Below are 56,834 nucleotides of genomic sequence, written 5' to 3' on the forward strand. Positions count from 1 at the left end.
TATCCGTGCGCACATGCGCAGACGTCTTTCGCACAATCCGTCCTGGCTGCAGCAGCTGCACAGCTCGCCGCCCGGAATCTTACGGTGGAGCAGCATTTCTGCGCGGGAAATCCACCCGAAGTCATCGTCGAACAAGCCCGGCAGCTGACTGCGGAAGTCATCGTGATGGGACATCACCATCTGTCACGGCTACGCCGCTGGGCCAACCAGTCAACCTGCGGAATAGTCATCGAGAAGGCGCCCTGTGCGGTACTGATCGAAACCCGGGAGAAGGGCTAACCTCAGGATCCCAGGCAGAGGAGCGTCCGTTTTGGGGAAATACGACCGTCTCTGCAGGGTCGACTTGGGACGCCGGCGCTCCGCGTAGGCGCAAGCGCGCGTGTTGATGCGAGCGGAAATCGTGCGCTTGCATCGCACGGCACTTCGTAACCGCTGACCTACAATATAAGCATGGTCGCGACCTAATAAGGAGGCTGCCATGACTCAGTCTACGATCTACTTCATTGTCGGCCTGGCGGTCTTGTTGGTCGCCGGGTTCATGGTGGCACAACGTTACAGGCGCGATCACCCGGCAGAGGGGATGGCCCAGTGGCTTGATTCGCACCATATGGGTTGGCTGCACCGGCACAAACATTGATGCCGCATTGCAAAACGAGAGGCCCCGCATTCCAGCGGGGCTTCGTGCGATATGTCGGAACTTCCAATCATCTGCAGTGGTTCTCCTGCTTGTCGCACTTCTGCGACCCGTGCGCGTTACTTATCAACCAAAGCCATCTCTGCTCGGGCGGCACTTATGTGACGATGAGCAGCACTTCGATTTCCGCCGCGATTCGCGCAGGGCGCGCACCAATCACCGGCCGCCGTGATGAGCAGGGTACGTGACGGTGAGGGACTTCAACGTGCCCGACACTCACCTCAAGCGCTGTGCAAAAGCGGCCTGGGCACGGGCCTCGCGTTCCTTACCGGCGCGCTCGCTCACCTTGCTGATCTTCCCACCGGGACAGCCATCCATCGTTGCTGCCTAGGAGCGCGTCATGACCCTGACGCTAACGTCGCAAGCGTTCCGGCAGAACGGCGAGATTCCCGTGCAGCATACCTGCCAGGGCGCCGATGTATCGCCGCCGCTCGAGTGGTCGGGCGTGCCCGCGAACACAAAAAGCCTGGCGCTGATCGTCGACGACCCTGACGCGCCGGACCCGGCCGCGCCGAAAATAACCTGGGTACATTGGGTGCTCTACAACATCCCGCCGACGGCAACTCGGGGTAGTCGTCCTTTTTTGCGCACAATCTGGCGCTCTGATTCTGAGAGCACATACTGATCAATGACTTGGTTTTCTCGACAGTCGTCGACACGCAGCAGCCTTGCTGCAAGCGGCTCTGCGCGATGCTTGCCGACTGAAAAACGGGTCGCCGGGAGGGACTGTTGTTAGAGAGGCCATGCGTGGTTACGACGCTTTGCGCGAGCGAGCGAGAATGCGAGCGACAAGCGGACGTGGACGAGAGGGTAATTGCGAGGACGAGAAAAGCGGTGGCGGAACGCACCAGCGGAGGAGGCGCCCCATAATCCGGCAGTGCCTGCGCCGACCAGTGATAGCCCCTCGGCACTCGGTCGTCGTGATTTACGCGGCCTGATTGGGCGAGCGGGTCATGAGCAGGACTTGTCCGTCCTGCCCGTATCGGGGCCCATGGAATGCCGTCACGCTTACGGACTCCTGACACACCGAACGTGAGAAATGTGACCCGCGCGGGGCGGGTTACGCGCCAGGATAACGCGCGTGCCGGTTACACAGGCTTGATATTTGCGGCCTGCTTGCCCTTCGGTCCCATCTTCACTTCGAAGCTTACTTTCTGGTTTTCCTGCAATGACTTGAAGCCTTCAGTCTTGATTTCGGAGAAGTGGGCGAACAGGTCTTCGCCGCCTTCGTCCGGCGTGATGAAACCAAAGCCCTTCGCATCGTTAAACCATTTCACTGTACCAGTTGCCATTTTTTGAACCTGTAGATGTTGAAAATCGCATTCGCGAACGCGGTACGGCACGGAGCGTCCGCCCGCGACCGAAGACTTTTTACCACGTCGGGATGATACCTGCCAATCAGGAGGTGCACGGACAGCACACGGCACGCTTTCCGGGGGGGGGGGCTAACCGGTTCAAGCGCCGGTCGTTCTGGCCAACGGCGGCTGCGGCATCGGGTGCTGTTGCGGATTAGTGAGTCACCGCGACAACCGTTTCCTGTCGCCACGGGGACTGATTCAATTCAGTATTATCCTCGGTAGCGTGGCGCTCATGGCCGGTCAGCGACGGGATTCGTGGTGGATCGCCGACCCGAAACGGGGTGATTTTTCGCGCACCGGGCCCGGGCCACCCCGATGCGCTTTATGCGTCATGGCACGAGGCGGCGTGGCACGGTGCCATCGACTCACAACAGGACCGCTTGCTGCAAAAGTTCCAGCGCTTTCAATTCGTCCAATCGACCCGTGCGTGCTTTACCTGCTAGCGTCTTGATCAATGCTTCCGCTATCGGTTCAATACCGTGAAGATTGTCCAGGCTGGTCACGGAAGAGAAGGGCAGCGGCACCGGGTTTCGCTGCGGTATTGCGGAGGCGGGGAGCGACTCACGGGTTGCCGGTGTGGCTGCCGGTGCCTCGCCATTACTTTCTTCAGGTGTGCGGCCGGCAAGGTCGTCGGGGAAATCATTCACATGATCTTGCGGGCTGACGACGATTGTCTCTTGCTCTCCTGCGGCATCCGCCGAAACAGGCGAGGGGCTTTCCGAATCGCGCAGGTCGCCCGCACGTAAGCGCTTCGTGTGCGCCTTCGCTTTGGTGAGCTTCTTCCCTGGCGCGCCATCGTCTGTTGCGGTCGCAAGCGGCTCGTGTTGTTGAACGGATACGCGACCGCGCGAAGCAGGGGTAAGCATATGCGACACCGACTCTGGAATCTCGGCTTCGGAGCGCGGCGTGTCCAGCCAGCCGATTGGCAAACCAAGCCGCTCCGTGAACCGGTGTGCTTCGACACTGTCCATGCGTTTCTTGCCATGTAGCCGATCGGCTATGTTGAATCCGCTCATCTCCATGACCACGCCAAGTCTTACTTTCGATCCATTGCGGCTCGTGAGAACGTGGAGGTTAGCGCGTCGGATGTTTTCTACCTCGGCGCTGTCGCTCAATGCCAGCGGTTGCTGTTGGGGCGTTTTAGGAGACGCCTTGTCTTTCGAAGGCGAAGCTTTGAGCGGTACATGAGGTTTAGGCTGTTCGGCCGTTCCGCTTCGACTGTTCTTGACGGCTCTGGGCGACCCGCCCGCTACTTTCTTTGGCATTTGCGCTTCCTGGGACAAACTATCTTTAGGAAATGGTTGCTGATCGACGTTCAGGGCAGAAGCCGGCTTAAGTGCTTCCGCCTCTACGTCGGGTCCGTCGTCCGTTTGAACGAAGTCGAGCGGTGACTTCAGGCGTGCAATGATCTCGGCCGCGAGCGCAGGATTGGGCTGGTCAAAAAAGCCATGCGGCAAGCCAAGCGTGGTTTCCATGTGAAAGGCGGTCTCGGGCGTGAACCTCTCGCCCTTCATCAGTTCGCCCACGCGCGTCATGTTCGATTCAAGTGCTATCGCGATATTCTCTGCGCCTACCGCATCGACCAGAAACTGAAAAGATCGTGTTTTGAAAATGGAGGCAGTCTGGGCGGAGTCGCGGGGAGGCGCCTTCGCATACGGTTGTCCCTGCCGGTTGGGCGGAGATTTTTTTTCGTGGCGAGGACGGCGTTGGCCGTTGTCCCGGGATCCCGCATATCGCCCGCGGGCTTGACTCATAACGTAGGGCTCCATGCGAAGTTGATATTCTGAAATTATAGAGGAGGCAATGTCGTCATCTGATGCGTCGGTCGCTACCTATGCGTCTCCGCCGGGCGTCCAGCGCCAAAACGGCCGTCCTCATGCTGTCACATTTCGACGTTAAGCTTTCCCACCCTCCGTATTAAATCCACGGTTGTGTGGGTCGTCATCGAACGCCACGTCACTGGAAACCTGACGACCAGCGTTTCTCTCTTTGCATCAGGAGCATCCCGTGCTGAGCGCCCACGAATTCGCAACATTGATGCTGGTCAGGGACTCCGCCGATCACATTGCCGATCGGGAAGAACTTGGTACGCTGCTTGAACGCCAGCTTGTCGCACTGGAGCGACTTGCGGGCGGCGCGGTACGCCCTCGCATCACGGAGGACGGAGAGTCTCTTCTCCGTCACCTTGCCTTTATCCATTGATGAGCGAAATCCGTCGGGTGCCTCTCGGGATCTTCCAGCCGCCCGACCCGCAGGCGGTAGCGCCTCAACGCAGCGCTTCCAGACGGCGTTGGCAACGTTTGTCATCTCCACCGCGTCGATAGCTCTGCATGGCCTTTGTGCGGTCCGGGACAACGCTCCTGTCTTCTGCACCCCACACGCGCTCCCAGAAAAGTCCGAGATTGTGCGCTGAGGCTTTGTGCCCCAGTTCAATGGCCTGCTCGTAGAGCGAGCGCGCACGGCTCACGTCCACCTGCATGCCCCGCCCGAGCCGTGCGCTGTCGGCCAGCGCGGCGGCGGCCAAGCCGCGCAGACGATCCTCTGCGGTTTCATCCTTCATCACGTCTTCAAGAATCGCGTTGCCTCTCTCAAAGTCCGCCTCTCCTCCTGTTGGTGTGACGAGGGATATGGCCATTGCCGTTCGCCAGGCCGGATGGCGGTTCGCGCCAACGCGCTCCAGTAACCATCGACCCAGATAGGGTGCGTGGCTTAACGTGCTGGTGAGAAGTGCGTTTGCGATTGCGGCGAGCGACTCCGGTGACAGGAATCCGGTCTTGTTTGCCGCAATGACGTGGCGGGAGAATTTTTCGACATCCAGTGTAGGGTCGGCGCGGCGCAACTGATGCCATTCGCGCTCGATTGCTCCGACCCAGCTTTCCATTTGCATGGTGAGCGATCCCGTGGTGAAGAATGCACCTGATTCTAGCTCACCTTTTGCGGATTGCAACCACATCGGTAGGGAAGGGGCGACTCAATGCAACCTGAGACATTTCGACGACTACGTGAGGATGGGCCACTATCTCTCCTGTGGCTCCCGAGGAACGATCAGGGTTGTCCACGGACGGGCAGCGGGGCGCCTCTCTCGCCCATGAAATCCCTATCCCACTGCAACCTTGATGCTGGTCAAGGACTCCGCCGACCAGGTTGCCGACCGGACGGAACTCGACACACTATTCGACCGCCAGTTGGTCGCAATGGAGTAACTGGCGGGCGGGGGCGTGCTGCCTCGCGTGACTCAGGACGGGATTCCCTGCTTCGTATTCTTTCGCGCATGCACTGACATGTCGATCCATATGGAGCATCGCCCGAATCGGGCAGTCAGTACGCGGTCATCGGATTGATGTGGGGAGGGGACGGACCGTTCGTTGCCATTCGCCGATCGATACGATGACCGTTGGGGAAGCCCTCAATGTCGATGATGCATCAGATCGACGTAATGGGTATCAAGCCATCGGCTTGATCGTCCCTCGCTTGTGTTCCCGTGATGGCGGGTGGCAAGCCACAGCACCACGCCGACCATCAACATCACCGCCGGACCCATCAGGTACGCCATAAACGTTTCACTCACGACATCCTCCTTCAGGTCGTCGCCGCACTTACATTCTAGGCGACGGCCCACGCCAACGCGCACCCGCCCGTTGCCACTCGCGTTGAATCGCGCCATTGCAATGTCCAGCCTGACGCCAGCCGCGGATGGCAGATTGATGCAAGTGTTCGCCGCTCAAGCACAGATTGGGTAAATTGCTTCGCTGCGATCGCAGCTATTTCGGCGGCTGCTCAAACGGCGGGCGTCATGCGATGGTCGCAGCGGCGAGGTCGTCGGCGGAGTACGACGGCATCATTGCCGGCGACCCGGGCTTTCATTTACCGAAGGCGCCGATCGGCGAAATGTGGGGCGCGCAGCAGTTCGCGAAAGTCGCGACGGCAACGACGACGAACGGTCAGCCCGACATCAAGACGGGTTGTACGGCTGCCGAGCGGCAACTGGTGGCGTCGAGAATCGTCGCGAAGTGCGATGCGCTCGACGGCGTCGCAGACGGCATGGTGCACGACATCAACGCGTGTCAGGCGAACTTCAGCCTTGCCAACGACGTGCCGACCTGCTCCAGCAACGTGCGCGACGGCACTTGTCTGAACGCCGCGCAGAAGGACGCGATCGGCAATGTGTTCTCCGGCGCGCGCAACAGCGCCGGTGCCGCGCTCTACGCGAGCTTTCCATACGACGCCGGTATCAACGGCGCGAATTGGACCTTGTGGAAGCAGAGCAATTCGATCGCGCTCGATCCCGCGGCGGCCGCCTTCACATTCACGATGCCGCCGCAGAGCGCATCGTTGCTCAGCCAGTTGTCCTCGTACGCGCGGAACTTCGGCATGGACACCGATGCGCCGAAAATCTTCGCCACCAGTGGCGTCTACTCGGAATCGTCGTGGTCGTTCATGACGCCGCCTGGAGCATCACCATGAGATCAACGGCGGGGCAAAAACAAAGGGGCAGAGGATTGTGGCTCCCGGCCCCTTCGTTTCTGGACAGGGCGGCGATACACATGCGTGCACCGCCGCCTTTCCCTTAAGTGGTCGGAGCGCCTGGCTTTTCCGCATGACCGCCGAAGTCCTTGCGCATTGCGGAGAGCACGCGATTCGCGAACTCCGCTTCGCCGCGCGACGTGAAGCGTGCGAAAAGCGCGGCGCTTAGCACTGGCACGGGCACGCCTTCGTCAATCGCGGCATCAATAGTCCAGCGGCCTTCGCCCGAATCCGATACACGACCCGCGAAGTCCTTCAAATCGCCGTCGCGCGACAGCGTGCCCGCAATCAGGTCGAGCAGCCACGAGCTAATCACGCTCCCACGCCTCCACAGTTCGGAGATATCGCCCAGATTCAGGTCGTACTGATAGAACTGCGGGTCGCGCAGCGGCGAGGTTTCCGCATCGATTTCGCGCGACTGCTTGCCCGCGTTCGCGTGTCGCAGGATGTTCAATCCTTCCGCATACGCGGCCATCAGCCCGTACTCGATGCCGTTGTGGACCATCTTGACGAAGTGGCCAGCCCCTTGCGGTCCGCAATGCAGGAAGCCCTGTTCGGCCGTGCTGCCGTCCTGCTGACGGTCCGCGTTGCGCGGCGCGGCGGCAGCGCCCGGCGCGAGCGCGGCAAACACCGGTTCGAGATGCTTCACGATGTCCGTCTCGCCGCCGATCATCAGGCAATAGCCGCGTTCGCGGCCCGCGACGCCGCCGCTTGTGCCGACATCGACGTAATGCAGTTTTTTCGCGCCGAGTTCGTTGCCGCGGCGGATGTCATCGTGATAGTGCGAGTTGCCGCCGTCGATCACGATGTCGCCCGGCTCCAGCAACGGCACCAGTTTTTCGAGCGTCGAATCGACCACGGCCGCAGGCACCATGAGCCACACGGCGCGCGGCTTTTCCAGTCTGGCGACCAGATCTTCGAGCGTCGACGCGCCGGCAATGCCCTCCTGCTGGAGGCGCTGCACCGCTGCGGGCTGGACGTCGAACACGACACACTGCTGACCGCCCTGCGAAAGCCGCCGCACCATGTCGGCGCCCATGCGTCCAAGTCCAATCATTCCAAGTTGCATGTGCCGCTCCCAAAATATGTGTTGAGCGAGATCTCACACGCGCGGCCTCTTTGCATGAGCGGCATCGTGTCCGTCGACCGGTGCGCGCGATGTGCGGCGTGTGCTTCTACGCAGAGCGCGCGACAGCGGGAAAAGTTCCGGCCAGCGCGTTCATCAAGAGTAGCAGTTCCGTCGGGAAACCCCTGGACTGGAAATCGAAAATTCGCTTTGATCTTCTTAGCGTCAGGTTTTCGTTGAAGCCGTTCGAGCAAGGCCCAGTCACAGGTCGCGGACAAGGTCGGCTTTGCCGCCGCACCAGTCGCCGTCACGCCCAAGGGCTCCCACTGGCTGTGGTCGTGGTCGTTCGCGATTCCTAAGACTTCGAGGTCGCAGGAGGCGGCGAAGAAGTTTGCCGAGTGGGCAACGTCGAAGCAATACATCGAGCTGGTCGCAAAGGACGAAGGCAGGGCATCGGTGCCGCCGGGGACGCGCAAGTCAACCCACGCACGTCCGGAATACAAACAGGCTGCACCGTTTGGCGACTTCGTCCTGAAGGCCATCGAAACGGCAAATCCGAATGATTCGAAGCTCAAGAAGGCGCCTTACACCGGCGTCCAGTTCGTAGGAATCCCTGAATTCCAGTCGTTCGGCACCGTGGTGGGCCAGGCCATCGCGGGGGTCGTAGCTGGACAGACCGACGTGCCGACAGCGCTGAAGGCGGGCAATGCAGCCGCCGACCGCGCAGTGCGGCAGGGCGGCTATCAGAAGTAGCCGTAACGCATCGAAATTGCGGGGCGCTGGCAACGGCCGGCGCTGCCGCGCACTCCCAACGGAGACAGTCATGCAGCAAGTTGCTTCCTCCGCTCATCCGCCAGCCGCGGAGGCTGGTGGATTCGACCGGAAAGGCGCGTCTTCGGCGCGCTGGCTCGTCATGCCGTCCGTAGGCGTTCTCGTCTTATGGATTGCGATTCCTCTCGCGATGACGATCTGGTTTTCGTTCTCGCGCTACAACCTGCTGAATCCGGACGTAAAGGGCTTCGCGGGTCTCGAAAACTACACGTTTCTTCCCAGTGACCCGTCCTTCGGCCCATCGATCCTGCACACGATGCAGTTGATCATCTCGGTGCTGGTGATCACGGTGGTCGGCGGCGTGCTGTTCTCGGTGCTGTTCGACCGCAAGTTCTACGGGCAGGGCGTCGCGCGGCTGCTCGCCATCGCGCCGTTCTTCGTGATGCCGACGGTCTCCGCGCTGATCTGGAAGAACATGATCCTGCACCCGGTGTATGGGCTCATCGCGCAAGGCATGCGTGCCTTCGGTACGACACCGATCGACGGGTTCGCCGACCGTTCGGCCCCGAAGTTGTTATGAATCCTGGATTCAGTGCGCCGTTACCCGCCGACCTGATGCACGCCGAAGCCGCGCCGCTGTCTGCTAGCGGGCCGCAAACCGCCAGCCTGTTCCAGGGCTGGCGTTACTCGTCCCCATGGATCAGGGTTGGCGTTTGCCGCGGCCACCAGCGGGTTTGCCAGCCGGCTTACGTGAACCCGCAACTGGCTTGCTGGCGGGTTTGCTGCGTGGCTTTCGCACGCTGAATGGGTTACCGCTGGACAAGCTTGTGCCTTTACCCGCGGCCACAGCGCGCTGCGCCGCAGGCTTGCGTTTGTTTTCGCCACTTTGCGGGCGCGGGTTTTTGCTGGGCACCTGCACGGCGCCCGGCGCAGCTTGCGGCACTTTGGGCTTCTTGGGTTTTTTGGGTTTCTTGATGATCTGGCCCGTCGCGCTGGTTTGCGGCACGCGGTGTTCGGCTTCAAAACCCGGCTCTTCTTCACGGGGCAGCGTTTGCCGGATCAGCGCTTCAATCGCGGCCAGTTGTGGCGCTTCATCGGCACACACAAGGGACACCGCCACGCCGCTGGCGCCCGCGCGGCCGGTACGGCCAATACGGTGCACATAGTCTTGCGCCACGATCGGCAGATCAACGTTGATTACCAGCGGCAGGTCGTCGATGTCCAGGCCGCGCGCAGCCACATCGGTGGCTACCAGCATATTGACTTCGCCCGTCTTGAAGCGCTCCAGCGCACGCAGGCGCGCGGGTTGCGGTTTGTCGCCGTGGATGGTGTCGACCGCATAGCCCGCTTCATCCAGCATGGCCGCCAGGTAATCCACGCCATTGCGGGTTTTGACGAACACCAGCGCGTGCTCCCAGTGGTTCTCAGCCACAAGGTGCATGAAGAGGTCAGGCTTGTTCTTTTTATCCACCGTCACCACCCACTGCTTGATCTTGCTGGCCGTGGCATTGGGCGGGCTGACGCTGATATTGACCGGGCCGCGCAAAATGCCCGCCGCCATGGCGCGGATATCATCGGTAAACGTGGCAGAGAACAGCAGGGTCTGGCGCTGAGTGGGCAAGGCAGCAAAGACGGCGTTGAGTTCGCGCGCAAAACCCAGATCCAGCATGCGGTCGGCTTCATCCAGCACCAGCGTTTGTACTTGATCAAACTGCACTGCGTTCTGGCGATTGAGATCTAGCAAACGGCCCGGCGTGGCAACGAGCACATCCACGCCTTTGCGCAACTTCATCATCTGCGGGTTGATACTCACACCGCCGTAGGCGGCCAGAAATCGTAAGTCGAGGCCTTTGCCGTAAGCGATAAAGCTTTGCAGCAGTTGTTCGGCCAGTTCACGCGTGGGCACCAGCACCAGAACACGCGCGCGGTTGCTGGACACCGCCGGGCCGTGTTGCACCAGCCGTTGCAACAGCGGCAGCGCAAAACCCGCCGTTTTGCCAGTGCCCGTCTGTGCCGCAGCCATGACGTCCTTGCCACTGAGCACAGCAGGAATCGCCTTGACCTGCACCGGCGTAGGTGTCTGGTAATTGAGGTCCTGCACATTACGCAGCAAGGGATCGATCAGGCCAAGCGAGGCAAAAGACATGGGCGTATTCCGGCTAAAACCGCAATTCTAGCGGTTGCCGCGCTGATTGCGCCGCGCAGATCAATGGTCAAAAAAATCGACGTTGATCGCCACTGAAAAGCGTAGCGGTGCCGGGCGCCGCGCCGGCAAACTGACAACGATGCTAGAAAGGGGGCGCGACGGCGGGTTCAGGTTACTGTTGCTGCGGCGCGTGCGTCTCAAGGGACGGATTCAGGTACGCATGGATGGCTGCGACAACGACTTCGCGGAGGCAATCAGATCGTCGAGCATCGCGGCACGCTGGCTGGGATCGGTGTTGCGTCCCGTCATGAAGCACAGCGCCGCGATGGGCAGGCCAGTGCGATCGCGAACAGGCGCGGCCATGCACAGCCGGAACGACATCGACAGACCCTCCGTGCAGCAATAGCCCTGGGCTGCCGCATCGCGAACGTCCCGCATGAAGTCGTCGAACCCGATGCGGCGACCGTCAACCAGCACGTAGTCTTCGTCTGGAATCAGCGCATGGACGTCGTCGTCGGTCAGATGTCCGAGCAACAGGCGACCCGTCGCCGTCCACGGAATCGGCACCTTCACGCCGATATCGGACGTGATGTTGAACGGGCGCGCGCTGTTTTCCGACAGCACCACGGTGTACTTGTTGCCTTCGAGCATGCATAGTTGTGCGGTCTCGTCGTACTTGCGCACGAGACCGAGTATGGTCTGATGCGCGCGGCTGATGAGATCATTGTGCATCGCGTAATCGGCGCCGTAGTAGTGCATCTCGCGCCCGAAAAACACGCTGCCGTCGGCGCCCGTTTCGAGCCACCCCGCCTCCGTGAGAATCGTGACCAGCTCGTAGACGCTCGAGCGCGGCGCACCCGTTGCCTCGATCAACTCCCTCATCGTCAGTGGACGCCGCGCAGTATGCAGTTCCCTGAAAATGCCGATCACGCGGTCCACTCCCCGGGCCCGTGACGATTCTGGTGCAGACATTGCGTAGACTCCGTCGGCGATAGGAATCGCAGTTCGTTCTCGTGTTGTCGTTGTTCGTGCTTTCGCGTGCGTTTCCCGCAGCGCGCGTTTAACGGACCCTGGGCCGGACTGCCGCATTTCTCGCGGCAGCACCCATCAGAGACCGACGCGCCGATCGATGCGATGCTTCAATGATCGAGCACGCGGTGCAGGAACTGCTGCGTCCGTTCGTTCTTCGGCGTGACGAAGATCTCCTCCGGCACGCCCTGTTCGGCGATCACGCCTTTGTCCATGAACACGACGCGGTCCGCCGTCTTGCGCGCGAAGCCCATCTCGTGCGTGACGACGACCATCGTCATGCCGTCCCGCGCAAGTCCACGCATGACTTCCGTCACTTCGCCGACCAGTTCCGGGTCCAACGCGGATGTCGCTTCGTCGAAGAACATGATGCCGGGCTCGACAGCCAGCGCCCGCGCAATCGCTACACGCTGCTGCTGCCCGCCCGACAACTGGCTCGGATAGTGCTCGGCACGATCGGCGAGGCCCACGCGGTCGAGCACGTCCATCGCGCGTTTGCGCGCGTCGACGGCACTCATCTTGCGCGCCTTGATCAGCGCGAGCGTCACGTTGCCGAGCGCGGTCTTGTGCGGAAACAGATTGAACTGCTGGAACACCATGCCGACATGACCGCGGATTTCCTTTGCGCGGCGCACATCGTGCAGCGGAACATCGTTGACCCAGACTTCGCCCGAATCGGCCGTTTCGAGGCCGGCCATGATGCGCAGCACCGTGCTCTTGCCCGAACCGGATGCGCCGATCAGCACGAGCACTTCGCCGGGGCGCACCTCGAGATTGATTTCCTTGAGCACCTTCGTGGCGCCGAACGACTTGCTCACGCCGTTCAGGTTGATGACTGGCTTGGACCCGATGGATGTGGTCATGACAACAGGCTCCTACGATCATGGTGGCGCACCCACTGCGACAGCGGGAAACACACGACGAAATACAGTACGGCGACGAGTCCGTAGATTTCGACCGGCTTGCCGACGCGGTCGACGATGGCCTGACCGCCATGCATCAGCTCGGACATGCCGATCATGCTGACGATCGACGTATCCTTGATCAGCGACAGGTACTGGCCGATCAGCGGCGGCAACACGATCTTGCCCGTCTGCGGCAACACGACCGAGAAGAACGTCTGTGTCTTGCCAAGGCCGAGAATCTGCGAGACTTCCCATTGCCCTTTGGGCACGGCTTCGATGCCCGAGCGGAACACTTCGGCGATATATGCGCCCTGATACACGCTCAAGCCGACCACGCCCGCCGCGAACACATCGATCGCATAGCCGAAGTACGACACACCGAAATAGATGAACATCAGCGTGATGAGCACGGGTGTGCCGCGAAACAGTTCGGTGTAGAGCTTCGCGACGCGCGCGCTGCCCCATGGTCCGAACGAGCGCAACACGGCGGCGAGCAGGCCGATCAGCGTGCCGCCGACAATCGATGCCGCAGATAGCAGCAAGGTCGTGACCAGTCCTTGAAGCAGGATCGACAGGCTGGTCGTCAGCAGTTCGGTTGACATGGACGGTTTCCCCTTCGATGGGTCAGGTGCGGGCCGGATGCGGTTCAGCTGCGGTTCTCTTGACGCGGAATCAGCAATAGCCGCCTGCGCGTGTGCTGCTTCAGCATTAAGGGCGGCTGGAACACGCGCGCGCCGATCTGCTCCGCGATCCATGACAGGCAATTGCTCATGATCAGATACGCGATCAGCGTGACCGAGAACGTCTGGATATAGAGCAGGGTGCGCGCATTGATCACGGTCGCCGTGCCCGTCAGTTCAGGCAGCGCAATCGCGGAGAGCAGCGACGTGCCAAGCAGCAACTGGATCAGGTTGTTGATGATCGCGGGATAGACGGCGCGCGCCGCTTGCGGCAATACGACTTCGATAAAGACCTGGGCACGCCCAAGGCCGAGAATGCCGGCCGCTTCGATCTGTCCGCGCGGCACCGACTGAATGCCGGCGCGGAAGACCTCTGCCATATACGCACCCACATTCACGCCGAGCGCAATCACGCCCGCCGTATATGCGCTCAGATTCAAGCCCAGCGATGGCAGACCGAAGAAGACGATGAAAATCTGCAGCAGAACGGGTGTATTGCGGATCGTCTCGATATAGCTGCGCGCTACGACGCGCAACGGCGCGAGATGCGAAGCGCCCGCGAGCGCCGTCAGCAGACCGAGAATCTGCGCGACGCAAAATGCGAGCAGCGTGATCTGCAACGTGAGCCACGCGGCCTGGAAGAACTCGGGCACATAGCCCCACAGGGTCAGCCATTGATAACTCATCGCCATTCCTTCGCAAAGTCGGGCTGTCGTTCGCGCCGCGCGTTCGTGTTCAGAACTGCGGGTTCAATGGATAGCGGGGCGGGGTGCCGAACCATTTCGTGTAAAGCTGCGCATTGAGCTTCGACGCGTTGATGTTGAACAGGAACAGGTTCAGGTAGTTCAGCCAGACCTGATCGCCCGCCTTCGCGCCGAACGCGTTGTATTCGAGTGGCACGAGGGCCTCGTTGGTGACGGTCAGCTCCGGGTCCAGCTTCGCCTGATAGGCGAGGAAGTTGTTGTCTTCGATCATCGCGTCGGCCTGGCCCTGCTTGACGGCGAGGATGGCGGCTTCCGAGCTGTCGTATTCCTGGATCTTCACGGGGATGCCCAGCGCACGCACTTCGTCGCCGTTCGTCGATCCCTTGACGGTCGCAATCGTGTGGCCCGACATGTCCTTGACCGACTGGATGCCGCTGCTCTTCTTGACGAGCAGCGCCTCGCTCGCGACGACATACGGCGTCGTGAACGCGATTTCCTTTGCGCGCTCGAGATTGCGTGTGAAGTTGCAGAAGACTACGTCGACTTTGGCGGTCTGCAGATTCGGAATGCGGTTTGCGCTCGTCGTGTTGACCATCTCGAGCTTCACACCCATCTGTTTCGCGAGTTCTTTCGCGAGATCGACGTCGTAACCGTCCGGTTGCCCACTCTTGTCGTAAAAGCCGAATGGCGCGAAGGTCAGACAATCGCCGACACGCAGCGTGCCGCGTTGCAGGACGGCCTGCAAAGTCGAGCCGGTCGCGGCATCCTGGCCAGGCGTCGCGACCTTGGTGCAACCAGTGAGTGCCAGCAGGCCGACGACGGCGGACAAACAGGCGAACCTTACGCTTTCTTTGAACAGTCTCATTTTCGACCCTGTGAGAGGAACCCCAATTTGGACGGAACTCGCGACCAAAGCGGTTATGGCTGCCCGCAGGCGTGAAAACCGATAGATCGCGCACTTGCCTGTTTGTCCGGTATATCGGAACCGAGTCCGGCACAGCAGATGCGGCCCAGTGTTTCACGGAAAAAAACGAATGACAAGCGGGTATACGAGCGCCTTGCGGGGCCACTTGAGGGTGCAGAAGGGAATACCTTTTTCTCCGTGTACAACGAAGGAGCTGCGCAGTACCTTTTGCGACTTCCTCAGGTTCGCGAGGGGCAGACGAGTGGCATGCAGGTGATGCCTCGTAGCCAGTGTCCGGAATGCTGGAGGTTAATGTCTGTCGCCCATCCCGCCTTAACCACGAAAACAATACTATTTATTTCGACGTGCGAAATTAAAAGGGGAAATGTATGGTGCGTCAATCTATCCTGAAAGCTAGTTGATGTCCTGCCCTGTCTGTCGACTGAAAGCGCGTAGCCTGTCGTTTCCGATGCCTGGCATTAGACCGGCGTTGGCCTGAGCACCCCGTCATAGCCATGCTAAAAGTGGCAGCACTTGGGCGTTTAACGTGTTATCGAAAGTCCCCGGATGGCCGTTCGGCGCGATGCCTTAGCTCTTCAGTCGTCTCGCCATCGCCATCTGGTCGCCAACCTGGTGGCTCGACAATGAACCCACAAATATCGCGCACCGAACGCGACGAAAGGAGGTCGCGCCACAACGCACACCAGTGTTCAAACTCAATTGCGAGCATGTTGCCTGTCGTAATCGGCTTGACTAGACCGAAGCGACACGGCACGTCGTGTCGCTCTGCGATATATGTGCCAAAAAGCCGATCGAACACGATCAGCACACCGCCATAGTTGCCGTCCAGGTACTCGAGGTTGCAAGCATGATGCACGCGATGGCTCGAAGGCGTATTGACGATCCATTCGAGCGGGCCGAGGCGTGGAATCCACGTAACATGCAACCAGAATTGATACAGCAGATTGAGCGATAGCAGTGTCAACACGATCTGGGGCGGCATACCGAAAAGCGGTGCAACCAGAAAGAACGCCAACGAACCCGTGAGGCGGCCAGTCCAGCCAAACCGGTATGCTGCAGAAAGATTGAGCTGATTCGGTGAATGGTGCACGGCATGTGTGCACCAGAACCAGCGCATCCGATGCGCGGCGCGGTGATACCAGTAGTAGCAGAATTCCTGGCCGACGAAGCACGCCAGCCAACCACTCCAATGACTGATCGGCAACGTCCAGAGTCTGTGCTGCCAGACCCAGTTCATGGCGGTGCCCCAGAACGCGAGCGGCAGCAACCAGCGCAGCGGATACTCGCGAACGAGAAAATCGGCGACCGACACTGTGGCTGCTTTCCAGTCGTAGCTTTGTCGACCGTACCGGAGAGCAAGAATCAGCGCCTCTGCTACAGAGGCGACGAGAACCATCGCATTAGCGTATTTCAGCAACGCAAGCAAAGCAGCCATAACCGGACCGTCGGTTCGATGATGTCGTCCAGCGTAGACCGCAATCCCATGCGCCGCAACTCGTACCGGAGGCGGTGTCACCAGTTGATCGGTAAGCAGCTTCCGCGAGTCTCAGGCATTGAACGGTCCCGCCACAGTCTCTCCGTAAGTTATTTGTAGACGCGGTGAAAGTGACAAGGGGAAAAATCCGCGATCGCCGCGAGGCTCTCGAGGCTATAAGGCTTGCCCGGTTTCCGTGAGAATCGCTTCTACGACACGAGGGATCCTTCGTAGGTCATCACGTTCGGTAGTTGATTTCACAATGAGACAGCTAAGCTTGCCGGCGCTTGATGAACGGCGCAGGGTTTGCGCATTTTTCGACTGAAGGGCGATTAGAAACCACGCGCGATCATCGCGGCAGAGGGCGCCGATTTCCTGGAGGGACAGCTAGACCATGTCGACGAGGCGTTTTCGCTCCATCAGCTTCGGCATCTTCAATTGACGCATTATCGGGTCAATGAACTCGGCGACATTCAGACAGAGACGCCGGTTCATGGCGGCTTGACCGATTTCGGCGCGGAGGTCGTGCGCCGCTGCAATACGCTCGGGATCGTGGATGTAGCGCATGGCACCTACGATCTCGTGAAGCGGGCGGCGTCCGTCACGACAAAACCACTGGTGCTCTCCCACACGGCGCTGGCAGGACATCCGGGCGCGCGCAGCCGTGTGATCACGGCCGACCATGCGCGCGCTGTCGCTGAGACGGGCGGTGTTATCGGCGTCTGGCCCAGTTCGGGGTCATTCCGCGATCTGGATGGGATGGCGCACGGCTTCAGACGCATGGCGGATGTGGTGGGCGTCGAACACGTGGGCCTGGGAACGGATTTGCTCGGCTTTATCTCGCCTCCCGTGTTCCGTAGCTATGAGCAGCTACCAGCGCTGGGCACGGCACTGCTTGCCGCTGGATTTTCACAGGCAGAGACAGGGCAGATTCTCGGTGGCAATTATCGGCGCGTGTTTGAGGCCTCGGTAATTTGACTACGCATCATCTCGACGATAGCGGGAGCATCGAATACCCAGCCTACGTACGAAGGATGACGGCGTCGGCTCGCAAACAGTACCGGCCGAATCGAAAACGCGATCCGCCACCGCTCGGTAGAACGTGAGCGATGGATAGACATAGCCACACCCCTATAGGCATGTGCGTGCCGGATGCGCGCAGCTCGAACAGGTATTGTCGCAACCTGTTCGAATCATGATCGCACATGCGTGTGATCAATCATGCCGCCCTGAGACCTGTACCCATTTCGAGACGGCGCCCCTCGGGCGGGAACACGTGCCACGTGTGGTCGGCGTGACGAAAGAAGAACAGTGAGAACGAACCGTCGCATCGCTCGATCTGAATGCACACGCGACGCACATTGCCGACGCGCGAGCGCTCCAGGAGACGTACTCGCGCGGTATGTCCACGCGTCGTGCCCATCAGTTTTTCCACCTGAAAGCGAAGTGATGTGTTGCCCACCGCCATATCTCTTCCCCCCGATGTCCGATGAATCGATGCTACGGAAAGCGTCACACGCATCAAATCGGCGGTAGCGGAATATGTCCTCAGGAAATTCTGATTTGCTTCATCAGGATTTCCCGTCTGATTGCGGCGTGAACCGCCGGCATACGAGAGTTTCACTCAACCCCGGTGGCCTTCCGGGCGGCTAGTATGCCGTTTACGCAGGCTCATTGCTTAATACACGCACCGTCATCCGGCAGTGGAGGGGCCGCATCAGCGCAAGTGTTGCCCGGCTCAGTTGCCGAAGTAGATCGAATGCGGCGACGTGGAATCTGCTGCCACACGATGGCCTGACTGATTCGAACCTTTGGCGCCCGAACCATAGCCACTCGCGTCACCATTTTGGGCAGCTACCTTCGCTTCCGCCGCCTGGATGTTCTGCGGATAGTCATCTGGGTTGGACGTCGCCGGGTTGTATCCAGCCTTCTCCAGCTGAACCAGCTCCGCGCGAACCTGTGCACGGGTCACTCCACCATTCGATTGGGCGAAAGATACGACGGGAACGAGGATGATTGCAGCGACTGCGACAGCCTTGATCAGCGATTTCATGATTTACCTCCAGGATTTTGTATTCGGTTATCACGGACCTGTTGTTCCGTGACCGCTGAACACATTCTAGAGGTGGGAAAATATAGGGTAAACGCTTGGTCGGCCAATTCATAGTTGCGGCATTTAAGACAATGCGACGCCCCACGGATCTCGCCAGCGGCAATCTCGCGATGGCATCGAATGGGGTGGCTTGGGGTTGGAAGGCGGGTGTGATTGAGGTTCGGGGGTTTGGATTTGCGCCAGTGCTTTGACGATCGCTCTATTGCGGGCTCGACTAAATAACACCCTATCAAACATGCAATCCCCATGCGTTATTTTCATCCAGTACGCGCCCCGTTTCCGATTTAACATTTGGGTCCGACTCTGAAGGCTGCAAATTCGCAGGGCCGGACATAAGAAAGACTGGAACAAAACTATCGAATACCAAACGGTCGGGCGGCGTCAGCAGAAACGATGCGCCTGGCAACGTTTAATCCAGATATGGTCGGAGACGAATAGATGCTGAGCCCTCACGAATTCGCCACCCTCATGCTCGTGAAGTCCGCGCCCGAGCAGATTGACCTGAACCGGGAAGAACTTGACACCCTGCTGGAACGTCAGTTGATCGCGCTCGAAGAGCTCGCGTCTGGCGCCCAGCGTCCCCGCCTCACCCGCGATGGCGATTCAGTCCTTCGCGCCATCACCGGAAAACACTGAGCGGCGATTGTCGCGGACGTGTCGAGGATTGCATTTCGCAACCGGGACACGTCACGCGTATAGCGACGTGTCTACGGTGACGGTCGATTCCGCAATCACGCTGCAAAAGCACCGCACATGCGCACGCCACCTCCGTGCATGTGCGGTCCACACACGCGATCCCGATGTCCCACGTGACCCGCCAGAATGGTGCGGCACCTCCGCGGGGATCGCCCATATGGGAGTTCAACATGCTGAACCAGGACCAGATTGCTGCAACCCGACAGGCCAATCTCGATCTGTTTTTCGGGCTGAGCAGCAAGGCAGTCGAGGGCGTTGAGAAACTGGCTGCACTGAACATACAGGCGATCCGGGCAACGGTCTCGGACACGTTCGATCTGGCGCAGAAGTCGTTGTCGGTGAAGGAGCCGCAGGACTGGCTTGCGCTGCAAAATGGCGCCGCCGCGGCGATCGCAGAAAAGGTACAAAGTTACAGCCGCCAGGTATTCGACATCGCATCGGCGACGCAAGCCGAGTTCGCACGGGTTGGACAGGCGCAGGGCGAAGCCTACCGGCGCCAGATGCAGACGGTGGTGGAGGACGCAACCAAAAACGCACCGACGGGCTCTGAAGCCGCCATGGCCGCGCTGAATTCCGCCATCGCAGCCGCCAATACGCTGTATGAAACCCTGCAGGGCGCTGGCCAGCAGGCGGTCGAAGTCACACGGAGCAACCTCGACATGGCCGCGGCAGCCTCGAAGAGCGCCCGACGTGCGATTGATCCCGTATTGCCTGCAGCAAAACGATAGCGGAAGCGGGCCGGTGCCGTCTCTGATGGCGAAAGTCGCTCAATATCAAGGAATCCCTGACAAGGGCGTCACCGGCTGATGGCTGTGCTAGGCACTCAGGGATCGCAAGGCCGGCCGTCTCAGGCGGAACGGCTCCGCGCGCGGTTCCCGGCAATCCGGGCGACGGCAGGTAGAGGTCGCGTTTGCTTTCCCATCGCGTGGGTGGAATCAGCAACGGCTCTGTCGCAGTAAGGATGACGGTGCGTGAGTATCCAGCATGGTCAGGAATGCTTATGTCGTCACTAATGAAAAAAATTGCCCTGACCCGCAGTAATGGGCTTTCCATCACTACGGCACTACAGCATCCAAATAGTCCGACTATAGTTAAGGGTATACGTTGATTAGCCAGAAAAAGTACGTGATATAGGATTTTCGGCAGGGTCGTCAGGCGCACACGCATGCACACGGGGTCGTGAAGTGTGGTGCGGCCCGGCCGGCGCTTTACTCGCCTGCGCCGTCATGCACAGCAAGTTATTCAATAACTCAAAGTCTGGAGGATGACATGGCAGGCAAGCAGGGCCCAAAAGGCGAAGTTCAGGGCATGCGTCGCGGCATGCTACAAGGCGCCGCGCTGAGTGCGGCAATGGCAATGCTTGGCGGAGCGATCACGCCCGCACAAGCCGCAGAGGCGGGGCCATTCCCCGCCCACAAGCGCTGGAAGATTGTCTTCGTCAATCATGTGACGACCAATCCCTTTTTCGTTCCGACGCAATACGGCATTCAGGACTCCACGGCTTTGCTCGGTATGGACTACCAGTGGACGGGCTCGGCCAATGCCGACATCGCTGAGATGGTCAATGCCGTGAATGCGGCCATTGCCGGGAAGGCCGATGCGATCGCCGTGCCCATCGTCGATCCAAAGGCTTTCGACAAGCCTATCCAGGCCGCGCTCGACGCCGGTATCCCTGTGTTCGCGTATAACGCCGATGCGCCACAGGGTTCCGCGAATCCACGCTTGAGTTACATCGGTCAGGATCTGTATCTGTCCGGGTATCAGATGGGCGAGCGCATCGCCAGTCTCGTCGATAGCGGTCTGGTGGCGCTGTTTATCGCAACGCCGGGGCAGCTCAACATTCAGCCCCGTCTGGACGGCGCCGTCGCTGCCATCAAGAAGTCGGGCAAGAAAATCGACGTGCAAACCATTGCCACTGGCGCGACCGTCAACGAAGAACTCTCGAAGATCAAGTCGTTTTATCTGGGCCACCAGGATCTCAAAGGCATGTTTGCCGTCGACGCGGGGAGCACGCAGGGCGTCGCCGAGGTGATGAAAGAGTCCAATCTGCCCGCCAAGGGCGTGCATGGCGGCGGGTTCGACCTGCTGCCGCGCACGGTCCAGCTGATTCACGATGGCTTCCTCGATTTCACGATCGACCAGCAGCCTTACGTGCAAGGCTTCTATACGGTGGTCGAGGCGTTCGTGTTCCTGGCGTCGGGCGGGCTCGTCGGACCGGCCAATGTGAACACCGGCTTGAAATTCGTGACCAAGGGCTCGGTCGATCCTTACCTGAACACCTCCACGCGTTATGAAGGCAAGAGCACGAAGCCTGAAATCGTGCCACGCTCGGGGGCGATCAAGGGGTGACCTCTCCTGTGGTGGACATCAAGAAAGCACAACGACCGCGGCTCTGGCCGCGGTCGTTCGTGCGCTCGAGCGAAATCCGCATCCTCGCGGTGGCGATCATCCTGTGCGCTTACTTCGAGACCGCGAACCACGATTTTCTGCTGACGCACGCGAGCCTCCAGAACCTGTCGCAGTTCATTGCGCCCGTAGCGATCATTGCGTTTGGCGAAATCATGTTGATGATCGGCGGAGAGATCGATCTTTCCGCCGGCATGGTCTTCGCCTTTGCGCCGTTCGTCATGCATTTCGCTCACGAGGCGGGTGCACCCGCCTGGCTGGCAATGCTGACGGGTGTCGTCGCGGCGGGGCTGGTTGGGCTTTTCAACGGCGCGGTATCGGTCTATCTGCGGATCCCTTCGTTTGTCACCACGTTGGGCACGCTGTTTTTTGTGAACGGATTCACGCTGACCATTTCACGCGGCACGCCTGTTTCGCCACCCGAGGAGGGCGTTTTCGCCGAGTTCGTGGGGGCGTGGGGCTACAGTGAAATCATCTGGACAATCGCGATCGCCGCGATCATGCACGTGCTGTTGCGTCACACGCGCTGGGGTTTGCACACGATCGCATCGGGGGCCAATCCGCTGGGCGCGAGCGAAGCGGGTATCCATGTCAGGCGTCTGAAGCTCCGCAATTTCATACTCGCTTCGGTGCTCGCGGGTTTGACCGGCATCCTGGAGGGCTTCCGTATTTCGTCAATCGATCCGCAAGCGGGCGGCAATCAGATCATGTTCCTTGCGGTGGCGGCGGCGGTGATCGGCGGCACGCCACTCGCGGGAGGGTCGGGCACGATCATCGGCGGTCTGATCGGCGCAGCCGTCCTCGGCATTCTGAATGATGGCTTCACGCTGATCGGCATCAACGCGTTTACCTTCAACATGATTCTTGGCGCTGCGATTCTGGCGGCGATGATCTTCAACATCCACGTCGTTCGTCTGGCGCGCAAAGGAGAGTTGTGATGTCCTCGTTGCCGCAAGAGGCATTGCGTGGTGAAGATATCGTCAAGCGATTCGGCGCTGTTACCGCGCTCGATGGCGTGTCCTTGACGCTCAAACAAGGGGAAATTCTCGGCATTCTGGGCGACAACGGCGCGGGCAAGTCGACGCTCATCAAGATTCTCACCGGCTTTCATCAGCAGACGAGCGGCAAGCTGTTTCTTGGCGGCGAAGAGACCTTGCTACGTTCAGTCGATCACGCGCGCGCGCTTGGTGTCGAGTGCGTGTATCAGGATCTGGCGCTCGCGAATTCGCTGAGCATCTATCACAACATGTTTCTGAACAGGGAGATCATTCGTCCCGGTCCGTTCCGCCTGCTGAATCATCGGGCGATGCGCCAGCGCGCTGCGGAATGTCTCGAAGAGATCGGCGTACATGTTCCCTCCGTCGACCTGCCTGTCGAGCAGCTTTCCGGTGGCCAAAGGCAGGCCATCGCGGTGGCGCGCGCGGTCAATTCGAATGCACGGATTCTGTTGCTCGACGAACCGCTCGCGGCGATGGGCGCCCGCGAGGCGGGGCTAATCATCGATCTGATCCTGCGCCTGAAGGCAAAGGGCGGACTGTCTATCATCATGATCATGCACAACTACGCGCAGACGCTCGACATCGCGGATCGCGTCATGCTGATGCAACGAGGCCGTGTGACGTATCAGCGAGAGACGGCCAGCACGTCCGTCGCCGAGTTGATGGATATCGTTCGTCGCGAGTATCGGACAATGCGCGCGCAGGCATCGTCAAGCTGAAGGGTGTTGCGGCGACGCTGACCAGACGTCGTCGAAGGCACGAATCGATGAAACCGATGCGCTCGGCGCAGCGGGTCGCTCGGGGAGCTTCTACGACAATCCGATTCGCCTGTTCCCGAGATACGCGTGAGAAACGCTGTCGTTGACAGCAAAGCAATGCGAGGTCGGCGCGGCAAACGGATCAGACAACTTTCTCGAACACCACGCCCTGAGGCCGGCCGCAATCTGCGATGGGCGCAAATGCGAGTTCGCGTGCTTCGGCCTCGTCGACGCCGAAACCTCGTAGCAGGGCGAACATGGACTGTTCGGGGTAGTCGTCGGGCGCTTCACCAGACAGCAGCGTTTCGATGCCATACATGATTGCGCCCAGGGCGATATCACGCGCGACGGTAACGTGCCCTACATGGAACCGGCCCGCGTCAATCGCGAGTTGAAGATCGCGAGTCAGGTATTCATCGAGCAACCGGCCGCGTGAGCCGCGCCGCGTACCCACTCGCGTAATGAACGCGCCCCACAGCGGATAACGGACGGCCATCGTCATGTACAACCGCGAACCAACGACAACCCGCCTCGCGGGATCCACTTCGTCAAGAACGAGGGGGTCGATAACCTCTAGCACCTCGTCGCTGCTCTCGCCTGCGACGGCGACCAGCAGTTCAGAAGTGGTCCGGAAATAGTTGTAGAACGTCCCGCGCGCCACACCCGCCGCCGCGATGAAGTCATCGATCATCGGCGCGTCGGGTCCCTTCTCGGCAAAAACGGCCAGCGCGCTCTCGATCAGACGGTTGCGCGTCTTTTCGCGGCGTAGCGCGCCAACACGGCTTTGATAGTTGTCCTCGGGCTCTTTCATTCGGGCTTTCATCCTTCGTCGCAACGCGGTCCCATTGTACGGGTTTGTCCTGGCGCCATTCTAATTGACGTTTCTGTCAAAACGACTAATATTCGTTATGACGAATTTGTCAAAACAAGGTGAGCCGATGGCTCGTCTGCATCGAATGTCAGGAGACACACATGCGACTGGTGAGTTTTGAGCGGGACGGCAAGGCCGCACTGGGTATCCGCGAAGGCGAAGAAGTGCGGGTAATTGGCAGCGAGACGTTGGAGTCTTTGCTGGCGCGAGGCGTCGATCTGGTGGGATACGCGCGCGAACATGCGTCGCAGGAACGCGTGCCCGTCTCGCAGATCCGCTTTCTTCCGCCGCTTTCCCGACCGCCCAAGATTATCTGCGTCGGCCTGAATTTTTCGGATCACACATCCGAAAGCAAATACGAGCAGCCCGACTATCCCACGCTGTTCTTCCGCGTCGCGACGAGTCTGATTGCGCACGATCAGCCGATGATCCGGCCGCGCGTGACCGATTCCGACGGTCTCGATTACGAAGGCGAGATCGCCGTGGTGATTGGCAAGGGCGGGCGCCACATCAGCAAGGACGCTGCGCTTTCGCACGTCGCCGGGTATTCGGTTTTCAACGATGGATCGGTGCGCGAGTATCAGTTCAAGACGCCGCAATGGACGGTCGGCAAAAACTTCGACGGGACGGGCGCATTCGGCCCCGATCTCGTGACGGCCGACGAACTTCCGCCCGGCGTGAAGGGCTTGCAGCTGGAGACGCGCCTGAACGGCGAAGTGGTGCAGTCGGCGAGCACGGACGAGATGGTGTTCGATGTCGCGAGCCTGATCAGCATCATCAGCGAGGCCATCACGCTCGAAGCGGGCGATGTCATCGTGTCGGGCACGCCGTCGGGCATCGGCTGGGCGCGCTCGCCAAAGCTGCTGATGAAAGCGGGCGACGTGTGCGAGGTCAGCGTCGAGAAGATCGGCACGCTGCGCAACGTCATCGCCGACGAATCCGCTGAGTGATTTCCGATAATCGTTGAAACAGCCCGCCGTCGAGCGGGCGAATCCAGAAGATGGAGACAGAGATGACCGTCAACCCGGCAGCCTCCGCACGCGCGAGCGTCCATTCGATCGACCACTTCGCGTTGAACGTCCCGTCGATCGAAGAGGCCGCGCACTTTTATCGCAGCTTCGGGCTTCGTGTCGAAACGGCGGGCGAGCGTCAGCAGGAACTCGCGCTATACGCGGCGGACGGCCATCGCTGGGCGCGCATCCTGCCCGCCGCGGGGAAGTCGCTTGCGTATCTGTCGTTCAACTGCTTCGCCGCCGACTTCGACGCGCTGTATGCACGCATCGCGGACGCCGGTGCGGAGTTCGTCGTCGGGGCAGAACAGGACGGAATCTGGTTCCGCGATCCGGACGGCAATCTCCTGCAGGTCAAGGTCGGCCCGAAGACGAGTCCTTCATCCAAGACGGCGAGCACGATCGCGGGTTGTCCCGCCGATGCGCGCGGCTCGCACACGCGTTCCGAAGCGAAGGTCGTGCATCCGCGGCGTCTTTCGCATGTGCTGCTGTTCACGCCCGACGTGTTGCGCGCGCTCGACTTCTACGCCAACGCGCTTGGCTTGCGGCTCTCGGACAAGTCGCAGGACATCATCGCGTTCACGCATGCGCCGCACGGCAGCGATCATCATCTGGTCGCGTTTGCGAAGAGCCACGCGCGCGGCTGGCATCACGCGGCATGGGACGTGGACGACGTCAACATGGTCGGCGAAGGCGCATCGCAGATGGCGGCAGCCGGCTATAAGAAAGGCTGGGGCACGGGCCGCCATGTGCTCGGCTCGAATTACTTCCACTACGTCGAAGATCCGTGGGGCTCGTTCTGCGAATACTCGGCCGACATCGACTTCGTGTCGGCAGGTCAGACGTGGCCCGCAGGCGACTACGAGCCGCACGATTCGCTGTATCTGTGGGGCCCGCCCGTGCCCGACAACTTCATCCGCAACACCTAGGCGCCTGCATAGGGCCGCAGCCGTGATGCCGCAAGGCTGATCGCATTTCTTCCCGTCGTGCATTGAATGGCAGCCGGAAACGCGCGGCGCCAGGGCACAACTCGCACTTTTCGAAGGTGAAATCACATGACCGACTCCCACATTCATGACGTCGTCATCATCGGCTACGGTCCCGTCGGACAATCGCTGGCCATTCTGCTCGGCGAGCGCGGCTACGACGTCGCCGTCTATGAGCGGTGGCCGTCGCTGTATCCGCTGCCTCGCGCTGTATTCCACGATCACGAGATTCGCCGCGTCTTTCACGCGATGGGAATCGGTGAGGAGATCGAGGCCATTTCGCAGCCGTCGGCCAAGTACCAGTGGTTCAACGCGGACTGGAAGACGCTGGTCGAAATCGACTGGTCGGCCGAGTCGATCAGCGATGGTCCCGTCGGCTATCTGTTCAATCAACCTTCGCTCGAAGCGTTGCTCGACCGCAAGGCGAAGTCGCTCGCAGCGGTGTCGGTGAATCAGGGCTGGGAAGCCGTCGAACTGCGCCAACAGGCCGACTATTGCGAAGTCACGCTGCGGCGCAGCCGCAACGAAAACGGCACATGGGTGCTGACGGATGAAACGCGCACGGTACGCGCGCGCTATGTGGTCGGCGCGGATGGCGCGAACAGTTTCGTGCGCAAGTCGCTTGGCATTACGTTCGAAGATCTGGGCTTCCAGGAAGACTGGCTCGTGATCGACCTTCAGCCGCATGAAGGCGTCAGGCTCGACGTACCCGATATCGGACAGTGGTGCAACCCGGCGCGACCGACAACGATGGTGCCAGGCGGCCCCGGCTACCGTCGATGGGAATTCATGCGCCTGCCGCACGAGACGCGCGAGGAAATGCAGACGCCCGAAAAGGTGTGGTCGCTGCTGTCGAAATGGGTGACGCCGGAGCAGGCTTCGCTGGTTCGCTATGCGCTGTACACGTTCCGCTCGCTGATCGCGGAGAACTGGCGCGAGGGGCGCGTGCTGCTTGCGGGCGACGCCGCGCATCAGATGCCACCGTTCATGGGGCAGGGCATGTGCTCGGGTCTGCGCGACGCATGGAATCTGGCGTGGCGTTTCGATCTGATCCTCAAGGGCATTGCGCGCGACGATGTGCTCGACGGCTATACACCCGAGCGTCGGCCGCAGGTACGCGCCGTGATCGACGCGTCGATCGCGATGGGGCAGGTCGTGTGCATTTCGGACCCGGAGCAGGCCGCGCGGCGCGACGCGTCCTACCTATCCGGCGATGTGCCGCCGTTGCCGCCGTTCCCGGGTTTGACGGGCGGGCTGATCCGCACCGAACAGAACTCCGCGGATGGCGGTATCGCGGGTCAACTGAGCGTTCACGGGCAGGTACGCAACGACGGCGAGGTGATGCGCTACGACGAAGCGATCGGCAATGGCTTTCACGTGATCGCGCTCGATGCCGACCCGGACTTGCATCTCGACAGCGAGACGCTCGCCACGCTTGCGCGCATCGGTGCGCGGACCATCGGCATGACGTGCGATGAAAGCAAGGTTGTCGCGGGGCGTGTGCTGTTCGACGTCAGCGGGAAGTATCAGACGTTCTTCGCCGAACACGGCGCGAAGGCGATGATCGTGCGGCCGGATTACTACGTGTTCGGCGCGGTGGATACGCTGTCCGATCTCCCCGCGCTGGCCGGCATGCTCACGTCGCGACTCGCGCTCTCGGGTGAGTCGGCTCATAGCGCCGAGCGCGTCGGCGCACTCGAAGCGTAAGTCGCGCTGCGGGCGACAGGCACTCACAACAATGACAACAGGAGAACACGCATGAAAGCAGGCTATCTGATGACCGTGACCGCAGCCGCGATTGTTGGGCTGACGTTTTTTAACGCGCAAGCGCAAAGCGCCAGTTCGCCCCTCGCGGCTTCCGCGATGGCGAGTTCGCCCGCCGCCAGTCCGAAGGCGATGAAAGCCGCCGATCGTCGGCTGCAGAAAGACGTGTTGCACGCACTGGCGAGGACGAAGGGGCTGAACGCGTCGGGCATTTCGGTTCGCGCGCGTCATGGTGTCGTGACGCTTCAGGGCACGGTGCCCGAGCAGTCCCAGACCGACGTTGCCGCGCATGCGGCTGAGTCAGTGGCTGGCGTTGCGTCGGTGAAAAACGCGCTCGGCGTGCGCGACGAAGGGCAGTGAGTTCACGCGTGCCTGCGAGCGGCGTCGTAGCTGGCCGTTCGCAGGCGTCTCACTGACGCAACGTGCTGGCGACCAGTGCCCTGAACCAGCGATGCCCCGCATCGTTGTGATAGCGCGCGTGCCAGAACTGCTGCACCGTCAGGTCTTCGAGTGGAATCGGCAGCGTGAAGACGTCGACGGCTGCGAGCCGCGAGAAGAGCGCAGCCAGTTCCTCGGGCACGACGGCGATGTAGTCGGAATTGGCGACGAGGCCCGGAACCGCGAGCAGATACGGTACATCCACGCCGATCCGCAGTTTCATGCCTTGCCGCCGCAATTCCTTTTCGAGCAACTGGTTGGTGATCGCAAGCGTCGCCGAGACCACGTGCCGGCTCGCGACGAAACGCTCCAGCGACATCTTCACCGTCTTGCGCGTGCCGCTTCCCGCGATGATGCCCACCAGCGACCGTCTGAACAGCGACTGCTGATGCAGGTTTTCGCCTAACCGCCCCAGATAGCCGATCGCCAGATCGACCTCGCCGTCCTGCAGCGCCGAGGCCAGTTCCACCGACGGCACCTGGATCGGCCGCAGCGTCGCGTTCGGCGCCTGTGCGTGCAGCGCGGCAAGCAGCCGTGGCAGCAGCACGATCACGCCCATATCGCTCAGACACACGGAAAACGTGCGTGTGGTCGTCGCGGCGTCGAATGACTTCGCCTGCCAGATGTCCTGGCGGATCACGGCCAACGCACGCTGCACGCCGTCGATCACTTTTTCTCCGACAGGCGTGGGCGCCATCACGGCGCCCGCGCGCACGAACAGATCGTCCTGGAACGACTCGCGCAACCGCGCGAGCGCGTGACTGACGGCCGGTTGCGTCAGCCCGAGCCGGTCTGCCGCGCGGGACACGCTGCGCTCAAGCGCAAGGGCTTCGATGACGTACAGAGCGTTGAGATCGGGCTGATCCATCTATGCACCAGATTCATATTCGGTATGAAAGACATTGTATAGATTTATAGCACTGCTGCGTTTAACTTGGACCCCACGCAATCGACCGCGCATAGATGCGGCACACAATCAGGAGACAAATCGATGAACGGCAGCACTATCACTGCAGAAGGTTTAATCAATTCGAGAAAAACATCAGGATTACAGATCGTTGTCCTGGTGATGTGTTTTCTCGTCGTGGCGATGGACGGTTTCGACGTCGCCTCCGTCGGCTACGTCGCGCCGCTGCTCAAGCGCGAATGGCTGCTGGGACCGCAACAACTGGGGACGATCTTCGCCGCGGGACTCGTTGGTCTGACGGTCGGCAGTTTCGTGTTCGGCCCGCTTGCCGATCGCATCGGCCGCAAGCGGACGATCGTGATGTCGGTTGTGCTGTTCGGCCTCGGCAGTCTGTTGACGTCGTTTGCGACGACGCCCGGCTGGTTCATCGCGCTGCGGTTCCTCACTGGCGTCGGGCTGGGCGGCGGCATGCCGACGGCCATCACGCTCAGTTCGGAGTACAGCCCGGAGCGGCATCGTCCGATGCTCGTCACGCTGATGTTCTGCGGCTTTACGATCGGCCTCGCATTCGGCGGCCAGCTTGCGGCGCTCATCATGCCCGCCTGGGGCTGGCGCGGCGTTTTCGTCGCGGGCGGCGTTGCGCCGCTCGTTCTCGCGCCGCTGTTGTGGTGGATGCTGCCGGAATCGCTGCGCTTCATGCTCGGCAAGCGCAAGTACGAAGCCGAAGCGCAGCGTGTTCTGGATCGTCTGTCGGACGCCGCCGCGATCGCCGCCGAACCTTTGACGCATGCGCCCACAACGTCGACCACGGCGGCCGCACCCTCAGTATCGACGCGGCCTTACGCGACGCTCTTCAACGCGCACTACCGGAAGGGCACGCTGCTCTTGTGGCTCGCGTTCTTCTGCACGCTGTGGGTCTATTACCAGATCAGCAGCTGGCTGCCTTCCGTGCTCGCCGACTCCGGCATGAGCGCGGCGCGCGCCGCGCAGGTGAGTGCGCTGCTGCCCGTCAGCGGCACGGTCGGAGCGCTCGTCAATGCCGCGCTGATGCGGCGCATGAACCCGTTCATCGTGCTCAGCGTGTCTTACGTGGTCGCGGCGATTTCGATTGCGTTCATCGGACACGCGATGAACAACCCCGTTCTGCTCGCGGTGGCCGTGTGGTTTTCGGGGCTCGGGCTCTCGGGGGCGCAGACGGGCGCGAACGTGCTGGTCGCGGGCTTCTACGAAACCCGTGCACGGGCCACGGGTGTCAGCTGGGCGCTCGGCGTCGGGCGCGTGGGATCGATCATCGGTTCGATGACGGGCGGTCTGCTGCTCGCACTGCTGCACTCGCCAGCCGTGGCGTTTCCCGTCTTCGCGGCGCCCGCGCTGGTGGCCGCTATCGCGATGCTCGGCACGGGCTGGCTTTATCGGGCGAAGGCGGTGCACTGAACAATACGTGCAGTCATATAAAGCGGCGCAACAAAGCGCGCCCATAACGACAACAACAGGAACGGAGACATCGATGAAAAAGCTTGCGGTCGCGACATGCGTCGCGTGCGTAGCAGTGGGCGCACAGGCTCAAGGCAGCGCGACGATTTTCGGTCTATTGGACGAAGGCTTGACACTCGTGACGAACGAAAAAGGCAGTCATAGCTACAAACTCGACAACTCGATTCTTTATCCGAGCATGTTCGGGATCAAAGGCGCGGAAGATCTCGGCGGTGGCACGAAAGCCGTGTTTGCGCTGGTCTCGCAGTTCAACATTGGTACGGGCGCGTCGATGCCCGCCGGTTCGATCTTCGGGCGCAACGCTTATATCGGCATCGCGAACGACAGATACGGCACGCTCACGATGGGCAACCAGTACGACTTCATGACCGACACGCTTTTCTACAATGGCTATGACGCGGGCTATGCATACGGCGGTCTCTACAACCTGCGACAGGGACCGTTCTCGAAACTGGGCGTGCCGGAGAACCCGACGGGCGCCTTCGAGTTCGATAACGTCGGCGGCGCGCATCGCGTGCAGAACTCGGTCAAGTACGTATCGCCGAATGTCGCCGGCGTGACAGCCGGCGCGATGTACGGTTTCGGCGGCGTGGCGGGATCGTTCCAGGCCAACCGGACGACAGGCTTCTCCTTGAACTACGTTGCGGGTGACTTCGCCATCGGCGGCGCTTATGTCGATGCGCACTACCCGGAACTCGCCAATGGTCAGGAAGGCATCCGCAATTACGGCGTCGGCATGCGCTACGACGGCCTCGGGAACCGCTACAACCTGCTTTTTACCGACACGAAAAATACGCTGACGGGCGGCGAGGTGTGGGTGGTGCAGGCCGGCGTGTCGCGCTGGCTGGGCGCGGCGTGGCTGATCGGCGCGAACTACCAGTATATGAAGGGCAATGCGCAACTCGCCCACAACAAGGCGAGCCAGGTCACGGCCGGCGTCCAGTACCTGTTGTCGAAGCGGACCAATGTCTATGTAGAAGGCGCATTCCAGCAGGCGGGCGGAGATGGCCCGGCGTTCGCCTGGATCAACGGGCTGTCGCCATCCGGCTCGAACCGGCAGACCGCATTGCGTGTCGGGCTGGCGACGCGCTTCTGAACCCCGATCGCGGCGCGGCATTCAACAGCGTGTAGAGACACGAACCAACAGGTAACGGAACATGGATGAGAAACAGTACAACGGCCCGGGAGGCATGGTCGTCGACGAACGCGGCGACGGCCCTCGCATCGTGTTCGTCCACGGCGGTGGTATCGGTGGAGCGATGGCGTGGCAGGCGCAATGGCCGCTCGCCGATGAATGGCGACTCGTGATGCCGGCGCGACCCGGTTATGGCAAAAGCCCATGGCCGGGCAGCGAAGACTTCGAACGGGACGCAGCGTACGTCGCGCAACTTCTGGAACCGGGGGATCACGTCGTGGCCCACTCGTACGGCGCCGCCGTCGCGATGCTGGCGGTCGCGCGCGATTGCGCCCGCGTTGCGTCGCTGACGCTGATCGAATCGGGCACGAGCGCAATTGCCAAAAACGATCCGCGAGTGACGGCATTTCACTATGCGACGCTGGGTCTTGCCGCGCATCCACCTGCGGAAGACGAAGCGTATCTTCGCGCGCTCTTCAGGATACTGGAGCCGACGCAGCCGTTGCCCGAACCGTTGCCGCCGCCGTTGCGAGTCTTCGCGAGCCATCTACGGCATTTTCGTTCTCCGTCGGAAGCAGTCGTTCCCGAGCGCGAGCTATCGGTCGCGCACTTGCCGAAGCTGCATGTGTCGGGAGGGCACAGTGCCGCATACGAAGGGATCACCGATGCGCTGGCGGCGCGACTGGGCGGTGAGCGCGTCGTCATAGAAGGCGGCGGCCATGCGCCGCAACGCACGGGCGAGCGCTTCAACGCCGTGCTTCGACGGTTTCTCAGCGGCGGGTCGTTATCGGCCACTACATAACAATATTGAATCGAATCGCGATTATTCGCGGCATTTTTAATACGCAACATTAAAGGAGTACGAGCATGTCAACCGCTGTAGAAGACCGTTTGCAGATCACCGACCTGATCACGGGCTGGATCCATCGCGATCTGGGCGAATGGGACAAGTTGCGCAACCTGTTCCATCCCGATGGCGAGATCGAAGTCACCTGGTTCGAAGGAGCGTTCACCGATTTCGTCGACGGTTCAATGCGCATGGGCGCATCCGCGTTGCGGACCAAGCATCTCATCGGCACGCCCGTTGTGACGTTCAACGGCGACCGGGCGGTGGTGGAAACCAACGCGGTCATCGTTGGAGAAAACGTCGAATTGGGATTGGGTTGTGTTGCCCACAACCGTTTCGTCGACACGGTTGAACGGCGCAATGGCGTGTGGAAACTGTGCAAACGCCAGAGCGTGTACGACATGGGTTCGTTTGCCTTTCCTGTGGGCATCGTGGCGATCGACGCCACCGTCGTTGCAAAGTATCCGCGTGAATATGCTCCGCTGGCGTATCTGCTTGAAAAGAGCGGTTTCCCCGTGAGTCGCATCTTTGCGACGCGTGGGAGTGAACTCGAAGTGGCAATGAAGGCCAAAGCCCAGAGCTGGTTGCTGGCGGAAGCTAATATTGCGTAGCCGACAATGTAGAGTTGGCTGCGTCGTGTTCCACGGTTGTATCCCGTAACGAATGCTTCTTCAAAGGCAGATCCGCAGGCACACGATCACTGTCGGCAGGTTGACGTCATTGAGCATACGGTAAGCGCGCTCGTGCGTTTCGTTCGGACCGGAATAGATCATCACCAACGCGTCGACCCCGATCGGGCGGCGCAACAGCTTTTCGAGGTCGTCCAACCGGTTCACGCGGAAGGTGTCGGCATAGGGTGGCTACATTGCGGCCTTTGCCGTCAATCATTCATACGATGAAGCCGCATTCCTGCACGACAGAGACCGGCGAACTGCTGGCGTTCGGCTACGCATACGGCCTGACAGTTCAACGCCTGCGCCGCTACGGCTTCCAGCCAGGAATTGAGGAAGATATCGTTACCCGCACAGACCAGCATGCGGACTTTTACGCTCTGATTTGATGGTGCGATGCCTTTTGTCTGATTACGACATCGCGCCGGACCGAACGGGGCACAGACGAGCACGGGGTCTGGAAACGCGTTACGCCTGAAGAATTTTCCTCCGCTTCTGCGCAGCGTACAGCTCGATTGCCTAACTTCTCTGCAGCGTTTATGCTGAATGGATCGTGCTGCGTGGTGAAGCGAAGGGCAGTCCGCGCGGCTAGATGGCCTATCCCACTTGCCGTGACATGGGACTCAGGTTAGCCCGACGCGGGACATTCCAGCTTCAGCTCGAGTCGGACCGTTGAACACAGGATGTTCGAGCGACGGGAGAAGTCCATGCGCAAGCCTCTACAGACGAGCGCTGTGTTGATGGCACTTGCCCTCAGCGGAAACGCAGTAGCCCATCCGAACATCGAGAGTTGCTGCATTCGAGAGTCTGGTTCCGGAGAGAATCTGGAAGGCTATCCGGCAAACTCATCGCGGGCAATGGCGACTAGCGGTGACAGGAACGTAGAAACCCGGGATGCCGCTCTTCCAGGAGATTCGTTCCGTCCCACCGAACGAGTGGCTCCCGACAGACTGGACAAATCGGTAAGTAAGGTGAGCGCCGCTCCCGAGCGACTTACGATCAGCAACAGTGGTGATGGAAGGGGCGACATCGAAAACGGCAGACCGGCCCTCCATCCGGCGACGCCGGACACGGTGACATCTCTCCCTACCGCGTTCGCCGCGCCGCACGTTATTCTTGATGGCACACCCATGCTCACCGGCAGCTGGCTAAGCAACGGCCAGTATGTACTCACCTTCGGCCTGAACGCCCGGAATTGACGCTGAGCGACTGACGCCATGTGGCACAGCGGTCGGGGAGGTGCCTTTCTTGTTCAGTACTTGCCCGAGAGCAGGTAACCCGCATTCGGAACTTGTGTATTCAGTCCCAGCGTTTTGAGGATGCGATAGACGGTCGACGTCGCGGCCGACAGGACCGGCTTGCCGAGGCGGTCCTCGACGGCCTGGATCGCGGGCAGCGAGGGCATTTGCACACATGCGGAGAGCACGACGGCGTCTGCGTTGCTGATATCGAGGCGATCGGCGTGACCGATCAGATTCAGCGGATCGAGGCGGCCAACAGCGAGATTGTCCGACACTTCCAGGCTGATCGAGTCGGTCACTTCGATGTCTTCGCTCTGGATGTAATCGACGACCTGTTGCGTCAGCGGCTTCATGTACGGCGTGATGATCGCGACGCGCTTGAATCCCATCGTCTTCACACCTTCGACCAATGCGCCCGCCGAGCTGACGATCGGCGTCGGGGCTCCGTTGCTTTCGACGGTCTTTTTAAGGCGCGATTCCGACGTGCGGTGATAACCAGCGCCCTGGCACATGATCGCGACGAGGCACGCATAGGCAAGCACATCGCAGCGCGCGTCGCTGAGTTCGAGCGCGCAGCGGTCGCTATCCACGTCCATCTTTTTCAGTTCTTCCGGCGTGACATGCATCATGCGCATGCGTGCAGAGTGGAACGTAAAGCGCTCGTCGGGGAAGAGCTCGTAGCGCGAGGTCAGCATCGCGGGAATTTCCGTTTCCATCGTCGTATTCGAGCTGGGAACGATCTGGCCGATTCGATAGGTCTTCATGGGTTTCTGGCTGGCGAGAGTTGAAAATCAGTTTCCGCTTGTGAGTTGAACGCCCTGCGTTTCCCGAAGCGTGAACACGAGAAGCGCGGCGGTGACATACGCAATGGACGCGATGCAGTAGGTCATCGTGAAACCGATCAGCGGAATCAGCGCGGGCACGAGCTTGATGCCGGCGATTGCGCCGACGCGTCCAAAGTTGAAGCAAAATCCTGCGGCCGTCGAACGGATGCTGGTGGGGAAGAGTTCCGCGTACCACGCACCGAAGCCGCTGAAATAACCGGTAAAGAAGCCGAGCAACGCCGACAGCACGCCGATGATGGCGATGTTCTGTACGTTGAATTCGAGCTTGCCATTGGTCAGCGGAATCATCGTCGCGCCATAGGCGAACACGGGTACGGCAATCGCGATGCCGATAAAGAAGCCCGCAAATGCCGCGCGCCGTCCGAAGCGCTCCGCCAGCGAGCCGTACGCGAGATAGCCAAGCGTCGCGCCGATGCCCGTCCACACCAGAAAGACAGGCGCCTGATCGATGCGCACATGCAAGATGCTCTGCAGATAGGTCGGGGTGAACGTGGTGATGATCCAGTACCCGTACATGCCGAGAACCGAAATCGCGAGCGCGAGCAGGGTCGTGCGCCGGTACTCGGGCTGGAAGATCTGCAACAGGTTTGCTTTGCTGGCGTGGGTCTTCAGGAACTCGCGATTCGCGAGCCACACGGGCGATTCCTTCACGAAGAAAAGAATGAAGATAGCGACGCCGTAAGCAGGCACAGCGGACAGAATGAAGAGCCTGCGCCACGAATCGGGGTTCGACGCATCGAGCAGCGTCCAGGCGAAGATCGCGGCCAGCAGGCTGCCGCCGGACCAGCCCGTCTGCATCACGGCGATCGCCTTCGCGCGGCCCGACGGCGGCCAGATTTCGCTGACGAGGGCAACGGCCGCGGACCACAATCCGCCTACGCCGATGCCCACCGCGAACCGATACACGTTGAGTTCGACGATGCTGTGGGCGAAGCCGCACAGCAGCGTGCCCGTGGCGTAAGTGAGAACAGAAATGAGCAACGTGCGCTTGCGACCGATCTTGTCGGAGACGTTACCGAGAAAGAAGCCGCCAATGCCCGTCGCGAGCAGGAACCACGCGACGGTCGATACCACGTCGGCGAGCGACGCCGAGAACGTATGCGAGACAGCGAGAATGACGAACCCGAACACGGTTGCGTCGAGTGCGTCGAACAACCACGCGCCCCACGAACCACCGAGCGTCACGTAACGTGCGAGGCGCGGCATCTGATCGGAAGAGGCTGCGTGAGCCGTCCTTGTCTCCATTGCTCCAGTACTATTCATTTTGTAGTCCATTGACGGCCGGGCGGCCGTGTTGATCCAGATGCGCGCACGCGCGTCGATGCAGCCGACGTTGCTCGAATACCCGATGCGGGTGGAGTGTTCGCTAGAGGCGCCTGCTCGTGGCGGGGCGCCTGATTGCGAGGAGCGCCAAACAGTGGTGGCACCACGCATACGCGGCGAGTGACTTGATGCTAAGGAGATGGCTGCGCGCTGTACACCAGTGAATGGCTATCCTGCCATCGCGAACCGTTATGGCCGGATTGGCAGGTCAGCTGAGCTCGACGGCTTCAGTTGCTCGCGCGAAGATGCTCGAAAAAGAGCCGCGCAACGGGTGACAGCGCGTCGGCCCGGCGCACGCATACGACCAGCTCGCGCTTCGCCCATGGCTCATCGAGCTTCAGCGTGCGCGTGCCGGGCAACCGGTACAGGTCCGCGTTGCCCGCGGGCAGGATGCCGACACCCATGCCTACCTGCACCATCTTGCACAGCGCGTCATACGACGACACTTCGACCTTCGCCCGCAATGTTTTTCCCACCCGGTTCGCCTCCGTGAGCATCTGGAAGCGCAGATGTGTGCCCGCGCGAAGCACCACATGCTCATGGTCGAGCGTTTCCGCGAATGTGACATGCCGGCGGTTCGCCAGCGGATGACGGGACGGGACGAGCACCTTTAATTCGTCGGTGCGAAACGGATGGACCTCGATATCGGCGCTATACGGCAGCCTTGTAAAGACGCCGATCTCCGCGACGTTTTCCGAAATGCCCTCGGTGATCGCGAGACTGTCTCGCTCGATCAGCGAGATATTGATGTCCGGATAGCGCTCGCTGAACGACTTGACGATGGGCGGCATGAAGGTCGAAATCGCCGAGATGTTGACGAGCACGCGCACCGATCCACGCAGACCGTCCGAATACGCCTTCATTTGCAGGACGATATTGCGCATGTCGTCCAGCACATCGCGTGCGAGTATCGACAGTCTGACGCCCGCCGCTGTCGGCGTGATGCCCTTGTTCGTGCGCGTGAGCAGCGGCGTGCCGAACAGTTCTTCGAGCTCCCTGAGGCGCTTGCTCACGGCCGGTGCGGCGATGTGCTCGAGCTCGGCCGCACTGGCGATCGTGCCTTCTTCCACGACGCGCACGAACAGCTTGAGAGAAACGGGATCAAGCTTCAATGCGCGCTCCTCTACTGACGGCGCACAAGACTTTGCCGCACGTCATGCATTGGGCTGTTGCGGCTGATTGAGCCATTCGACTATATTGCGGACCGTATCGCCGTAGAACGTCTGATACAACTCATGCGCCACATAGCCGATATGCGGCGTGGCAAGCACGTTGGTCAGCGAGCGAAACGGGTCCGTTAGCTGGAGCGGCTCGGTGTCGTAAACGTCGACGGCGGCGCCTGCGATCTGTCCGCTCTTTAGCGCGGCGATTAACGCCGCCGTATCGACGATCGGACCGCGCGACGTATTGACGATACGGCTCGTGCGCTTCATCCTGGCTAGCTCTTCCGCACCGACCAGACCCCGCGTTCGGTCGCTCAGGCGGACATGGATGGAGAGGAAGTCGGAAGCCGAGAACAGGGTATCCCTGTCGACCAGTTGTACGCCTTTCGATTCCGCGCGCTCGGCCGTCAGGTTCTGGCTCCAGGCAATCACATTCATTCTGAACGCGCGGCCGATCACGCCGACGGCCGAACCAATATGCCCAAGCCCGAGCAGGCCGAGCGTCTTGCCCGCCAGTTCCGTGCCGATCATCTGTTGCCAGCCGCCTTCGCGCAACGATTGGTTTTCGGCCGGGATATGGCGTGCCATCGCGAGAATCATCGCCCATGTGAACTCGATGGTCGGCGTGGACGAGTAACCCGTGTGGACGACCTTGACGCCGCGCTCTGCCGCTGCGTCCGTGTCGATCGACGCGTTGCCCGAACCCGTCGATGCAATCAGCTTGAGGTTCGGCAGGCGTTCGATGATCTCACGCGTAAGCGGCGTGCGCTCGCGCATCACGCACACGACGTCGAAGGGCTTCAACCGTTCGATCACTTGTGCCGGGTCTGCAACATGGTCGTTGAAGACCGTGATTTCCGCGCGATTCTCCAGCGGTGACCAGTCCGCCACTTTGAGCGCGACGTTCTGGTAGTCGTCGAGGACAGCAACTTTGATGAGGGGCGAGTTGGTCATGATGAGCTTCCATATTTGATTGCCGTCATGTGCATCGCGCAACAATGGCACCGGGCAGTGTGACATAAGGCTGCAGCTATTGCTCGTGCCCTGCCATGGTGTATCGCTTGCTGACCTGGCACGCGGCACAAAGAAGCAAGTATTCGGATAGCACTCAAGAGCTGGTCTCATGGAAACTGCTCACCATTGAACCAAAGCCACCTCACAGCGCTTACCCCATAGCGCGCTTAGGGAATCGTTATTTCGTTGAATTTCCGGAAGCCAACCGAGTTCCTCTACAACAGTCGTAAAGGTAACCGTAAAACTTCCGGATGGAAGGGCGCATTTTGACTGACTGCCCATCGGGAGTTCGAGCTGTCGCAGGCTCCAGCCGGCGCGCCACGCGCCACGGCGCGTCAGTCGCGCTCGATCGCGATGGCTTGTCGTGCGCCGTGCTGTAGCAGCCTGACAGCGTCCACCAGCCGTCGCCGGAAATCCTCCCGGTTCGCCAGTTCGGGCGGGAACACCTCCTTGATCGCCAGCATCGTTTCGACGAGTTGCTCCGGATCGGTACGGACACTCGCCGTGAGGCGTGCAGCCATCGGATCGCTGATGTCATAACGCGTCCCGTCGTCGGCGTGTCCGCGCAGGAACACGAGCCATGCCGCGACGGCCAGCGTGAGCCGTTCGATCGTTTGCCCTGCGTTCAAACGCGCCTCGATCGTTGCGAGCAGCCGAGGAGGAATCTTCTGGCTGCCGTCCATCGCGATCTGCGCGGTGCGATGCTTGAGCGCCGCATTCGCATAACGCGCGAGCAGTGCGTCACGATAGGCGAGCACGTCGAATGAAGGCGGCACGTCGAGCGTCGGCGCGATTTCGTCCGTCATCATCGCGTGGATCAGTGTTCTCAGAGGCGGATGGGCGATCGCTTCGTCGATGGTCGTGAAGCCCGCGAGCATCGACAGATACGCGAGCGTCGAATGCGTGCCGTTGAGCATGCGCAGCTTGGCGAGTTCGAACGGCATCACGTCATCGACGAGTTGTGCGCCGGCTCGTTCCCACGCGGGGCGTCCCGACGGAAAGCGGTCTTCGATCACCCATTGGCGAAACGGCTCGCATGGCACGGGCACGGCGTCGTGGGTATGTAATGCGTTCAGCGCCGCTTCGCGGTCGGCGTCGGTGGTGGAGGGCACGATGCGGTCCACCATCGTCGACGGAAACGCGACATGCGCGTCGATCCAGTCGGCGAGTTCACGCTCGAGCATGCGTGCAAACGACACGACCGCCTGCTTCAAGGCCGCGCCGTTGTGCGAGAGGTTGTCGCACGACAGCACAGTGAAGGGCGGCGTGCCGGCATCGCGTCTTTGTCTGAGGGAGGCGGCGAGGATGCCAGGCACAGTGGACGGCTCGTCCGGATGCGCCAGATCGTGCGCGATCCCTGCGTGGTTCAGGTCGACGTCGCCCGTTCGCGTGTCGCGGCAGTAGCCCTTCTCGGTGACCGTCAGCGAGACGATGCGCACGTTTTCATCGGCTAGCAATTCGAAAAGACGCGCACGGTCGTGCGGCATCGCGAGCACTTCCTTGAGCGCACGAATCACCGTGACGCTCACGCCTTCGGGCCCGCGTTCGACCACGCTATACAAGCCGTCCTGCGCCATCAACGCATCGCGCTTGCCCACGTCGCCCTGCAAGGTCACGCCGCAGATGCCCCAGTCGCCACCCGCCGCGAGCATGGCTTCTTCCGTATAAACGGCCTCGTGCGCGCGATGAAAATTACCGATTCCCAAGTGAACGATACCGATGCGTGGATCGCGCCACGCCGGCCCCAGCACGTGGTCGTTCAATGAGTTGAGTGCGGTGCGGCAAAGCGATGGGTTGGCGGTCATGTTCAGGTCCGAAGCGCGGGAAAACCCGTTGTTGACGATTCAATATACTTGTATGGTAGCATCACTTCCATCGAATGCGACTCAAGGAAATCCCCATGAAAATCGTCCGCGCCGATGTGATCGTCACGTGTCCCGGCCGCAACTTCGTCACGCTTAAGGTGGTGACGGACGAGGGCGTGCATGGCATCGGCGATGCCACGTTGAACGGCCGCGAACTCGCGGTGGCGTCGTATCTGAAGGACCATGTGTGCCCATTGCTGATCGGGCGCGATCCGGGACGCATCGAGGATATCTGGCAATTTCTTTACAAGGGCGCGTACTGGCGCCGCGGCCCGGTAACGATGACCGCGATCGCCGCTGTCGATATGGCGCTGTGGGACATTCTCGGCAAGGTGGCGAACCTGCCGCTGTACCGGCTGCTGGGCGGCGCGTCGCGTGAAGGCGTGATGGTCTACGGCCATGCGACGGGGCGCGACATTCCCGAAGCGCTCGACCGTTACCAGGAGCACATCGAAGCCGGCTACAAGGCTATTCGCATTCAGTGCGGCGTGCCGAACATGCGCTCGGTCTATGGCGTGTCGAAGGGTTCCGGCATGTACGAGCCCGCGACCAAAGGTGCCGTCGAGGAGCAAAGCTGGTCGACGGAAAAGTATCTCGACTTCGTACCGAAGCTCTTCGAAGCCGTGCGCGACAAGTTTGGCTTCGATACCCACATGCTGCACGACGTGCATCACCGGCTCACGCCGATCGAAGCGGCGCGCCTGGGTAAATCGGTCGAGCCGTATCGGCTCTTCTGGATGGAAGACCCGACGCCCGCCGAAAACCAGGCGGGCTTCCGCCTGATACGCGAGCACACGGTCACGCCAATCGCGGTCGGCGAAGTGTTCAACAGCATCTGGGACTGCAAGCAACTGATCGAAGAGCAGTTGATCGACTACATCCGCGCGACGCTCACGCACGCGGGCGGCATCACGCACCTGAAGCGCATCGCCGATTTCGCTTCGCTCTATCAGGTGCGCACGGGCTGTCACGGGCCATCGGATCTGTCGCCCGTCTGCATGGGCGCGGCGCTTCACTTCGACCTGTGGGTGCCGAACTTCGGCGTGCAGGAATACATGGGCTTTCCGAAAGAAGCGCTCGACGTGTTCCCGCATGCGTGGAGCTTCGATCACGGCATGATGCATCCCGGCGAGGCGCCGGGACATGGTGTCGATATCGATGAGGAAGCGGCCGCGCGCTATCCGTACGACCCGGCGTATCTGCCCGTCGCGCGGCTCGAAGACGGCACGTTGTGGAACTGGTAAGTCCCTTCGACAGATAAAACGACAGCCAGGAGACAGGCATGGCAGACAAGAAAACCCGTGCGATGCTGCGGCGCGTGGCCGCTGCATCGACGATCGGCACGGCCGCCGAGTACTACGATTTCTTCGTGTACGGCACGGCTGCCGTGCTCGTGTTCGGCGCGAAGTTCTTCCCGTCGAGCGACCCGCTGATCGGCACGCTCGCGGCATTCGCGACCTACGCCGTGGGGTTCGTGGCACGGCCACTCGGCGGCATCGTGTTCGGCCATTTCGGCGATCGCATCGGACGCAAGAAGGCGTTGATCGTCACGATCCTGATCGTCGGGCTGGGGACGTTCGCGATCGGCCTGCTGCCGGACTATTCGCAGATCGGCGTCTGGGCGCCTGCATCGCTGATACTGATTCGCGTGCTGCAGGGCTTCGGCGTAGGTGGTGAACAAGCGGGCGCGGTGTTGTTGACGGCGGAATATGCACCGCCTCGCGAGCGCGGTTTTTTCGCGAGTCTCGTGCAGCTCGGCGCACCTGCGGGCTTCCTGATTCCGTCGGGTCTATTCGCGCTGCTGAGCGCGACACTCACGCATGAGCAACTGATGGACTGGGGCTGGCGTCTGCCGTTTCTGGGCAGCATCGTACTGGTCGTAGTCGGCCTGTATATCCGGCTGCGCACGGAAGAGTCGCCGATCTTCGCCAGCATCCGCGAGACGAAGGCAGTCGAGTCGCGGCCGGTGGTCGAGGTCGTGAAGCAGTTCGGGCCTACCATCGTGAAAGGCGTCGGCGCGAAGCTGATCGAGGCGTGCACGTTCGCGATGTACACGATGATCGTCCTCGCCTACGGACGTGCCCACGGCATCAGCGAAAGCCTGCTGCTGCAGACCATCATCGTTGCTGTCGTGCTGGAGCTTCTCGCGATTCCGCTGGTCGGCGCGCTGTCGGATCGCATCGGCCGGCGCACGACGTTCATCACGGGCGCGGTGCTGCAAGTGCTGCTCGTCGTGCCACTGTTTCATGCCGTCGACAGCGGCAACCGTCTCGCGATCCAGGCGGCGATGATACTCGCGATCTCGGTCGGTCACAGTCTGTGCTATGCGCCTCAGGCATCGCTTTTCCCCGAGCTCTTTCCAGCGCGCGTGCGATGCAGCGGCATTGCGCTCATCTGGCAGATTGGATCGCTGATCGGCAGCGGTGTGCTCGGACTCGTCGCGGTCAAACTGATTCAGGCGACACACGGAAATTCGATCGGGCTTGTCATCTATGTGGCGTTGCTCGGGATCGTCTCGGCCGTCTGCATTTTCCTTCTCCCCGAAACCGCTCCCGCGCGACGCGGCGGGGATCTCCATGACTGGGGCGCGCCGCAACGCGAGCCAGCCTTGCACGAAGCACACGCATCGGCCGCTTTCGCTGCAGGCCAATAGCGCGCCAACAAGCACGCCGATACGGCAGCCCCTTGATACAGGATCACGACCATGTTTGCAGCCGTTCTCCACGAACCGAAGAAACTCCTCATCGACGAACTCGATGATCCGCAACCGCAAGCCGGTCAGGTCCAGATTCGCGTGCGCGCTGGCGGCATCTGCGGCTCCGATCTCTCGTATTACTTCAAGGGCAAGAGCGGCGATTTCGCGGTGCGCGAACCGTTCGTGCTGGGTCATGAAGTCGCGGGTGAAGTCGCGGCGCTAGGCGAGGGCGTGAGCGGCCTTGCCGTCGGGCAGCGTGTCGCCGTGAATCCGGGGCTCAACTGCGGCGTCTGCCGATACTGCGTCAAGGGCATGCCGAATCATTGCCTGAACATGCGCTTCATGGGCAGCGCGTCGACGTTTCCGCACATGCAGGGCATGTTCCGCCAGTTCATCGCGGTGAGCGCGCATCAGTGCGTGCCCGTGCCGGACGGACTCGACTTCGCGCAGGCGTCGATGGCCGAGCCGCTCGCGGTGGCGCTGCATGCGCTGCGCCTGGCCGGCTCGCTGGTCGGAGCGAAGGTGCTGCTGGTGGGTTGTGGACCGATCGGTTGCATTCTGCTTGCCGTGGCGAAGCGGGCGGGCGCGCACCGCATCGTTGCACTCGATCTCGCGGAAAAAGCATTGCAAATGGCGGCGACACTCGGCGCCGACGAAACCGTGCTCGCCAACGATCAAACACGCATCGATCAGTGGGCGCAGCAGCGCGGCACTTTCGACGTGGTGCTGGAGGCGTCGGGTAGTACGGCAGGCCTCGATACCGCGTTGCGCGCGGCGCGCGCGGGCGGCACGGTCATCCAGGTCGGCAATCTGCCGGCGGGGCAGTCGCCCGTGGCGGCAAACCTGGTGATGTCGAAGGAGCTTCGCTATCAGGGCTCGTTCCGCTTCACCGACGAATACGCCGTTGCCGCCGAAGAACTCGGCGCGCACAAGATCGATCTGCGCCCGCTGATGACGCACGCGTTCTCGCTCGAAGAAGCGAACCGTGCCTTCGAAGTCGCGCAAGACCGCACGCAATCGATGAAGGTTCATCTGAAGTTCGACTAACTCATCCACATGAACCGCCTGGACAGACAAAGAGGCGGAGCACTGGAGACACACCATGATCAAGAGCCAGCGATGGTTCGTCGTCGGCCTGCTGTTTCTTGCGGGCGTCATCAATTACCTCGACCGCGCGGCCCTTTCGATCGCCGCGCCGCTGATCCAGAAAGACCTGAACTTTTCGCATGCACAGATGGGCATCGTGTTCAGCAGTTTCTTCATCGGCTATGCGCTGTTCAACTTCATCGGCGGCGTGGCCTCCGATAAATTTGGCGCGAAGAAAGTGTTCGGCGGCGCGATGGGCATCTGGTCGATCTTCTGCGGCGCCACGGCGCTCGCGAGCGGGCTCGTCTCGCTGATCGTGCTGCGTGTGCTGTTCGGCATGGGGGAGGGCCCGTTCAGTTCGTCGAACAGCAAGATGGTGAACAACTGGTTTCCGCGCCGCGAAGTGGCGAGCGCGATCGGCGTCATCAGCTCGGGCACGCCGCTCGGCGGCGCGCTCGCGGGGCCTGTGGTCGGCTATATGGCGATCCAGTTCGGCTGGCGCTGGGCGTTCGTCGCGATTATGGTGTTCGGCCTCGCGTGGCTCGTGTTCTGGTCGTTTGCCACGACCGAACATCCGCAGCAGAACAGGCGCGTGAAGCCGGCCGAACTCGATCTGATCGTCGCGGGCCAGCAGCAGGCTTCGTCGATGGAACATGCGCCCGCGGGTAAGAAGACGGGACTCGGCTTCTACCTGAAGCAACCCATCATCCTCGCGACCGCGCTGGCGTTCTTCTCCTACAACTACGTGCTGTTCTTCTTTCTATCGTGGTTCCCGACCTATCTGACGGAAGCTCATCACATGTCGCTGCACGACATGAGCATCGCGACGGTGATCCCGTGGGTGCTCGGCAGCATCGGGCTCGCGGCAGGCGGCTTCATCACCGACTTCATCCTGCGCCTGACGGGCAAGCCGTTGCTGTCGCGGCGGATCGTGCTGTCGGTGTGCCTCGGCGCGGCGGCCGTGTGCGTCGGCTTCGCCGGACGCGTGCAGAGCATGCAGGGCGCCGTGGCGCTGATGTCGGTTTCGATTTTCTTCCTGTACGTCACCGGCTCCGTCTACTGGGCGGTGATCCAGGATACGGTGCGCCGCGAGAACGTGGGCGGCGTGGGCGGCTTCGTGCATCTGCTCGCCAATCTCGCGGGCGTGATCGGACCGGCCGTGACGGGCTTCATCGTGCAGGCCACGCACGGCGCGTATGGCAGCGCATTTGTGCTGGCCGGAGCGATCGCGGTGATCGGCGCGCTGTGCGCACTCGTGTTCATCCGCGAACCCAAGTCGCAAAAAGCCCCCGCAGAGCGTAAACTAGTATGGTAGTTTTGCGATACTAGTCTTCGATTACCCGGTATGGACACGAAAATTGCAAGCCCGAAGTCCGCGTCGCGGCGCGAGAAAAGAACCGCCACGCTGACCGTTGCTCCCGTCGCGAGTCAGGCCCGCGCGGTTTCCGACGGCGAAGTGAAAACGCCGCTGCGCGGCGCGCTGATGGGTTTGTCCGTCGAATCGCACGAGCCGATCGGCAAGCAGATCTTCCGCTCGTTGCGCGAGGCGATCTTTACGGGGCTGCTCGCGCCCGGCACACCGCTTTCAGAGAAAGAGGTGTCGGAGATGTTTCAGGTGTCCCGGCAGCCCGTGCGCGAAGCCTTCATCAAGCTCGTCGAGGCCGGCGTGCTGCAGGTGTTGCCGCAGCGCGGCACCTTCGTGAAGCGGATCTCCCCGCGAAAGGTGCGCGAGGGGCGTTTCATTCGCGAGGCGATCGAGGCGGCCGTCGTACGCAAGGCGGCCGTGGCCATTACCGATGCGCAACTGGCGGAACTTGCCGCGAACCTGCGCGAGCAGAAGGTGGCGGCAAAAGTCAATGACACGGCCGCGTTTCTCGCCTGCGACGAGCAGTTTCACTTCCTGATCGCTCAGTCCATCGATTGCGTTGCGGCGTGGGAGACGATCCAGGACATCAAGGCGCAGATGGATCGTGTGCGCTATCTGAGTCTGCATGAAGTGTCGCCGCTCGACCTGCTGATCAAGCAGCACGCGCTGATCGTAAGCGGGCTGAAGGCGCACGATCCCGACGCCGCGGAAAACGCGATGCGCGCGCATTTGCGGGAGATTCTGGTGTCGCTCGGGCCAGTGGCGCAGCTCAACCCGGACTGGTTCGAACCGGACGAGCCTGAGGCCGTGCGGTTGATCCTCTAACGTTCAAAAACCGCCGTGTGCCTGGCAAGGCTTCCTGCAGCGGAAATGGGCCGCGTGCGGCGCAACGCTCGGCGGCGGACTTTCGTTTTCGCCGACATCTCCGGACGACTCAACATGGCTGCGTCGAGGGTGAATCGCTTATGGTGAAGACGCATGCGAGGCGGCGCGTGGCCCGCCACGCCGCCGCCCTGTCCACGCAAAGACATGACAGAGCGTTCGCAGATTTCCACGTCATGCCCGATGCAATCGAGCGTCAGGGCGGCAGCGAGACCCGCTATCGAGCCTCCTGCAATGATCACTTTCATCGTTGGCGACTCCTGTCCCCGGCAGGCGGTGAACTTCGATCATTGTGTCCGTGACGCCCGTTCGCCGCATCGAAGGCGGCAGTGGTATGCCACTACTAGATGCGAAGGAGTTTGCCTGCGTTGCCGCCAAGAATCATCGCGCGCTGCTGCGCGGTAAGGTCCAGACGGTCGAGAAAACGCACAGGCTGCTCGTAACCCATATCGAAGCAGTAATCGCTTCCGAGTACCAGTCTGTCTACGCCGATGTTCTGCATCAGATAGTCGAGTACCGGGCCGGAATGAGAAACCGTGTCATAACAGAAGCGCCTTAAATAGCTGCTCGGCTTTTGTGCCAGTCGCCGCGTTTCCGGGCGTGCCGTCCAACCTGCATCGAGACGTCCGATGAGGATCGGCAACGCGCCGCCCGCGTGCGGCAGGGTCACCTGCAGTTCCGGAAAACGATCGAGCACGCCGCCGAAAATCAGGTGCGATCCGGCAATCGCCGTATCGAAGGGATTACCTAGCAGATTGCTGAGGTAGAAATCACCGAGTCTCGAACCTCCAACTGTCTGCTGCGGATGCAGGAAGACCGGGAGATTCAATTGCTCGATGCGCGCGAAGACGGGCAAAAACAGCGGGTCGTCGAGGTCGCGATTGTTGATGTTCGTGCCCATGTACACGCCTCGGACGCCGGGCAATTGCGATGCGCGCTCTAGTTCGTCGATTGCGTCGGTAGCGTTCAGCATTGGCAGTGTTGCGAGCACGACGAATCGCGTCGGATGCTCCTGGCAGATTCGCGACGCCGCTGTGTTCCACTCACGCGCGAGCCTCGCATTGAAGTTCCGGTCTCCCCAATATGCCATCGGCACACTCAGCGACAATGCCTGTACATCGACGCCGGATGCATCCATGTCCTTGAGCCGCTCATCCACGTTGATGAACTTCATCGGCAGAGGGCCGAGACCGCCGGCGGGCGTCTGGAAAGTAAAGGACTTGTCGTCGCAGACGAACGCTCCGCCGAACTGCTTCCCAGCGCCGCCAACGAGATCGCAATAGCTTTCCGGGTAGTAGTGCGCGTGAATGTCGATCGATCTAACTGCGGTTCGCGACAGGCCCAATGCCGCGCTCCGAGCCTCCGCTGCCGAAGCGGTTCGTCCGGCGATCACGGTGCCCGCCAGCGCACTGAGGGCGCCAAGCAGGCGTCGGCGGCCGGGTGAGACGCAACACAGGCAATTCATCATCTTGTCTCCGTTTTTGTTCAAGTCGTTTCTGTCAGGTTCTTTAGCTACGTTTAGCCATGCCCAGTTCGCAGTCGACGAGTTGTCTGTCAAACAGCGCACGCTCGCCCTTTGCACGCGCTGAGTTGTCGAACAGCGAGAACACCACGATCCCGGCGAACGCGACAATCATCGAAAAGAGCGCGGGGTATTCATACGGGTACAGGGCGTGTGCGTGGCCGAGCACCTGTACCCAGACGGTCGGGCTCAGCACAGTCAGCGTGACGGCCGTTATGAGCCCGAGCATGCCGCCCACGACGGCGCCGCGCGTTGTCAGCCCACGCCAGTAAATCGAAAGCAGCAGCACGGGGAAGTTCGAACTCGCCGCGATCGAGAACGTCAGGCTGACGATGAAGGCGATGTTCTGCTTTTCGAAGGCGATGCCGAGCAGAATCGACAGAACGCCAAGTACGAGCGTCGTCACGCGCGATACGCGCATTTCTTCGCGGTCCGTGCATTTGCCGCCGCGCAAAACATTTGCGTAGAGATCGTGCGAGATCGCGGACGATCCAGCCAGCGTCAGCCCCGCGACCACGGCAAGAATGGTCGAGAATGCGACGGCACAGATGAAGCCAAGAAACACGTTGCCGCCGACCGCATGGGCCAGGTGAATCGCGACCATGTTTGCACCGCCGGTCACCGCACCTGCTGCGTTGTGATACTGCGGGTCCGGTGCCACGAGAGCAATCGACCCGAAGCCGATGATGATGATCAGCGCATAGCCAATACCGACGATCCCCGTCGCGTACAGAACGCTTTTGCGTGCGGCCTGAACATCGCCCACGGTGAAGAAGCGCATCAGGATATGCGGCAGCCCCGCTGTGCCGAAGATCAGCGCAAGACCGAGGGATACCGCGGAAACAGGATCCGAAACCAGGCCGCCCGGACTCATGATCGCTACGTGCTTCGGATGCGCGAGTATCGCCTGCGCGAAAAGCGCATTCATGCTGAAGCCGAAACGACTGAGCACCATGAACGCCATGAATGCCGCGCCCGCCAGGAGCAGGACCGCCTTGATGATCTGGATCCACGTCGTTGCCAGCATGCCGCCGAAGAACACGTACACGACCATCAGCACGCCAACGACCACCACGGCAACGGTGTAGTTCAGGCCGAACAGCAGTTCGACCAGCTTTCCCGCGCCGACCATTTGCGACACGAGGTACAGCAACACGATCACGATCGAACTCGATGCCGCAAATGCGCGTATCGGCCGTTGCTGGAGACGATAGGAGACCACGTCGGCCAGCGTGTACTTGCCGAGATTGCGCAGCGGTTCGGCGATCAGGAAGAGAATGATCTGCCAGCTCGCGAGGAAGCCGACGGAGTAGATCAGGCCGTCATAGCCGCTCGTGAAGACAAGCGCCGAGATGCCGAGCAACGACGCCGCCGACATATAGTCGCCTGCAATGGCCCAGCCGTTCTGGAACGCGGTGATCTTTCCTCCCGCCGCGTAGTGATCGGCCACGCTGTTGTTCTTGCGCGCCGCCCAGCGGGTGATCAAAAGCGTCGAGGCGACGAACAGCAGGAACATGCCGATCGCAATCGGATTGTGGCCGTGCGCGAGCGACGAGGGCTCTGACGCGAGCGCGGGCAATGCGTCGATGGCGAGGATCGACGTCAGCAGAAAGCGCTTCATTGTTCGTTTCCTTCCCGGATGTCCGCGACGATCGCGTCATGAACCGAATTGGCTTGATAGACGTACACGGCGACCAGCGCAAACGTGACGACGAACATGCCGAAGCCGACGGGTATGCCCCATGTCGCAGGTTGACCTTGCACGATGGGTTGCCCGAGCAGGCGCGGCGAGAAAGCGAGCGTGAGGATGAACGCGAAATAGATCGCAAGCATCACGAATGTCAGCGACCAGGCGAGTGTCCGGCGACGCCGCACCAGATAACTAAAGCGCGCGTCGTTGAGCAGCGGGTGTGTCGTCGCGGCGGGTACCGCCGTGCTTCCAATCGCAGCGGCTGCCGTTGCGGGGAGGGAGTGGTCCACGATGTCTCCTTCGTGTCGATTGTCGTGAAGTGGGCGAGCTGCCGGACGGGCGGATGCCGCCCGTCTCCACTCGCAATCAGAAATGCGCCGGAACGGCCGTCTCGCGCATCACGGCTTCTGGTGTCCGGTAACGCTCGGCCATTTCGCGTTCGGTCGGGGTCTTCAACTGTGCCTGCATGTAGGCGCCAAGATGGCGCGCATGCTGAACGATCGCGGTCCCGAACTGGGTGCGAACCTCGCTGTAGTCGGACAACGCGTCGAGCGTGTCGGCGTGTTTGCGCAGCGCGGTGACGAGTGCCATTGCATCTCCCGCGGCTTTGGTCACGCCCATGCCGCAATGCGGCCGTGCGACGAACGCGGCGTCGCCGAGCAGCGCAATGCGGCCAAATGCCATTTGCGGCACTTCGAGATCGAAGATCGGCTGGAAAAGCGGCTGGCTTGCCTTCGTGACGACTTCCGCGAACTGGGGCGAAAGAAGGTCGAGCGCGGCGTCTTGCATGTCGGCGAGCACGTCGCGCCGGATGAGCGTCGGCGGAATGCCGCCCGTCCAGAGTTTGCCTGTGGCATCCGTCAACAGGTCTGGCAGATCCATGTCTTCGCTGGTGGGGCGATACCAGACGAAGTTGTAGCGCCGCTCGCCGCGCCTGGTGCTGTTTCCCAAACCGGCGACGGGATAGCCGATGATCTGCTCACGCGGCGGCAGGCAGAATGCGAACTTCTCGAAGAGGGCGTCGCGTGTGGCTATGGACAGCGCGAGTTCGTCGACGAGACCGCGCCACGCGACATAACCCGCGTACTGAAGCTGAACGTCAGGAAGAAGCTGTTCGCGCACGGCGGAGCGAAAACCATCCGCCGCAATGATCATGTCGGCATGGATGACGGCGCCGTCGGCAAGCGTGATGGCCGCGTGCTCCGGCCCGTCGACGACGGCCGTCACGACCGCGCCTGAATGGTAGTGCTGATCGGGCAAAGCCGAGCGAAGCACGTGATACATCTTGCTCCACGCGGTCAGCGTCTGAGGAAGATTGCGTTCCGAAATGATCGAGCCATCCTGCGCGAGCGTGACGCGCGATTCCACCTTGACGCCGATCGACTCGTCGAGGCGGACGTCCGCCGCCTGCATCACGTCGAACAGCTCGGCGTGCGTGACGATGCCCGCGCCGCGGCCCGACAGTTCGTCCGGCACGCGCTCGAAGACATCCACATCCCAGCCATTGCGCAGGAGAAGATTCGCAGCGAAAAGGCCGCCCAGCGAACCGCCGATGATGGCTGCTTTCCGTTTCGTCGAAGTGTTGTTCATGTCAGTCTCCGTGGGCTGTGATGTTCTGGGTGCTCAAGTGAGCGACCTCGGCGGCGGGGAAGTTGAGTTCGATCGTGACCCCCGACGGATCTTCGATGAACACCTGGTGCAGTCCGAGGCTCGGCACGGTCCGGTCGCGCCACGCGATGTTTTCGGCGCGCAACGTGTCCCATATCTGCTGAACGCCAGTGGCCAGAAATGCGATGTGGTCGACGGTTCCTGTTCCTGTCGCCGGCAGGTCCTTGTCGCCGAGATATGCAGCGAGTCCGTCCGGGTTGGCCGGGTCGACCCCGATGATGTGGACCGTGCCGTAATCGGCTTCGTCGCCGCCCTTGTAAAGCCATGCGCCGGGGAAGTCGAACGGCGGGCGATAGCCGCGTTTGAAGCCGAGCACGCGTTCGTAAAAACGGCACGATTTCTCGAGATCGAGCGTGCGGATCGAGTAGTGGGCGAGTCTGGAAATAGGCATGAAGCTCTCCTGCTATTTATCGATCGATTAATGATCGTTCGATAAATTCTAGTCGAAAAAATCTTTTGGAAGTAGCGTGTTGGAAAGGGTGTTAACCCTGGGGAGAGGGAGACGGCGTGCGCGCCGCGCGAGGAAACTGGGGTGTCACCCGCGCGCGACGAAGGGAAGGGGCAGGATATTGGCGTGGAAGCGGGCCGCTCGATGCAGAAACCGCCGCGTTAAGCCGATTTTCCCGTTTTGCGGCTCGACTGCTTGAGCGCGTTGGGAACGCCATTCAGGAAGGCATCGATCTGCTGATCGATCTGGGCGTCGATATCTTCAGGCACCGGCAAGCCGTAGATCCATTTGCGCACGCCGATATAAAAGATGCTGGCGTGCAGACTCCAGATCAGTTCGAGATCGGATGCGCGTTCGGCTGCGGTCCTGGCGGCCTCCGCGCCGTACGCTTCACGGATCTCGCGCATCATCGGCACGAACACGCGCTCGCGCAGGCGCGCAAGGTACTTCGAGTTGATGCCTTCTTTCGTCAGCCCGGCGAAGATGAAAATGCGGATCCACTCGCGCCGCAGGATGACGTTTGCATAGGCGCTGTAGAAGCGCACCATCCTTTCCTGAATGCCAACCGAGCGGTCTGTGATCAGCTTTTCCCACTGCGGATTCCATTGATAGACCTCGTCGTAGACGCGGTCTATCAGCGCTTCCTTGCTGGAGAAATACCGGTAGAGCAGCGGTTGCGTGACGCCTAGCTGGCGCGCCAGTTCGCGCGTGCTGCCTGAGAATCCGTGGGTTGCGAAATGATCGATGGCCTTGAGGAGAATTTGCCGCTCGCGTACTTCGGGTGAGAGACGGCGCCCTGCGGTTTGCACGGCGTTGGAGGCGTCGTCGGGCGGCGCGGCCTCCGCGGTTTTTTTACGAGGCATGCTGGATCCACTACACGATGGGTGCAGCGATCATACAAAGATTGTCCCCGGGTGGCTAGCGGCGGACTTGCATTGCGTGAGCCGCCGCGCGGGTCGAGACCCCGCGCGGCGGCGAGCAAAAGCCTACGAAGTGAGCCGGTCACACGTCGATGAGTTTCCTCAACACGTCGCCCGCAATCGGCATTTCGCGCATGCGTTGACCCGTTGCGTCGAAAATCGCGTTGGCCAGTGCGCCCGCCGCCGGGCCCATCGATGCCTCCGCCGCACCGAGAAACGGCGCGCCCGGCCGGTCGATCAGATGAACGTTGATGCGCCTGGGCACGGACGAGAAGCGCAGAATCGGGTACGTTCCCCAGTCGAAACTGCGGATGCGGCTGGTGTCGTAGCGCAGTTCTTCGTGCAAGGTCCAGCTGGCGCACTGAACGATGCCGCCTTCGATCTGGTTGCGCACGCCGTCGGGATTCACAATCTGCCCCGAATCGACTGCGGCCTCCGCGTGCTCGAGCGTGACGTGGCCGGTTTCCGGCTCGACCGAGACTTCGACGGCAATGGCTACATAGGCCATCAGGTTCTTGTATTGCGCGAACGCAAAGCCCACGCCGCGATTGCGGGCGCGGGGTCCGCGCGGCCAACCGAACTGCTTTGCCGCAAGCTGGATCACATCCTTCGCGCGCGGATTCTGAAGGTGGCGCAGCCGGAAGGCGACAGGATCGATACCGGCCATGTGCGCCAGTTCGTCCATCGCGCTCTCGATGGAAAACACGTTGGTGTGCGCGCCGAGCGAGCGCATCGCCGAAGTCTGCAAGGGCATCGTCGGCGAGAAATTGTTCATCACCTGGATGTTCGGCAGCACGTAAAGGGGAATGCCGTTGCGGTCCCCGCCACCTTCGGGCTGGAGCATTGGCACGGAGGGCGCGGAGACGAAGGGCTTTTCGAGCATCCGCGCGGGCAGCAGGCGCCCCGCGTTGACGATGCGCTCGTTGTGCGAACTGCTCCAGAGCGCGTATTGCCAATCGACGATCTGGCCGGTCGCGTCGAGCGACGCCTTCAACTCCGTCACCATCGCGGGCGTGAAGTGATCCCAGACGTTTTCCTGCTCGCGCATCCACTGCACGCGGATGGGATGCCCCGGCATGGCGACGGCAATCAATGCGGCATGGGCGGCGACATCGTCCGCGCCGTTATGGCCATAGCAGCCGGAACCTTCCGTATGAATGCAGCGGATGTTTTCCTTTTGCATCGACAGCATTTCAGCGAGGCCGTCGCGCAGTGGATAGACCCCTTGCGAATGGGTCCAGACGGTGAGCACCGTGCCGTCGAATTGCGCAACCGAGCACGACGGCCCGATCGAACCGTGCAGCAGATAGCGTTTGATATACCGGGCGTTGAGCGTCTTCACAGCGGGGGCGACAGGCGCGTGTTGGTCCGCGACCTTGATCTGCTGGGTGGCGATCCGCTTGAGATCGCGATGCACCGTCGCGGGGTCGGGAAGAGTGCGGCCCGGCGTCCACTTGCTGCTGGCCTCCAGCGCCCGTTGCGCAACGACAGCCTGCCATTCGCCGCGCGCCACCACGGCCAGCATGCTGCCGTTGCGCACGATCTTGACGACGCCTGGCATCTGCATGACGGCGGCTTCGTCGAACGAAATGAGCTTCGCGTCGTACACCGGCGGCATGACGACGCGCGCGTGGAGCATGCCCGGCAACTGCATGTCCTGCACATAGCTCACGCCGCCCGTGACTTTCGACGGTATGTCGAGCCTTGGCAGCGTCGTGCCGATCAGCCGGTAGGTCTTCGGGTCCTTGAGCGGCGAGGTGTGCGTCGCGTTGCGATGGAGATCCACGAGGCCGACGGCATCGCCGTAGCTCATCCTGCGGCCGTCCGTCGCGCGGATGACGGCATCATTCGCAGTGAGCGTGCCTGCATCGACGCCGAAATGCTTCGCGGCCGCGTCGACGAGCAGTCCGCGCACCTGCGCCGCCGCGTTGAGCAGCGCGCTCCCGCTATCGGCGATGGTGTGGCTGCCCGCCGTGAGTCCCTCGTCGGGCGAAGCGCCCGTGTCCGCGGTAAGAAACGTGATGAGCGATGGCGCCATGTTCAGCTCTTCTGCCGCGACCTGAAGCAGCGCCGTGCGCACACCCGTGCCAAGTTCGACCTTGCCCGTGAAAACAGTGACCTTGCCTGCGGGCGTGATCTTGATCCACGCGTCGAGAAACGGATTGGTCTTGAGGCTGCCTGCGAGCGCCTGGGTTTCCTTCGCCACGTGCACGGCTGCACCTTCGTCGGCGATGACTTCCTGGGCGAGCGCATCCGTGGTCTTGACCATGCTGAACGCGACGAAGAGCGCCCCCGAAATCATGAAGCGCCGGCGGCCCTCGTCGATGAAATCATGCTCGCTCATGATGCGGCCTTCGCATGGGTGACGTGTTCGGCCGCTTGTACGCCCACTTGCGGTGCGGGCAAGCCCGCGACTTCGCGGATGGCGGCAAGAATGCGCATATGCGTGCCGCAGCGGCACAGGTTCGGCTCCATGTGCCCGCGCAGTTCCTGCTCGGTGGGATGCGGGTTGCGATCCAGCAGCGCCTGCGCGCGCATGATCATGCCGGCGATGCAATAGCCGCACTGCGCAGCCTGATGCTTGATGAACGCGCTCTGCAACGCGCCCGGATGCGCCGCCGTGCCGAGGCTTTCGAGTGTGCGCACGGGCCGTGTGCCGATCGCGCTGACGGGAACGATGCAGGAGAACGTAGCCTTGCCGTCGACAATGACGGTGCAGGCGCCGCACTGCCCCATGCCGCAGCCGAACTTTGCGCCGTGTAGCTGAAGATCGTTGCGCAGTGCGTAAAGCAGCGGCGTGGAGGGATCGATGTCGAGCGAGTGCTGTACGCCGTTTACGTTGAGTGAAATCATTGCGCGCTGTCCTCCTTTCTCAGCTTTGCGACCAGCGGTTGGGCGTCGGACCACGCTGGCTTTGTCGAATACGCGCCCCGTATATAGGCGACGAGATCCGCGACCTGACGGTCGTCGTATATTCCCGAGAACGCGGGCATATAGTTCATCGCGTTTTCGCCGTGCCAGTCGATACCGTTGAGGATCATCTGCACCGCGTTACGCGGCGTGGCGGCATTGATTGCCGTGCTGAACGCGAGGGTGGGACGCTCGCCGATCGTCTGCATCGGCGAGCCCGTGCCGTGGCATTGCGCGCACGAGGCATTGAAGAGCACGGCGCCGCGCTGTTCGGCGCGCGTGGCCGCAGGTGTTGCGACGGCTTGAACGGCGGGCGGCGTGCCTTTCTGGAGCGACAGGATGTAGTGCGCAATGGCCTCGACGTCTTCGGCCGGCACTGTCGCGAGGTCGCGCGTGACGGGCAGCATCGGGCCCGCAGCGGCGCCGTGTTCGGAAGCGCGTCCCGTGCGCAGATAGGTGACCAGCTGTTCCCTTGTCCACGCCTTTGCCGCGCCATCGAGCGTGTTGAGTGGCGGCGCTTCCCAGCCGTCGACGATACCGCCGTCGAAGGCATGGCCCGCTTTTTCGCCGCCGATCACATTCAACGGAGAATGGCACGACGCGCAGTGGCCGAGACCATCGACGAGCAGCTTGCCACGATTCCATTGCGCATCCTGCGAGGCGTCTGCGTCACGCGGCCCCGGATGCAGGAACAGTACGTTCCAGAAGGCCACCAGTGGCCGGAAATTGAGCGGGAAGATCAGACGGTTGGCGGGCGTGCTCGCCCGCACAGGCTCGCGGCTCATCAGATACGCGTAGGCCGCAGCGATGTCGTGGTCGGATATGC

The 56,834-nt window shown here is 61.4% G+C and carries 56 protein-coding genes and 4 pseudogenes (2 of these 60 running past the window's edge); 28 read left to right on the forward strand and 32 right to left on the reverse strand.

Translation table 11 applies throughout. The features are described 5' to 3' along the window. The 3 genes and pseudogenes from SB822_RS23435 to SB822_RS23445 all read left to right on the forward strand — a co-directional run. Positions 1–279, forward strand: partial view of a universal stress protein gene (locus SB822_RS23435; protein WP_007577956.1) — the 3' portion only. Its footprint begins 177 nt before the window's first position; the window shows 279 of its 456 coding nt (coding positions 178–456); its start codon lies beyond the left edge, outside the window; it ends in the stop codon at positions 277–279. Between the two features lie 199 nt (positions 280–478). Continuing rightward, entirely contained in the window at positions 479–637 is a 159-nt protein-coding gene (locus tag SB822_RS23440; protein WP_007577957.1) for a hypothetical protein, read from the forward strand. 397 nt (positions 638–1,034) lie between these two features. Beyond that, positions 1,035–1,259: pseudogene (locus SB822_RS23445) on the forward strand (YbhB/YbcL family Raf kinase inhibitor-like protein); the annotation flags it as partial. A gap of 523 nt (positions 1,260–1,782) precedes the next feature. Here the strand turns inward: SB822_RS23445 and SB822_RS23450 are convergent. Together SB822_RS23450 and SB822_RS23455 are read right to left on the reverse strand one after the other, a co-directional pair. After that, positions 1,783–1,986, reverse strand: coding sequence for a cold-shock protein (locus SB822_RS23450; RefSeq protein WP_007577962.1), 204 nt, complete (start codon positions 1,984–1,986; stop codon positions 1,783–1,785). 431 nt (positions 1,987–2,417) lie between these two features. Further along, positions 2,418–3,806: a hypothetical protein gene (locus SB822_RS23455; protein WP_090837532.1), complete on the reverse strand. Its 1,389-nt coding sequence runs from the start codon at positions 3,804–3,806 to the stop codon at positions 2,418–2,420. 253 nt (positions 3,807–4,059) lie between these two features. Here SB822_RS23455 and SB822_RS23460 point away from each other — a divergent pair, with 253 nt between their 5' ends. Then, on the forward strand, positions 4,060–4,254 hold the full coding sequence (locus SB822_RS23460; RefSeq protein ID WP_079482161.1) for a hypothetical protein: 195 nt from the start codon (positions 4,060–4,062) through the stop codon (positions 4,252–4,254). Between the two features lie 64 nt (positions 4,255–4,318). Here the strand turns inward: SB822_RS23460 and SB822_RS23465 are convergent, their stop codons facing one another. Both SB822_RS23465 and SB822_RS23470 read right to left on the reverse strand, forming a co-directional pair. Further along, on the reverse strand, positions 4,319–4,939 hold the full coding sequence (locus SB822_RS23465) for a hypothetical protein (protein WP_007577964.1): 621 nt from the start codon (positions 4,937–4,939) through the stop codon (positions 4,319–4,321). A gap of 519 nt (positions 4,940–5,458) precedes the next feature. Beyond that, complete coding sequence (locus SB822_RS23470) at positions 5,459–5,620, reverse strand: hypothetical protein (protein WP_236674096.1); 162 nt, start codon at positions 5,618–5,620, stop codon at positions 5,459–5,461. A gap of 185 nt (positions 5,621–5,805) precedes the next feature. Between SB822_RS23470 and SB822_RS23475 the strand changes: the two are divergent. Beyond that, a pseudogene (locus SB822_RS23475) lies at positions 5,806–6,501 on the forward strand (tannase/feruloyl esterase family alpha/beta hydrolase); the annotation flags it as partial. Between the two features lie 118 nt (positions 6,502–6,619). Here SB822_RS23475 and gnd read toward each other — a convergent pair. Further along, positions 6,620–7,645, reverse strand: coding sequence for a phosphogluconate dehydrogenase (NAD(+)-dependent, decarboxylating) (gene gnd, locus SB822_RS23480; protein ID WP_079499630.1), 1,026 nt, complete (start codon positions 7,643–7,645; stop codon positions 6,620–6,622). Between the two features lie 246 nt (positions 7,646–7,891). On the opposite strand from gnd, the pseudogene SB822_RS23485 reads away from it, so the two are divergent. Together SB822_RS23485 and SB822_RS23490 are read left to right on the forward strand one after the other, a co-directional pair. After that, a pseudogene (locus SB822_RS23485) lies at positions 7,892–8,395 on the forward strand (extracellular solute-binding protein); the annotation flags it as partial. A 160-nt stretch (positions 8,396–8,555) separates the two neighbouring features. Further along, positions 8,556–8,969, forward strand: a pseudogene (locus tag SB822_RS23490) (carbohydrate ABC transporter permease); the annotation flags it as partial. A gap of 144 nt (positions 8,970–9,113) precedes the next feature. Here SB822_RS23490 and SB822_RS23495 read toward each other — a convergent pair. From SB822_RS23495 to SB822_RS23525, 7 genes are all read right to left on the reverse strand, one after another. Continuing rightward, entirely contained in the window at positions 9,114–10,559 is a 1,446-nt protein-coding gene (locus tag SB822_RS23495) for a DEAD/DEAH box helicase (RefSeq protein WP_090837478.1), read from the reverse strand. Between the two features lie 210 nt (positions 10,560–10,769). Then, positions 10,770–11,531, reverse strand: a complete 762-nt coding sequence (locus SB822_RS23500) for an IclR family transcriptional regulator (protein WP_039901758.1) — start codon at positions 11,529–11,531, stop codon at positions 10,770–10,772. A 167-nt stretch (positions 11,532–11,698) separates the two neighbouring features. Next, the gene (locus SB822_RS23505; RefSeq protein ID WP_007590042.1) at positions 11,699–12,451 is read right to left on the reverse strand and encodes an amino acid ABC transporter ATP-binding protein; all 753 of its coding nucleotides are present in this window, start codon (positions 12,449–12,451) and stop codon (positions 11,699–11,701) included. After that, a complete protein-coding gene (locus tag SB822_RS23510; protein ID WP_007590043.1) occupies positions 12,448–13,095 on the reverse strand; it encodes an amino acid ABC transporter permease in 648 nt (215 codons plus the stop codon). Before SB822_RS23510 ends, SB822_RS23505 begins: the two co-directional genes overlap by 4 nt. A gap of 44 nt (positions 13,096–13,139) precedes the next feature. Further along, a complete protein-coding gene (locus tag SB822_RS23515) occupies positions 13,140–13,859 on the reverse strand; it encodes an amino acid ABC transporter permease (protein WP_090837534.1) in 720 nt (239 codons plus the stop codon). A gap of 49 nt (positions 13,860–13,908) precedes the next feature. Next, complete coding sequence (locus SB822_RS23520; protein ID WP_007739337.1) at positions 13,909–14,742, reverse strand: transporter substrate-binding domain-containing protein; 834 nt, start codon at positions 14,740–14,742, stop codon at positions 13,909–13,911. 589 nt (positions 14,743–15,331) lie between these two features. Next, the gene (locus SB822_RS23525) at positions 15,332–16,237 is read right to left on the reverse strand and encodes a sterol desaturase family protein (RefSeq protein ID WP_090837480.1); all 906 of its coding nucleotides are present in this window, start codon (positions 16,235–16,237) and stop codon (positions 15,332–15,334) included. Between the two features lie 390 nt (positions 16,238–16,627). Between SB822_RS23525 and SB822_RS23530 the strand changes: the two genes are divergently transcribed. Further along, a complete protein-coding gene (locus SB822_RS23530; RefSeq protein ID WP_090837482.1) occupies positions 16,628–17,254 on the forward strand; it encodes a dipeptidase in 627 nt (208 codons plus the stop codon). Positions 17,255–17,495: 241 nt separating this feature from the next. Here the strand turns inward: SB822_RS23530 and SB822_RS23535 are convergent, their stop codons facing one another. Further along, positions 17,496–17,744 (reverse strand): hypothetical protein, encoded by a 249-nt coding sequence (locus SB822_RS23535; protein ID WP_079499626.1) that lies wholly within the window; start codon positions 17,742–17,744, stop codon positions 17,496–17,498. 270 nt (positions 17,745–18,014) lie between these two features. Then, positions 18,015–18,329, reverse strand: a complete 315-nt coding sequence (locus tag SB822_RS23540) for a DUF4148 domain-containing protein (protein ID WP_007577191.1) — start codon at positions 18,327–18,329, stop codon at positions 18,015–18,017. 498 nt (positions 18,330–18,827) lie between these two features. Between SB822_RS23540 and SB822_RS23545 the strand changes: the two genes are divergently transcribed. The 5 genes from SB822_RS23545 (at position 18,828) to SB822_RS23565 (ending at position 23,208) form a co-directional block, all read left to right on the forward strand. Continuing rightward, positions 18,828–19,025, forward strand: coding sequence for a hypothetical protein (locus SB822_RS23545; RefSeq protein WP_007577192.1), 198 nt, complete (start codon positions 18,828–18,830; stop codon positions 19,023–19,025). A gap of 230 nt (positions 19,026–19,255) precedes the next feature. Beyond that, on the forward strand, positions 19,256–19,813 hold the full coding sequence (locus SB822_RS23550) for a phasin family protein (protein ID WP_079499624.1): 558 nt from the start codon (positions 19,256–19,258) through the stop codon (positions 19,811–19,813). A gap of 541 nt (positions 19,814–20,354) precedes the next feature. After that, a complete protein-coding gene (locus SB822_RS23555) occupies positions 20,355–21,434 on the forward strand; it encodes a sugar ABC transporter substrate-binding protein (RefSeq protein ID WP_090837485.1) in 1,080 nt (359 codons plus the stop codon). A gap of 11 nt (positions 21,435–21,445) precedes the next feature. Then, the gene (locus SB822_RS23560) at positions 21,446–22,429 is read left to right on the forward strand and encodes an ABC transporter permease (RefSeq protein ID WP_236674115.1); all 984 of its coding nucleotides are present in this window, start codon (positions 21,446–21,448) and stop codon (positions 22,427–22,429) included. Then, entirely contained in the window at positions 22,429–23,208 is a 780-nt protein-coding gene (locus SB822_RS23565) for an ATP-binding cassette domain-containing protein (RefSeq protein WP_079485472.1), read from the forward strand. Before SB822_RS23560 ends, SB822_RS23565 begins: the two co-directional genes overlap by 1 nt. Before the next feature lie 181 nt (positions 23,209–23,389). On the opposite strand, the gene SB822_RS23570 is transcribed toward SB822_RS23565, so the two are convergent. Beyond that, positions 23,390–24,058, reverse strand: coding sequence for a TetR/AcrR family transcriptional regulator (locus SB822_RS23570; protein WP_079499622.1), 669 nt, complete (start codon positions 24,056–24,058; stop codon positions 23,390–23,392). 161 nt (positions 24,059–24,219) lie between these two features. Between SB822_RS23570 and SB822_RS23575 the strand changes: the two genes are divergently transcribed. From SB822_RS23575 to SB822_RS23590, 4 genes are all read left to right on the forward strand, one after another. After that, positions 24,220–25,068, forward strand: coding sequence for a fumarylacetoacetate hydrolase family protein (locus SB822_RS23575; RefSeq protein WP_079499621.1), 849 nt, complete (start codon positions 24,220–24,222; stop codon positions 25,066–25,068). Between the two features lie 62 nt (positions 25,069–25,130). Then, a complete protein-coding gene (locus SB822_RS23580; RefSeq protein WP_090837488.1) occupies positions 25,131–26,057 on the forward strand; it encodes a VOC family protein in 927 nt (308 codons plus the stop codon). Between the two features lie 126 nt (positions 26,058–26,183). After that, positions 26,184–27,821, forward strand: a complete 1,638-nt coding sequence (locus SB822_RS23585) for a bifunctional 3-(3-hydroxy-phenyl)propionate/3-hydroxycinnamic acid hydroxylase (RefSeq protein ID WP_090837490.1) — start codon at positions 26,184–26,186, stop codon at positions 27,819–27,821. 51 nt (positions 27,822–27,872) lie between these two features. After that, on the forward strand, positions 27,873–28,238 hold the full coding sequence (locus SB822_RS23590; protein ID WP_090837492.1) for a BON domain-containing protein: 366 nt from the start codon (positions 27,873–27,875) through the stop codon (positions 28,236–28,238). 49 nt (positions 28,239–28,287) lie between these two features. Here SB822_RS23590 and SB822_RS23595 read toward each other — a convergent pair whose 3' ends face one another. Continuing rightward, the gene (locus tag SB822_RS23595; RefSeq protein WP_042304662.1) at positions 28,288–29,184 is read right to left on the reverse strand and encodes a LysR family transcriptional regulator; all 897 of its coding nucleotides are present in this window, start codon (positions 29,182–29,184) and stop codon (positions 28,288–28,290) included. A 123-nt stretch (positions 29,185–29,307) separates the two neighbouring features. Here SB822_RS23595 and SB822_RS23600 point away from each other — a divergent pair, with 123 nt between their 5' ends. From SB822_RS23600 to SB822_RS23615, 4 genes are all read left to right on the forward strand, one after another. Continuing rightward, a complete protein-coding gene (locus tag SB822_RS23600) occupies positions 29,308–30,657 on the forward strand; it encodes an MFS transporter (RefSeq protein WP_090837496.1) in 1,350 nt (449 codons plus the stop codon). A gap of 73 nt (positions 30,658–30,730) precedes the next feature. Further along, the gene (locus SB822_RS23605) at positions 30,731–31,813 is read left to right on the forward strand and encodes a porin (RefSeq protein WP_086919044.1); all 1,083 of its coding nucleotides are present in this window, start codon (positions 30,731–30,733) and stop codon (positions 31,811–31,813) included. A 61-nt stretch (positions 31,814–31,874) separates the two neighbouring features. Then, the gene (locus SB822_RS23610; protein WP_090837499.1) at positions 31,875–32,654 is read left to right on the forward strand and encodes an alpha/beta fold hydrolase; all 780 of its coding nucleotides are present in this window, start codon (positions 31,875–31,877) and stop codon (positions 32,652–32,654) included. A 65-nt stretch (positions 32,655–32,719) separates the two neighbouring features. Next, the gene (locus SB822_RS23615) at positions 32,720–33,310 is read left to right on the forward strand and encodes a nuclear transport factor 2 family protein (RefSeq protein WP_090837500.1); all 591 of its coding nucleotides are present in this window, start codon (positions 32,720–32,722) and stop codon (positions 33,308–33,310) included. Between the two features lie 60 nt (positions 33,311–33,370). Here the strand turns inward: SB822_RS23615 and SB822_RS23620 are convergent, their stop codons facing one another. Continuing rightward, positions 33,371–33,526, reverse strand: coding sequence for a hypothetical protein (locus SB822_RS23620; RefSeq protein ID WP_158660491.1), 156 nt, complete (start codon positions 33,524–33,526; stop codon positions 33,371–33,373). A 68-nt stretch (positions 33,527–33,594) separates the two neighbouring features. On the opposite strand from SB822_RS23620, the gene SB822_RS23625 reads away from it, so the two are divergent. Both SB822_RS23625 and SB822_RS23630 read left to right on the forward strand, forming a co-directional pair. Next, a complete protein-coding gene (locus SB822_RS23625) occupies positions 33,595–33,759 on the forward strand; it encodes a hypothetical protein (protein WP_158660492.1) in 165 nt (54 codons plus the stop codon). Positions 33,760–34,077: 318 nt separating this feature from the next. Then, entirely contained in the window at positions 34,078–34,569 is a 492-nt protein-coding gene (locus SB822_RS23630) for a hypothetical protein (protein ID WP_131542578.1), read from the forward strand. Positions 34,570–34,622: 53 nt separating this feature from the next. Here the strand turns inward: SB822_RS23630 and SB822_RS23635 are convergent, their stop codons facing one another. From SB822_RS23635 to SB822_RS23655, 5 genes are all read right to left on the reverse strand, one after another. Continuing rightward, a complete protein-coding gene (locus SB822_RS23635) occupies positions 34,623–35,375 on the reverse strand; it encodes an Asp/Glu racemase (RefSeq protein WP_079485504.1) in 753 nt (250 codons plus the stop codon). A gap of 27 nt (positions 35,376–35,402) precedes the next feature. Further along, complete coding sequence (locus tag SB822_RS23640; protein WP_244144661.1) at positions 35,403–36,719, reverse strand: MFS transporter; 1,317 nt, start codon at positions 36,717–36,719, stop codon at positions 35,403–35,405. 287 nt (positions 36,720–37,006) lie between these two features. After that, complete coding sequence (locus tag SB822_RS23645) at positions 37,007–37,891, reverse strand: LysR family transcriptional regulator (RefSeq protein ID WP_007739389.1); 885 nt, start codon at positions 37,889–37,891, stop codon at positions 37,007–37,009. 42 nt (positions 37,892–37,933) lie between these two features. Continuing rightward, positions 37,934–38,896 (reverse strand): D-2-hydroxyacid dehydrogenase family protein, encoded by a 963-nt coding sequence (locus SB822_RS23650; protein WP_090837536.1) that lies wholly within the window; start codon positions 38,894–38,896, stop codon positions 37,934–37,936. 395 nt (positions 38,897–39,291) lie between these two features. Beyond that, positions 39,292–40,761, reverse strand: coding sequence for a mannitol dehydrogenase family protein (locus SB822_RS23655; RefSeq protein WP_090837504.1), 1,470 nt, complete (start codon positions 40,759–40,761; stop codon positions 39,292–39,294). Positions 40,762–40,856: 95 nt separating this feature from the next. Here SB822_RS23655 and manD point away from each other — a divergent pair, with 95 nt between their 5' ends. From manD to SB822_RS23680, 5 genes are read left to right on the forward strand one after another with little or no spacing between them, the layout of a single operon-like run. Next, positions 40,857–42,065, forward strand: a complete 1,209-nt coding sequence (manD, locus tag SB822_RS23660; protein WP_007577226.1) for a D-mannonate dehydratase ManD — start codon at positions 40,857–40,859, stop codon at positions 42,063–42,065. Positions 42,066–42,103: 38 nt separating this feature from the next. Then, complete coding sequence (locus SB822_RS23665) at positions 42,104–43,474, forward strand: MFS transporter (protein ID WP_090837506.1); 1,371 nt, start codon at positions 42,104–42,106, stop codon at positions 43,472–43,474. 51 nt (positions 43,475–43,525) lie between these two features. Beyond that, a complete protein-coding gene (locus SB822_RS23670; RefSeq protein ID WP_090837509.1) occupies positions 43,526–44,563 on the forward strand; it encodes an L-idonate 5-dehydrogenase in 1,038 nt (345 codons plus the stop codon). Between the two features lie 55 nt (positions 44,564–44,618). Continuing rightward, complete coding sequence (locus SB822_RS23675) at positions 44,619–45,917, forward strand: MFS transporter (RefSeq protein ID WP_042313626.1); 1,299 nt, start codon at positions 44,619–44,621, stop codon at positions 45,915–45,917. Positions 45,918–45,947: 30 nt separating this feature from the next. After that, positions 45,948–46,793 (forward strand): GntR family transcriptional regulator, encoded by an 846-nt coding sequence (locus SB822_RS23680; protein WP_278254755.1) that lies wholly within the window; start codon positions 45,948–45,950, stop codon positions 46,791–46,793. Here the strand turns inward: SB822_RS23680 and SB822_RS23685 are convergent. From SB822_RS23685 to SB822_RS23730, 10 genes are all read right to left on the reverse strand, one after another. Next, complete coding sequence (locus SB822_RS23685; protein ID WP_086919035.1) at positions 46,790–47,098, reverse strand: hypothetical protein; 309 nt, start codon at positions 47,096–47,098, stop codon at positions 46,790–46,792. The genes SB822_RS23680 and SB822_RS23685 overlap by 4 nt on opposite strands. A gap of 95 nt (positions 47,099–47,193) precedes the next feature. Beyond that, positions 47,194–48,318, reverse strand: coding sequence for an amidohydrolase family protein (locus tag SB822_RS23690; RefSeq protein ID WP_090837511.1), 1,125 nt, complete (start codon positions 48,316–48,318; stop codon positions 47,194–47,196). A 40-nt stretch (positions 48,319–48,358) separates the two neighbouring features. Then, complete coding sequence (locus tag SB822_RS23695; protein ID WP_090837514.1) at positions 48,359–49,993, reverse strand: cation acetate symporter; 1,635 nt, start codon at positions 49,991–49,993, stop codon at positions 48,359–48,361. Further along, positions 49,990–50,352 (reverse strand): DUF485 domain-containing protein, encoded by a 363-nt coding sequence (locus SB822_RS23700; protein ID WP_007577251.1) that lies wholly within the window; start codon positions 50,350–50,352, stop codon positions 49,990–49,992. Before SB822_RS23700 ends, SB822_RS23695 begins: the two co-directional genes overlap by 4 nt. A 76-nt stretch (positions 50,353–50,428) precedes the next feature. Further along, positions 50,429–51,652: an FAD binding domain-containing protein gene (locus SB822_RS23705; RefSeq protein ID WP_007577252.1), complete on the reverse strand. Its 1,224-nt coding sequence runs from the start codon at positions 51,650–51,652 to the stop codon at positions 50,429–50,431. Between the two features lies 1 nt (position 51,653). Further along, on the reverse strand, positions 51,654–52,121 hold the full coding sequence (locus SB822_RS23710; protein WP_079485522.1) for a VOC family protein: 468 nt from the start codon (positions 52,119–52,121) through the stop codon (positions 51,654–51,656). Positions 52,122–52,339: 218 nt separating this feature from the next. Continuing rightward, on the reverse strand, positions 52,340–53,041 hold the full coding sequence (locus SB822_RS23715; RefSeq protein ID WP_007577257.1) for a TetR/AcrR family transcriptional regulator: 702 nt from the start codon (positions 53,039–53,041) through the stop codon (positions 52,340–52,342). A 139-nt stretch (positions 53,042–53,180) separates the two neighbouring features. Then, positions 53,181–55,442: a xanthine dehydrogenase family protein molybdopterin-binding subunit gene (locus SB822_RS23720; RefSeq protein ID WP_090837517.1), complete on the reverse strand. Its 2,262-nt coding sequence runs from the start codon at positions 55,440–55,442 to the stop codon at positions 53,181–53,183. Then, positions 55,439–55,951 carry a (2Fe-2S)-binding protein gene (locus tag SB822_RS23725; RefSeq protein ID WP_079485525.1) on the reverse strand — a complete coding sequence of 171 codons (513 nt, stop codon included), beginning with the start codon at positions 55,949–55,951 and terminating at the stop codon, positions 55,439–55,441. Before SB822_RS23725 ends, SB822_RS23720 begins: the two co-directional genes overlap by 4 nt. Beyond that, a protein-coding gene (locus tag SB822_RS23730; RefSeq protein ID WP_090837519.1) for a c-type cytochrome crosses the window boundary here: on the reverse strand, positions 55,948–56,834 show its 3' portion. Its footprint extends 388 nt past the window's final position; 887 of the gene's 1,275 nt are visible here — the last part of the coding sequence; the start codon falls outside the window, past its right edge; its stop codon occupies positions 55,948–55,950. Before SB822_RS23730 ends, SB822_RS23725 begins: the two co-directional genes overlap by 4 nt.

The organism is Paraburkholderia sp. SIMBA_054, from assembly GCF_046534875.1.
GTDB classification, from domain to species: Bacteria; Pseudomonadota; Gammaproteobacteria; order Burkholderiales; family Burkholderiaceae; genus Paraburkholderia; species Paraburkholderia hospita.

Coding starts and splice junctions, on each gene's coding strand:
- SB822_RS23580 (WP_090837488.1), top strand. CDS start 25,131: ATGACCGTCAACCCGGCAGCCTCCGCACGCGCGAGCGTCCATTCGATC.
- SB822_RS23675 (WP_042313626.1), top strand. CDS start 44,619: ATGATCAAGAGCCAGCGATGGTTCGTCGTCGGCCTGCTGTTTCTTGCG.
- SB822_RS23685 (WP_086919035.1), bottom strand. CDS start 47,098: ATGAAAGTGATCATTGCAGGAGGCTCGATAGCGGGTCTCGCTGCCGCC.
- SB822_RS23690 (WP_090837511.1), bottom strand. CDS start 48,318: ATGATGAATTGCCTGTGTTGCGTCTCACCCGGCCGCCGACGCCTGCTT.
- SB822_RS23650 (WP_090837536.1), bottom strand. CDS start 38,896: ATGACCAACTCGCCCCTCATCAAAGTTGCTGTCCTCGACGACTACCAG.
- SB822_RS23565 (WP_079485472.1), top strand. CDS start 22,429: ATGTCCTCGTTGCCGCAAGAGGCATTGCGTGGTGAAGATATCGTCAAG.
- SB822_RS23520 (WP_007739337.1), bottom strand. CDS start 14,742: ATGAGACTGTTCAAAGAAAGCGTAAGGTTCGCCTGTTTGTCCGCCGTC.
- SB822_RS23670 (WP_090837509.1), top strand. CDS start 43,526: ATGTTTGCAGCCGTTCTCCACGAACCGAAGAAACTCCTCATCGACGAA.
- SB822_RS23525 (WP_090837480.1), bottom strand. CDS start 16,237: ATGGCTGCTTTGCTTGCGTTGCTGAAATACGCTAATGCGATGGTTCTC.
- SB822_RS23570 (WP_079499622.1), bottom strand. CDS start 24,058: ATGAAAGAGCCCGAGGACAACTATCAAAGCCGTGTTGGCGCGCTACGC.
- SB822_RS23595 (WP_042304662.1), bottom strand. CDS start 29,184: ATGGATCAGCCCGATCTCAACGCTCTGTACGTCATCGAAGCCCTTGCG.
- SB822_RS23550 (WP_079499624.1), top strand. CDS start 19,256: ATGCTGAACCAGGACCAGATTGCTGCAACCCGACAGGCCAATCTCGAT.
- SB822_RS23610 (WP_090837499.1), top strand. CDS start 31,875: ATGGATGAGAAACAGTACAACGGCCCGGGAGGCATGGTCGTCGACGAA.
- SB822_RS23695 (WP_090837514.1), bottom strand. CDS start 49,993: ATGAAGCGCTTTCTGCTGACGTCGATCCTCGCCATCGACGCATTGCCC.
- SB822_RS23545 (WP_007577192.1), top strand. CDS start 18,828: ATGCTGAGCCCTCACGAATTCGCCACCCTCATGCTCGTGAAGTCCGCG.
- SB822_RS23640 (WP_244144661.1), bottom strand. CDS start 36,719: ATGAATAGTACTGGAGCAATGGAGACAAGGACGGCTCACGCAGCCTCT.
- SB822_RS23655 (WP_090837504.1), bottom strand. CDS start 40,761: ATGACCGCCAACCCATCGCTTTGCCGCACCGCACTCAACTCATTGAAC.
- SB822_RS23715 (WP_007577257.1), bottom strand. CDS start 53,041: ATGCCTCGTAAAAAAACCGCGGAGGCCGCGCCGCCCGACGACGCCTCC.
- SB822_RS23585 (WP_090837490.1), top strand. CDS start 26,184: ATGACCGACTCCCACATTCATGACGTCGTCATCATCGGCTACGGTCCC.
- SB822_RS23440 (WP_007577957.1), top strand. CDS start 479: ATGACTCAGTCTACGATCTACTTCATTGTCGGCCTGGCGGTCTTGTTG.
- SB822_RS23495 (WP_090837478.1), bottom strand. CDS start 10,559: ATGTCTTTTGCCTCGCTTGGCCTGATCGATCCCTTGCTGCGTAATGTG.
- SB822_RS23665 (WP_090837506.1), top strand. CDS start 42,104: ATGGCAGACAAGAAAACCCGTGCGATGCTGCGGCGCGTGGCCGCTGCA.
- SB822_RS23705 (WP_007577252.1), bottom strand. CDS start 51,652: ATGAACAACACTTCGACGAAACGGAAAGCAGCCATCATCGGCGGTTCG.
- SB822_RS23510 (WP_007590043.1), bottom strand. CDS start 13,095: ATGTCAACCGAACTGCTGACGACCAGCCTGTCGATCCTGCTTCAAGGA.
- SB822_RS23505 (WP_007590042.1), bottom strand. CDS start 12,451: ATGACCACATCCATCGGGTCCAAGCCAGTCATCAACCTGAACGGCGTG.
- SB822_RS23605 (WP_086919044.1), top strand. CDS start 30,731: ATGAAAAAGCTTGCGGTCGCGACATGCGTCGCGTGCGTAGCAGTGGGC.
- SB822_RS23515 (WP_090837534.1), bottom strand. CDS start 13,859: ATGAGTTATCAATGGCTGACCCTGTGGGGCTATGTGCCCGAGTTCTTC.
- SB822_RS23635 (WP_079485504.1), bottom strand. CDS start 35,375: ATGAAGACCTATCGAATCGGCCAGATCGTTCCCAGCTCGAATACGACG.
- SB822_RS23710 (WP_079485522.1), bottom strand. CDS start 52,121: ATGCCTATTTCCAGACTCGCCCACTACTCGATCCGCACGCTCGATCTC.
- SB822_RS23555 (WP_090837485.1), top strand. CDS start 20,355: ATGGCAGGCAAGCAGGGCCCAAAAGGCGAAGTTCAGGGCATGCGTCGC.
- SB822_RS23625 (WP_158660492.1), top strand. CDS start 33,595: ATGAAGCCGCATTCCTGCACGACAGAGACCGGCGAACTGCTGGCGTTC.
- SB822_RS23575 (WP_079499621.1), top strand. CDS start 24,220: ATGCGACTGGTGAGTTTTGAGCGGGACGGCAAGGCCGCACTGGGTATC.
- SB822_RS23600 (WP_090837496.1), top strand. CDS start 29,308: ATGAACGGCAGCACTATCACTGCAGAAGGTTTAATCAATTCGAGAAAA.
- SB822_RS23455 (WP_090837532.1), bottom strand. CDS start 3,806: ATGAGTCAAGCCCGCGGGCGATATGCGGGATCCCGGGACAACGGCCAA.
- SB822_RS23615 (WP_090837500.1), top strand. CDS start 32,720: ATGTCAACCGCTGTAGAAGACCGTTTGCAGATCACCGACCTGATCACG.
- SB822_RS23535 (WP_079499626.1), bottom strand. CDS start 17,744: ATGGCGGTGGGCAACACATCACTTCGCTTTCAGGTGGAAAAACTGATG.
- SB822_RS23720 (WP_090837517.1), bottom strand. CDS start 55,442: ATGAGCGAGCATGATTTCATCGACGAGGGCCGCCGGCGCTTCATGATT.
- gnd (WP_079499630.1), bottom strand. CDS start 7,645: ATGCAACTTGGAATGATTGGACTTGGACGCATGGGCGCCGACATGGTG.
- SB822_RS23465 (WP_007577964.1), bottom strand. CDS start 4,939: ATGCAAATGGAAAGCTGGGTCGGAGCAATCGAGCGCGAATGGCATCAG.
- SB822_RS23450 (WP_007577962.1), bottom strand. CDS start 1,986: ATGGCAACTGGTACAGTGAAATGGTTTAACGATGCGAAGGGCTTTGGT.
- SB822_RS23630 (WP_131542578.1), top strand. CDS start 34,078: ATGCGCAAGCCTCTACAGACGAGCGCTGTGTTGATGGCACTTGCCCTC.
- manD (WP_007577226.1), top strand. CDS start 40,857: ATGAAAATCGTCCGCGCCGATGTGATCGTCACGTGTCCCGGCCGCAAC.
- SB822_RS23540 (WP_007577191.1), bottom strand. CDS start 18,329: ATGAAATCGCTGATCAAGGCTGTCGCAGTCGCTGCAATCATCCTCGTT.
- SB822_RS23725 (WP_079485525.1), bottom strand. CDS start 55,951: ATGATTTCACTCAACGTAAACGGCGTACAGCACTCGCTCGACATCGAT.
- SB822_RS23680 (WP_278254755.1), top strand. CDS start 45,948: ATGGACACGAAAATTGCAAGCCCGAAGTCCGCGTCGCGGCGCGAGAAA.
- SB822_RS23590 (WP_090837492.1), top strand. CDS start 27,873: ATGAAAGCAGGCTATCTGATGACCGTGACCGCAGCCGCGATTGTTGGG.
- SB822_RS23500 (WP_039901758.1), bottom strand. CDS start 11,531: ATGTCTGCACCAGAATCGTCACGGGCCCGGGGAGTGGACCGCGTGATC.